Source organism: Streptomyces sp. NPDC046862 (assembly GCF_040704615.1).
Lineage (GTDB): Bacteria > Actinomycetota > Actinomycetes > Streptomycetales > Streptomycetaceae > Streptomyces.
In genome coordinates, this window is the sequence record NZ_JBEYXP010000026.1 from 115,343 (window position 1) to 168,084 (window position 52,742).

Annotated in this window: 58 protein-coding genes (1 of these 58 cut by a window edge); 30 read left to right on the forward strand and 28 right to left on the reverse strand. The window is 71.2% G+C overall.

Annotated elements, in window-relative coordinates; translation table 11 throughout:
- Nucleotides 1-46, forward strand: the final stretch of a protein-coding gene (locus AB0959_RS27495) for a DUF6214 family protein (protein ID WP_366829250.1). 425 nt of this gene lie to the left of the window's left edge; the window shows 46 of its 471 coding nt (coding positions 426-471); its start codon lies beyond the left edge, outside the window; it ends in the stop codon at nt 44-46.
- 27 nt (nt 47-73) lie between these two features.
- Here AB0959_RS27495 and AB0959_RS27500 read toward each other — a convergent pair whose 3' ends face one another.
- Nucleotides 74-742 (reverse strand): DUF305 domain-containing protein, encoded by a 669-nt coding sequence (locus tag AB0959_RS27500; protein WP_366829251.1) that lies wholly within the window; start codon nt 740-742, stop codon nt 74-76.
- Nucleotides 743-936: 194 nt separating this feature from the next.
- Between AB0959_RS27500 and AB0959_RS27505 the strand changes: the two genes are divergently transcribed.
- The gene (locus AB0959_RS27505; RefSeq protein WP_366829252.1) at nt 937-2,439 is read left to right on the forward strand and encodes a hypothetical protein; all 1,503 of its coding nucleotides are present in this window, start codon (nt 937-939) and stop codon (nt 2,437-2,439) included.
- On the opposite strand, the gene AB0959_RS27510 is transcribed toward AB0959_RS27505, so the two are convergent.
- The 5 genes from AB0959_RS27510 to AB0959_RS27530 form a co-directional block, all read right to left on the reverse strand.
- Nucleotides 2,405-3,040: a helix-turn-helix domain-containing protein gene (locus AB0959_RS27510; protein ID WP_366829253.1), complete on the reverse strand. Its 636-nt coding sequence runs from the start codon at nt 3,038-3,040 to the stop codon at nt 2,405-2,407. The genes AB0959_RS27505 and AB0959_RS27510 overlap by 35 nt on opposite strands.
- 175 nt (nt 3,041-3,215) lie before the next feature.
- A complete protein-coding gene (locus tag AB0959_RS27515) occupies nt 3,216-3,914 on the reverse strand; it encodes an HAD-IA family hydrolase (protein WP_366829254.1) in 699 nt (232 codons plus the stop codon).
- 33 nt (nt 3,915-3,947) lie between these two features.
- Nucleotides 3,948-4,631 carry a phosphatase PAP2 family protein gene (locus AB0959_RS27520; RefSeq protein WP_366829255.1) on the reverse strand — a complete coding sequence of 228 codons (684 nt, stop codon included), beginning with the start codon at nt 4,629-4,631 and terminating at the stop codon, nt 3,948-3,950.
- A 162-nt stretch (nt 4,632-4,793) separates the two neighbouring features.
- A complete protein-coding gene (locus tag AB0959_RS27525; protein ID WP_366829257.1) occupies nt 4,794-5,729 on the reverse strand; it encodes a M56 family metallopeptidase in 936 nt (311 codons plus the stop codon).
- Between the two features lie 114 nt (nt 5,730-5,843).
- Nucleotides 5,844-6,401, reverse strand: a complete 558-nt coding sequence (locus AB0959_RS27530; protein ID WP_366829258.1) for a DUF5134 domain-containing protein — start codon at nt 6,399-6,401, stop codon at nt 5,844-5,846.
- 206 nt (nt 6,402-6,607) lie between these two features.
- Here AB0959_RS27530 and AB0959_RS27535 point away from each other — a divergent pair, with 206 nt between their 5' ends.
- Complete coding sequence (locus AB0959_RS27535) at nt 6,608-8,242, forward strand: FUSC family protein (RefSeq protein WP_366829259.1); 1,635 nt, start codon at nt 6,608-6,610, stop codon at nt 8,240-8,242.
- Nucleotides 8,239-8,769 (forward strand): MarR family transcriptional regulator, encoded by a 531-nt coding sequence (locus tag AB0959_RS27540; protein WP_366829260.1) that lies wholly within the window; start codon nt 8,239-8,241, stop codon nt 8,767-8,769. The genes AB0959_RS27535 and AB0959_RS27540 overlap by 4 nt, the downstream gene beginning before the upstream one ends.
- Before the next feature lie 43 nt (nt 8,770-8,812).
- Here the strand turns inward: AB0959_RS27540 and AB0959_RS27545 are convergent, their stop codons facing one another.
- Entirely contained in the window at nt 8,813-9,205 is a 393-nt protein-coding gene (locus AB0959_RS27545) for a VOC family protein (RefSeq protein WP_366829261.1), read from the reverse strand.
- 78 nt (nt 9,206-9,283) lie between these two features.
- On the opposite strand from AB0959_RS27545, the gene AB0959_RS27550 reads away from it, so the two are divergent.
- Entirely contained in the window at nt 9,284-9,823 is a 540-nt protein-coding gene (locus tag AB0959_RS27550; RefSeq protein WP_366829262.1) for a GNAT family N-acetyltransferase, read from the forward strand.
- A gap of 24 nt (nt 9,824-9,847) precedes the next feature.
- Here the strand turns inward: AB0959_RS27550 and AB0959_RS27555 are convergent, their stop codons facing one another.
- Entirely contained in the window at nt 9,848-10,531 is a 684-nt protein-coding gene (locus AB0959_RS27555; protein ID WP_366829263.1) for a glycerophosphodiester phosphodiesterase family protein, read from the reverse strand.
- Between the two features lie 411 nt (nt 10,532-10,942).
- On the opposite strand from AB0959_RS27555, the gene AB0959_RS27560 reads away from it, so the two are divergent.
- The 4 genes from AB0959_RS27560 to AB0959_RS27575 all read left to right on the forward strand — a co-directional run bounded on the left by AB0959_RS27560 (nt 10,943) and on the right by AB0959_RS27575 (nt 14,904).
- Nucleotides 10,943-12,340 carry a DUF6421 family protein gene (locus AB0959_RS27560; RefSeq protein ID WP_366829264.1) on the forward strand — a complete coding sequence of 466 codons (1,398 nt, stop codon included), beginning with the start codon at nt 10,943-10,945 and terminating at the stop codon, nt 12,338-12,340.
- Nucleotides 12,341-12,384: 44 nt separating this feature from the next.
- Entirely contained in the window at nt 12,385-13,146 is a 762-nt protein-coding gene (locus AB0959_RS27565) for an SDR family NAD(P)-dependent oxidoreductase (RefSeq protein ID WP_366829265.1), read from the forward strand.
- Nucleotides 13,143-14,213 (forward strand): low specificity L-threonine aldolase, encoded by a 1,071-nt coding sequence (locus AB0959_RS27570; protein ID WP_366829266.1) that lies wholly within the window; start codon nt 13,143-13,145, stop codon nt 14,211-14,213. The genes AB0959_RS27565 and AB0959_RS27570 overlap by 4 nt, the downstream gene beginning before the upstream one ends.
- Nucleotides 14,214-14,310: 97 nt before the next feature.
- Entirely contained in the window at nt 14,311-14,904 is a 594-nt protein-coding gene (locus AB0959_RS27575) for a transglutaminase domain-containing protein (RefSeq protein WP_366829268.1), read from the forward strand.
- Between the two features lie 25 nt (nt 14,905-14,929).
- Here AB0959_RS27575 and AB0959_RS27580 read toward each other — a convergent pair whose 3' ends face one another.
- Nucleotides 14,930-15,658 (reverse strand): lysophospholipid acyltransferase family protein, encoded by a 729-nt coding sequence (locus AB0959_RS27580; RefSeq protein ID WP_366829269.1) that lies wholly within the window; start codon nt 15,656-15,658, stop codon nt 14,930-14,932.
- Between the two features lie 186 nt (nt 15,659-15,844).
- Nucleotides 15,845-16,261: a DUF4395 domain-containing protein gene (locus AB0959_RS27585; RefSeq protein WP_366829270.1), complete on the reverse strand. Its 417-nt coding sequence runs from the start codon at nt 16,259-16,261 to the stop codon at nt 15,845-15,847.
- Between the two features lie 75 nt (nt 16,262-16,336).
- Here AB0959_RS27585 and AB0959_RS27590 point away from each other — a divergent pair, with 75 nt between their 5' ends.
- The 4 genes from AB0959_RS27590 to AB0959_RS27605 all read left to right on the forward strand — a co-directional run bounded on the left by AB0959_RS27590 (nt 16,337) and on the right by AB0959_RS27605 (nt 19,959).
- Nucleotides 16,337-16,750 carry a thioredoxin family protein gene (locus tag AB0959_RS27590; RefSeq protein WP_366829271.1) on the forward strand — a complete coding sequence of 138 codons (414 nt, stop codon included), beginning with the start codon at nt 16,337-16,339 and terminating at the stop codon, nt 16,748-16,750.
- 676 nt (nt 16,751-17,426) lie between these two features.
- A complete protein-coding gene (locus AB0959_RS27595; protein ID WP_366829272.1) occupies nt 17,427-17,936 on the forward strand; it encodes a flavin reductase family protein in 510 nt (169 codons plus the stop codon).
- Between the two features lie 217 nt (nt 17,937-18,153).
- Nucleotides 18,154-18,939 carry an electron transfer flavoprotein subunit beta/FixA family protein gene (locus AB0959_RS27600; RefSeq protein WP_366829273.1) on the forward strand — a complete coding sequence of 262 codons (786 nt, stop codon included), beginning with the start codon at nt 18,154-18,156 and terminating at the stop codon, nt 18,937-18,939.
- Nucleotides 18,940-18,996: 57 nt separating this feature from the next.
- Nucleotides 18,997-19,959: an electron transfer flavoprotein subunit alpha/FixB family protein gene (locus AB0959_RS27605; protein WP_366829274.1), complete on the forward strand. Its 963-nt coding sequence runs from the start codon at nt 18,997-18,999 to the stop codon at nt 19,957-19,959.
- A gap of 75 nt (nt 19,960-20,034) precedes the next feature.
- Here the strand turns inward: AB0959_RS27605 and AB0959_RS27610 are convergent, their stop codons facing one another.
- Nucleotides 20,035-20,940, reverse strand: a complete 906-nt coding sequence (locus AB0959_RS27610) for an endonuclease/exonuclease/phosphatase family protein (protein WP_366829275.1) — start codon at nt 20,938-20,940, stop codon at nt 20,035-20,037.
- A gap of 228 nt (nt 20,941-21,168) precedes the next feature.
- Here AB0959_RS27610 and AB0959_RS27615 point away from each other — a divergent pair, with 228 nt between their 5' ends.
- Nucleotides 21,169-22,476 (forward strand): aldolase/citrate lyase family protein, encoded by a 1,308-nt coding sequence (locus AB0959_RS27615; RefSeq protein ID WP_366829276.1) that lies wholly within the window; start codon nt 21,169-21,171, stop codon nt 22,474-22,476.
- A 96-nt stretch (nt 22,477-22,572) separates the two neighbouring features.
- A complete protein-coding gene (locus AB0959_RS27620) occupies nt 22,573-24,462 on the forward strand; it encodes a protein kinase (RefSeq protein WP_366829317.1) in 1,890 nt (629 codons plus the stop codon).
- 55 nt (nt 24,463-24,517) lie between these two features.
- Here the strand turns inward: AB0959_RS27620 and AB0959_RS27625 are convergent, their stop codons facing one another.
- Both AB0959_RS27625 and AB0959_RS27630 read right to left on the reverse strand, forming a co-directional pair.
- The gene (locus AB0959_RS27625; protein ID WP_366829278.1) at nt 24,518-25,267 is read right to left on the reverse strand and encodes a hypothetical protein; all 750 of its coding nucleotides are present in this window, start codon (nt 25,265-25,267) and stop codon (nt 24,518-24,520) included.
- A 7-nt stretch (nt 25,268-25,274) separates the two neighbouring features.
- Complete coding sequence (locus AB0959_RS27630; RefSeq protein WP_366829279.1) at nt 25,275-26,366, reverse strand: LacI family DNA-binding transcriptional regulator; 1,092 nt, start codon at nt 26,364-26,366, stop codon at nt 25,275-25,277.
- 156 nt (nt 26,367-26,522) lie between these two features.
- Between AB0959_RS27630 and AB0959_RS27635 the strand changes: the two genes are divergently transcribed.
- A complete protein-coding gene (locus AB0959_RS27635) occupies nt 26,523-27,470 on the forward strand; it encodes an ROK family protein (RefSeq protein ID WP_366829280.1) in 948 nt (315 codons plus the stop codon).
- A gap of 186 nt (nt 27,471-27,656) precedes the next feature.
- Here the strand turns inward: AB0959_RS27635 and AB0959_RS27640 are convergent, their stop codons facing one another.
- A complete protein-coding gene (locus AB0959_RS27640) occupies nt 27,657-29,678 on the reverse strand; it encodes an NPCBM/NEW2 domain-containing protein (protein ID WP_366829281.1) in 2,022 nt (673 codons plus the stop codon).
- Nucleotides 29,679-29,892: 214 nt separating this feature from the next.
- On the reverse strand, nt 29,893-30,231 hold the full coding sequence (locus AB0959_RS27645) for a hypothetical protein (protein WP_366829282.1): 339 nt from the start codon (nt 30,229-30,231) through the stop codon (nt 29,893-29,895).
- A gap of 126 nt (nt 30,232-30,357) precedes the next feature.
- Here AB0959_RS27645 and AB0959_RS27650 point away from each other — a divergent pair, with 126 nt between their 5' ends.
- The 3 genes from AB0959_RS27650 to AB0959_RS27660 all read left to right on the forward strand — a co-directional run bounded on the left by AB0959_RS27650 (nt 30,358) and on the right by AB0959_RS27660 (nt 31,986).
- Complete coding sequence (locus tag AB0959_RS27650) at nt 30,358-30,573, forward strand: hypothetical protein (RefSeq protein WP_366829283.1); 216 nt, start codon at nt 30,358-30,360, stop codon at nt 30,571-30,573.
- Nucleotides 30,574-30,786: 213 nt separating this feature from the next.
- On the forward strand, nt 30,787-31,218 hold the full coding sequence (locus tag AB0959_RS27655) for a hypothetical protein (RefSeq protein WP_366829284.1): 432 nt from the start codon (nt 30,787-30,789) through the stop codon (nt 31,216-31,218).
- A 279-nt stretch (nt 31,219-31,497) separates the two neighbouring features.
- On the forward strand, nt 31,498-31,986 hold the full coding sequence (locus AB0959_RS27660) for a MarR family winged helix-turn-helix transcriptional regulator (protein ID WP_366829285.1): 489 nt from the start codon (nt 31,498-31,500) through the stop codon (nt 31,984-31,986).
- A gap of 27 nt (nt 31,987-32,013) precedes the next feature.
- Here AB0959_RS27660 and AB0959_RS27665 read toward each other — a convergent pair whose 3' ends face one another.
- From AB0959_RS27665 to AB0959_RS27690, 6 genes are all read right to left on the reverse strand, one after another.
- Nucleotides 32,014-33,786, reverse strand: a complete 1,773-nt coding sequence (locus AB0959_RS27665) for a SpoIIE family protein phosphatase (RefSeq protein WP_366829286.1) — start codon at nt 33,784-33,786, stop codon at nt 32,014-32,016.
- Nucleotides 33,783-34,853, reverse strand: coding sequence for an ATP-binding SpoIIE family protein phosphatase (locus AB0959_RS27670; protein ID WP_366829287.1), 1,071 nt, complete (start codon nt 34,851-34,853; stop codon nt 33,783-33,785). Before AB0959_RS27670 ends, AB0959_RS27665 begins: the two co-directional genes overlap by 4 nt.
- On the reverse strand, nt 34,853-35,293 hold the full coding sequence (locus tag AB0959_RS27675; protein WP_366829288.1) for an anti-sigma regulatory factor: 441 nt from the start codon (nt 35,291-35,293) through the stop codon (nt 34,853-34,855). The genes AB0959_RS27670 and AB0959_RS27675 overlap by 1 nt, the downstream gene beginning before the upstream one ends.
- The gene (locus AB0959_RS27680; protein WP_366829289.1) at nt 35,293-35,712 is read right to left on the reverse strand and encodes an STAS domain-containing protein; all 420 of its coding nucleotides are present in this window, start codon (nt 35,710-35,712) and stop codon (nt 35,293-35,295) included. The genes AB0959_RS27675 and AB0959_RS27680 overlap by 1 nt, the downstream gene beginning before the upstream one ends.
- Nucleotides 35,709-36,608, reverse strand: a complete 900-nt coding sequence (locus AB0959_RS27685) for an STAS domain-containing protein (protein ID WP_366829290.1) — start codon at nt 36,606-36,608, stop codon at nt 35,709-35,711. Before AB0959_RS27685 ends, AB0959_RS27680 begins: the two co-directional genes overlap by 4 nt.
- Nucleotides 36,609-36,785: 177 nt before the next feature.
- Nucleotides 36,786-37,961, reverse strand: coding sequence for a PP2C family protein-serine/threonine phosphatase (locus tag AB0959_RS27690; RefSeq protein ID WP_366829291.1), 1,176 nt, complete (start codon nt 37,959-37,961; stop codon nt 36,786-36,788).
- Nucleotides 37,962-38,105: 144 nt separating this feature from the next.
- Here AB0959_RS27690 and AB0959_RS27695 point away from each other — a divergent pair, with 144 nt between their 5' ends.
- Nucleotides 38,106-38,582 carry a MarR family transcriptional regulator gene (locus AB0959_RS27695; RefSeq protein ID WP_366829292.1) on the forward strand — a complete coding sequence of 159 codons (477 nt, stop codon included), beginning with the start codon at nt 38,106-38,108 and terminating at the stop codon, nt 38,580-38,582.
- A gap of 187 nt (nt 38,583-38,769) precedes the next feature.
- On the opposite strand, the gene AB0959_RS27700 is transcribed toward AB0959_RS27695, so the two are convergent.
- Entirely contained in the window at nt 38,770-39,213 is a 444-nt protein-coding gene (locus tag AB0959_RS27700) for an STAS domain-containing protein (protein WP_366829293.1), read from the reverse strand.
- A gap of 406 nt (nt 39,214-39,619) precedes the next feature.
- On the opposite strand from AB0959_RS27700, the gene AB0959_RS27705 reads away from it, so the two are divergent.
- The gene (locus AB0959_RS27705) at nt 39,620-40,108 is read left to right on the forward strand and encodes an ATP-binding protein (RefSeq protein ID WP_366829294.1); all 489 of its coding nucleotides are present in this window, start codon (nt 39,620-39,622) and stop codon (nt 40,106-40,108) included.
- Between the two features lie 93 nt (nt 40,109-40,201).
- Here the strand turns inward: AB0959_RS27705 and AB0959_RS27710 are convergent, their stop codons facing one another.
- Nucleotides 40,202-41,080 (reverse strand): RNA polymerase sigma factor SigF, encoded by an 879-nt coding sequence (locus AB0959_RS27710; RefSeq protein ID WP_366829295.1) that lies wholly within the window; start codon nt 41,078-41,080, stop codon nt 40,202-40,204.
- 320 nt (nt 41,081-41,400) lie between these two features.
- Between AB0959_RS27710 and AB0959_RS27715 the strand changes: the two genes are divergently transcribed.
- Both AB0959_RS27715 and AB0959_RS27720 read left to right on the forward strand, forming a co-directional pair.
- Nucleotides 41,401-42,273: an RNA polymerase sigma factor SigF gene (locus AB0959_RS27715; RefSeq protein ID WP_366829296.1), complete on the forward strand. Its 873-nt coding sequence runs from the start codon at nt 41,401-41,403 to the stop codon at nt 42,271-42,273.
- A gap of 47 nt (nt 42,274-42,320) precedes the next feature.
- Nucleotides 42,321-42,554 (forward strand): DUF5133 domain-containing protein, encoded by a 234-nt coding sequence (locus AB0959_RS27720; RefSeq protein ID WP_366829297.1) that lies wholly within the window; start codon nt 42,321-42,323, stop codon nt 42,552-42,554.
- 58 nt (nt 42,555-42,612) lie between these two features.
- On the opposite strand, the gene AB0959_RS27725 is transcribed toward AB0959_RS27720, so the two are convergent.
- Nucleotides 42,613-43,047 (reverse strand): SsgA family sporulation/cell division regulator, encoded by a 435-nt coding sequence (locus AB0959_RS27725; protein WP_366829298.1) that lies wholly within the window; start codon nt 43,045-43,047, stop codon nt 42,613-42,615.
- Nucleotides 43,048-43,175: 128 nt separating this feature from the next.
- Between AB0959_RS27725 and AB0959_RS27730 the strand changes: the two genes are divergently transcribed.
- Nucleotides 43,176-43,541 carry a PRC-barrel domain-containing protein gene (locus AB0959_RS27730; RefSeq protein ID WP_366829299.1) on the forward strand — a complete coding sequence of 122 codons (366 nt, stop codon included), beginning with the start codon at nt 43,176-43,178 and terminating at the stop codon, nt 43,539-43,541.
- 155 nt (nt 43,542-43,696) lie between these two features.
- Complete coding sequence (locus tag AB0959_RS27735) at nt 43,697-44,233, forward strand: ATP-binding protein (protein WP_366829301.1); 537 nt, start codon at nt 43,697-43,699, stop codon at nt 44,231-44,233.
- Between the two features lie 72 nt (nt 44,234-44,305).
- Here AB0959_RS27735 and AB0959_RS27740 read toward each other — a convergent pair whose 3' ends face one another.
- Complete coding sequence (locus tag AB0959_RS27740) at nt 44,306-44,740, reverse strand: ATP-binding protein (RefSeq protein ID WP_366829302.1); 435 nt, start codon at nt 44,738-44,740, stop codon at nt 44,306-44,308.
- 262 nt (nt 44,741-45,002) lie between these two features.
- Between AB0959_RS27740 and AB0959_RS27745 the strand changes: the two genes are divergently transcribed.
- Entirely contained in the window at nt 45,003-46,040 is a 1,038-nt protein-coding gene (locus tag AB0959_RS27745) for an NUDIX domain-containing protein (protein ID WP_366829303.1), read from the forward strand.
- A 30-nt stretch (nt 46,041-46,070) separates the two neighbouring features.
- On the opposite strand, the gene AB0959_RS27750 is transcribed toward AB0959_RS27745, so the two are convergent.
- Entirely contained in the window at nt 46,071-47,435 is a 1,365-nt protein-coding gene (locus tag AB0959_RS27750) for a dipeptidase (protein WP_366829304.1), read from the reverse strand.
- A 195-nt stretch (nt 47,436-47,630) separates the two neighbouring features.
- Between AB0959_RS27750 and AB0959_RS27755 the strand changes: the two genes are divergently transcribed.
- Nucleotides 47,631-48,836, forward strand: coding sequence for a geranylgeranyl reductase family protein (locus tag AB0959_RS27755; RefSeq protein ID WP_366829305.1), 1,206 nt, complete (start codon nt 47,631-47,633; stop codon nt 48,834-48,836).
- Between the two features lie 24 nt (nt 48,837-48,860).
- Here the strand turns inward: AB0959_RS27755 and AB0959_RS27760 are convergent, their stop codons facing one another.
- Nucleotides 48,861-49,316 carry a nitroreductase/quinone reductase family protein gene (locus AB0959_RS27760; protein ID WP_366829306.1) on the reverse strand — a complete coding sequence of 152 codons (456 nt, stop codon included), beginning with the start codon at nt 49,314-49,316 and terminating at the stop codon, nt 48,861-48,863.
- 244 nt (nt 49,317-49,560) lie between these two features.
- On the opposite strand from AB0959_RS27760, the gene AB0959_RS27765 reads away from it, so the two are divergent.
- The 3 genes from AB0959_RS27765 to AB0959_RS27775 all read left to right on the forward strand — a co-directional run bounded on the left by AB0959_RS27765 (nt 49,561) and on the right by AB0959_RS27775 (nt 52,431).
- The gene (locus AB0959_RS27765) at nt 49,561-50,316 is read left to right on the forward strand and encodes a TetR/AcrR family transcriptional regulator (RefSeq protein ID WP_366829307.1); all 756 of its coding nucleotides are present in this window, start codon (nt 49,561-49,563) and stop codon (nt 50,314-50,316) included.
- A gap of 130 nt (nt 50,317-50,446) precedes the next feature.
- Nucleotides 50,447-51,769, forward strand: a complete 1,323-nt coding sequence (locus AB0959_RS27770) for a sensor histidine kinase (protein ID WP_366829308.1) — start codon at nt 50,447-50,449, stop codon at nt 51,767-51,769.
- Nucleotides 51,766-52,431: a response regulator transcription factor gene (locus tag AB0959_RS27775; protein WP_366829309.1), complete on the forward strand. Its 666-nt coding sequence runs from the start codon at nt 51,766-51,768 to the stop codon at nt 52,429-52,431. The genes AB0959_RS27770 and AB0959_RS27775 overlap by 4 nt, the downstream gene beginning before the upstream one ends.
- On the opposite strand, the gene AB0959_RS27780 is transcribed toward AB0959_RS27775, so the two are convergent.
- Nucleotides 52,392-52,697, reverse strand: coding sequence for a DUF6332 family protein (locus tag AB0959_RS27780; RefSeq protein ID WP_366829310.1), 306 nt, complete (start codon nt 52,695-52,697; stop codon nt 52,392-52,394). The genes AB0959_RS27775 and AB0959_RS27780 overlap by 40 nt on opposite strands.
- Nucleotides 52,698-52,742 lie beyond the last annotated feature (45 nt).

The following is a 52,742-nucleotide window of genomic DNA, read 5'->3' on the forward strand; positions in this document are numbered from 1 at the left end:
GGCGCGCGACGAGGGTTTCCTGGCGCCACGTCACCAGCGGCGCTGAGCGCTCCGCGCGACGTGTCGCGATGTCTCACAGCATCTGGCGCATCCGGCTCATCTCCGCCGCCTGCTGCGCGATCACGTCGTCGGCCATCTCCTCGACCAGGATGTTGTTGCCCTGGGCCTTCACGTCCGTGGCCATCGTGATCGCTCCCTCGTGATGGGTGATCATCAGGGTCAGGAAGAGCTGGTCGAACGCCTTCCCCTTCGCCGCGCGCAGCTTCTTCAGCTGCGCCTCGGTCGCCATCCCGGGCATCGCCTCGTGCGCGTGCCCGCCCGAAGTGTCCTTCTTCTCCCCGCCGTTGGATTTCAGCCAGCTTTTCATGGTGGAGATCTCCGGCTGCTGCGCGGCCGAGATCCGCTCCGCCAGGCGCTTCACCTGGGTCGACCCGGCGCGTTTCGGGGCGAGCCCGGTCATCTCCAGGGCCTGGGAGTGATGTTTGATCATCATCCGCGCGTACGCGAAGTCCGCCGAGTTGGGTGAGTCGTCCTCGGTGCGGTGCTTCTCGGCGTCCTCCGCGGAGAGGGTCTGAGCCGCCTCGCCCGGCTTGCCCGGGGCGATCACCTTCGGCCCGCTCGCCTTGGCGGAGTCGGCGTTGTCGCCGGAGTCCGAACCGGAGTCGCAGCCCGCCAGCGCGAGCGCGGCGGCCGCCAGTAACGCCGCGATCAGTGACGTACGGGACGTACGGCGAACGAGCACAGTGACCTCCTGGGACACACGAACTGACGTACACCTCGTGAGTGTTGATGACCGGTCTAGCACGATTCGACGCGTGAGTGATCAAAAAAGATTCATTACGAGTGCGTTGCCGTCTGTTGATCTGTGCATGATGCAGACGATACTTCGGTGGTCCGTGCACCGTTCCTGAGGGAACGGCAACGAGGGAGGACACAGTGACCCTGTTAAACGACCTGCGAACGCGCCGTAGACGCCTCGGAGTTGCCGCGACCGCGGCAGGGCTCCTGGCCGCGCTGCTCACGGCCGGGCCGGCGGCCGCGACCCCCGACCCCGGGGACAGCCCCGCCGCGCCGAAGAAGGCCTCCAAGAGCGAGGCCGCCGAGGCCAGGGCGGCGATCGAGGACGGCGACATACCCGGCGTGGACGAGGTCGTCCACTCCGACAACATGCAGCACGTCACCAACATCCCCAAGGACCTGCTGGCCGGCACCAACTCGGACCTGGCCTTCCAGGGCAAGTACGCCTTCGCCGGCAACTACGACGGCTTCCGCATCTTCGACATCAGCAACCCGAAGGCGCCGAAGACCGTGTCCCAGGTGCTCTGCCCGGGCTCGCAGAACGACATCTCCGTCTCCGGGAACCTGCTGTTCCTGTCCACGGACTCCTCGCGCAGCGACAACTCCTGCAACAGCACCACGCAGCCCGCGACCGAGAAGTCCTCGTGGGAGGGCATGAAGGTCTTCGACATCAGCGACAAGAAGAACCCGAAGTACGTCGCCGCCGTCGAGACCGCCTGCGGCTCGCACACCCACACGCTGGTGCCCGAGCGCAAGAACGTCTACGTGTACGTCTCCTCGTACTCGCCGGACGCCTCCTTCCCGGACTGCAAGCCGCCGCACGACGGCATCTCGGTCATCAAGGTGCCGCGCAAGGCGCCCGAGAAGGCGGCCGTGGTGAACTTCCCGGTGCTCTTCCCCGGCGAGGGACCGGACGGAGGCGGCAACCCGGGCGGGCCCACCAACCCGGGCGTGTCCAAGACGACCGGCTGCCACGACATCACCGTGCTGCCCTCCAAGGACCTCGCGGCGGGCGCCTGCATGGGTGACGGCATCCTGTTCTCCATCAAGGACCCGGAGAACCCGAAGGTCATCGACCGGGTCCAGGACAACGTGAACTTCGCGTTCTGGCACTCGGCGACCTTCAACCAGAGGGCGAACAAGGTCGTCTTCACCGACGAGCTGGGCGGCGGCGGCGCGGCCACGTGCAACGCGGAGATCGGACCGAACCGCGGTGCCGACGGCATCTACGACATCGTCGGCAAGGGCGACCAGCGCAAGCTCGTCTTCCGGAGCTACTTCAAGATCGACCGCTACCAGGCCGACACCGAGAACTGCGTCGCTCACAACGGCTCGTTGATCCCGGTCAAGGGCAGGGACATCATGGTCCAGGCCTGGTACCAGGGCGGCGTCTCCGTCTGGGACTTCACCAACTCCTCGAAGCCCAAGGAGATCGCCTACTTCGAGCGCGGCCCGCTGGCCACCGACCGGATCACGACCGGCGGTGCCTGGTCGGCGTACTACTACAACGGCTACATCTACTCGAACGACATCACCAAGGGCCTCGACGTCCTGAAGATCAGCGACCGGCGGACGGACCCGGCCAAGTGGGTCCGCCTGGGCGAGCTCAACGTGCAGACGCAGCCGGACTACTTCGGCTGATCCGCTTCGTCCGCGTCCGCACACCGGCCGTCCGCTCCGCCCACGGGGCGGACGGCCGTCGCGAAGAACCGTGACAGATCGCCGGCACGCGTCCCGCCGGGGCCTTCGGGACCATGAGCAGCGGGCCCAGCAGCGCGTAGTCGCCGGCCGCGAGGGCCGCGCCCGTCGAACCGTGCCGGGCAACCGTGTCCCGCAGGAGTTCGGCGAGCCGCTGCTGTTCGGCGCAGCGCGCGCGTTCCCCGGCCCGCAGCAGCCCCGCCATGTGCCGGCGCATCAGCACGGGCTGTTCGCGGGCCAGTTCGAGGACCGCGTCGATCGCCCGCGCCATCCGCTCCGGGCCGTCCTCGGTGCGCGGCTCCCGTTCCAGTGCCTCCTCCAGCGTGCGGTGCATCAGCCGGTGCACGGCCGACCGCACCAACTGCCGCTTGCCGGGGAAGTAGTACGGCACCAGTCCGCGCGCCGCTCCGGCCCGGTCCGCGATGTCCCCGAGCGTCGTCTCCTCGTACCCGCGCTCGCTGACGAGCTCAACTGCCGCCCGCAGAAGCCGTTCCCGGGAACGCCGCCGCAATTCTTCGTTGACCGAGGCGTTGCGCGGGGACATCCTGTAACTCCTGCGTTGACTGGCTGTCGGCCAACTATACTCAGCGCCTCCGGGTGACCACTCTGTGTGGACGCACCCTGAGCTGCCCGTCCCGGGCCACGCGGGGGATGGTCCGGGACGGGTGGGAGAGCCGCCGACGCCGCGACGGTCGACGTCTCGGCCCTCGGCGCCGCTGTCAGCCGACCAGGTCCAGTACCGGCCGCAGTCCGTCGGGCCGCCGCGCCGCCGGCAGATGGTGCACGAAGTGCACCGCACAGCCCAGGGCCGCCGCACCGCCGTCGGCGGCCGGGTGATCGCCGACCATCAGCGTGTCCTCGGGCGCCACACCCAGTGCCTCGATCGCGACGGCGAACAGCCGCGGGTCGGGCTTCTGGATGCCGTGTTCGTACGACAGCACGTAGGCGCCCACGTACGGGTCGGGACCGTGGTGCCGGAACACCGGCCGCAGGTCCCAGCCGATGTTGCTGACCACCCCGACGGCCACCCCGCGCTCGCGCAGCGCGGCCAGAACCTCCGCCGCGTCCGGGTACGGGCCCCAGGCGGCCGGCGTCATGTGGCGGTCGTACAGGGCGTCGTGGAGCCCCGGATCCGGCAGCGTCACCTTGCGGGAGAGGCCGGTGTACGCGGCCCGGTGGTGCTCCGCACTCTGATCCCGGACCGCCCACAGCGCACCCAGCTCACCCGTCGGCTGCTCCTCGGGGAACGCCCCGCCCGGTAGCGCACCGGCCCGCTCCAGCGCCTCGGCGGCCCGGATCAGGTCGGGCTCCGGCAGGGCGGCACCCGCCTCCGCCAGCGCCGCGCGGAGCCAGGACTCGGCGGACTCGATACGGAAGAGCGTGCCGGAGAAGTCGAAGAGCACGGCTTTGATCGTCATGACGAGGATCCTTCGTGCCGTGCCCCGCGCCGGTCAAGAACGCCTCGCGCCAAGCCACTTCTCGTACGACCACACCGCCACCGCCACCGTCAGCGCTCCCAGCAGCCAGCCGCCCAGCACGTCCGTCGCCCAGTGCACGCCCAGCCAGATCCGGGTCACACCGACGCCCACGACGGAGACCACCGACACGGTGACCGCCGTCCGCCACACCACGCGTCCGGCGCCGTAGAGGTGCAGCAGCCACAGCACCAGGCCGCACACCACCGTGGCCGTCATGGCATGGCCCGAGGGGAACGCCGCGTAGTGGGCCGAGTCCACGGGGTCGGGCCACACGGGCCGTTGACGGTCGATCGCGGCCTTCAGGCCCTGCTGCACCAGGGTGCCCAGGGCGCAGGTCACCGCCACCCACAGGGCGAGCATCCGGGCCGCGTGTCTCCACACGAGCCACACGACGGCGGCCGCGGCGACGAGACGCATCGTCACCGGGTCCCAGACCCAGTCCGTCAGGATGCGGAACACGTGGGTGACGCCCCGCTCGTCGACCGCCCAGCCGTGCGTGGTGCGCGCGACGTCGCCGTCGAGCGACATCAGCGGCTGCCAGGAGGCGGCCACCAGCAGCAGGAGCAGCACGAAGGGCAGGGCGAGGGCGCCGGCGGTGCGTACGACGGTCCGGCTGCCGGGCGGTCGGGGCGGTGAGGCGACGGACGCGGGGTGCATAAGACGATCCTCGCCGAACTGTGGGGCCGGAGGCCAATGCCGGAACGTGAGGTTCCCATCACGTGGCGCGACGGGAACCATGTCGTCCGGTTGGCTCGTTGAGTTATGCCCGGAGGGCCCCCGCGAGTTCCGGTCGCGTCGCGGGCGACGTGCCCCGAGCGGTCAGCCCAGCGCCCGCAGCCCAGGTACGAAGGCAACCAGCAGGGGGATCACCGGTACCAGCGCCGCGGCCGCCGTCAGGCGGAGCCGCCGGGCGGCGGTGAGCCGGTCCGGGGCAGTCAGGAGCCGGTTCACACGCTGCGGGACATGGGCCTCCGGTGTCGGACAGGGGCCGAAGACCCCCCGGTCCTCGTTGAGCCCGACGAGCGCCAGGGCGATCGTGAGACGGCCGAAGCGGCGGGAGGCCATGTCGTCGGCGGCCAGCTCGACCAGCCGGTGCATCTCGTCACGGAACGCCGCGAACACGGGCACCTGCGGAAACCCGTTCGCGAGCGCGGCCGAGCAGTGCAGCAGCCAGTCGTGCCGCGCCCGCGCGTGTCCCTGCTCGTGTGCGAGGACGGCGTCCAGCTGCCGCCCTTTCAGACGCCGCAACGCGGCCGTGGTGATGACCAGTTGGGGCGCCGTGCCCGGCAGCCACCAGGCGTCGGCGCGCTCGCCCTCCAGGACCACGAGACGGTCGGAGCCGGGCTCCTCGCCCGGCAACAGCGGGGCGCGCACCAGGAGTTCGGTCCGCCGCTGCCGGCGGCGCCGACGCGCCCGTACGATCTCCCGGACCAGCATCGCCGCGGTCCACAGGCCACCGCACGCGAGCGCCACGGCGGTCGTCGCGGCCCACGGGTGGCCCGTGCTCAGCGCGTACGCCTCCACCACCTCGTGCGGCGCGGGCGCGAACACATGGCCCCGTACGGCTGCCCAGGCGGCGGCCGCGCTCAGTGTCATCGACAGCGCGCAGCACAGCAGCACGGCGACGACCACGCACTGCCACATCCACAGGGCGACCACCGGTTCACGGTCCGGCCATTCGGCCCGGGCGAGCAGCCGCGGGGCGACGACGGCGGTCAGGGCGCCGAGCAGCATCAGCGCTGCGGGGACCATCATGGGGCGAAGCCTATGAGTGACGCGGCCCACCGGGACATGGTCACGGGCGGCAAAGTGACGCAGACCACGGTTTCGCGCGGCCCTTGGGGCGACGGTCTGTGCCGAGGGGGCCGGTCACAGCGCCAGCAGCATGGCGACCATCGCGATGCCCATCGACAGCCGGCACGCCCGCGCCACTTCGGGCCGGTCGCCCCAGCCCGCGGTGCCGGTGGAGGGGGCGCCTCCCGCGACGGCCGCCGCGGGTATCAGCCGCACACCGGCCCACAGGACGTACGCGGTGAAGTACAGCAGGAGCGCACCGGTCAGCAGGGGCACTCCGGAGGCGCCGTGCGCGCCATGGGCACCGGGGGCGGCGGCCATCACCGCCGCCATGTAGACCATCGCCAGCGCGCCCACCGAGTGGTGCAGGTGGTGCGGGCCCGACCGGGCCGCCCACAGCGCGCGGACCGCGGCCGCGCCGAACACGGCCGCGTACGCCGCCCAGACCCAGCGCGGCGGCGCCAGAGCCGCGGCTGGCACCGCCATCAGGGCCATGCCGAAGCCCATGAGCGCCTCGCCACCGGCGGCGCGGCGCTGTTCCTCGACGGCGCTGCGCGTGCGCAGCAGGCAGTACAGGCCGGTCGCCGCACACAGCGCGACCAGCAGCCAGCCGGGTGGAACCGGTCCGTGCACCGCGCACCTCCGCGCTCGACGGTTCGGGTGGAGGACGGACAGACGGTCAGGACATGCCCGGAGGGCGTGGCGCGCACGCGAGCGCACAGGAGTACGTGGGGGCGTGCGGGAGGGGGCATGCAGGTGAGCGGGGCGGGAGGCTCGGGGCGTGGCTGCTTGGTCGCCATATGTGCTTCACGAGTAAATTACCTGCTAAGGTTCTTTGGGTGAGCAGCATCAGACCTCCACGCGCACGCCGGTTCCCGCTCACCGGCACACTGCGCCTCGGGCGGCCCTCCGACATCTGGTTCAAGCCCGCGCTCAGCGTGGTCGCGGCGGTGGCCCCGCCGAACCTGACGCTGGTGGCGCTCGGCCGCCTCGACCTCGCCGCGTACGCGATGGCCGGATCGCTCTGCGCGCTCTACGCGCACAACCGCCCGTACGCCTCTCGCGCCCGCGTTCTCGCCGGGGTCGTCCTCGGCATGCTCGGCGGACTCGGTATCGCGCTCGTCACGGCCTCGCTGACCACCGACCCCGTCGTCCTGGTCACCGTGGGAGCGCTGCTCGCCGCCGCGCAGAAGGCCCTGTGCGACGCGACCCGCCTCGGGCCGCCCGCCAACGTCATCTTCACTTTCGTCAGCTCCGCGGCCCTGTTCGTGCCGCAGAACCTCGACCAGGTCCCCGGCCATCTCGCGACGGCCGCCGTGGCGGGTGTCTGGGCCTGGATCGTGTGCATGGCCCCCGGCCTCCTGCGGCCGCACGGACCGGAGCGCCGGGCCGTCGCACAGGCCCTCCACGCGGCCGCCGCCCACGCCACGGCGAGCTCCGGGACGGTCGGTGCGCAGACCAGGGCCCGTGGCGCCGCCGCCGTCCAGGCCGCCTGGCGGGCGCTGTTCTCCGCCGGCGACCGCTCGGCACCCCGGCACGCCCTGGAACGGCTTCTGGTGCGCGCCGAGGTCGCGCTCGCCGCGCCCGCCGACGCCGAGCCCGAGCGACTGCGCGCCTGGGCGCGAGCACTGCGCGGCACCGGGCCCGTGCCACAGGCGCGCACCCTGGGGGACGCGGCCGACGACATCCTCGGCGTGGAGGCGGAACGGGCAGCGCCCGCACGATCGTTGTGGCGCGTCCTCGGTCCGCTCGCGCCCCTCGCCGTCCGCACCGCGCTCGGATGCGCCCTCGCCGGGTACGCCTCCCTCGCGCTCGGCGTCGGGCGCCCCTACTGGGCCCTGGTCACCGCGGCCTCGCTCTACCAGGCCAACCTCACCCTCACCTGGAACCGCGCCGTACAGCGTGTCGTCGGCAACCTCGTGGGCGTCCTGGCCTTCGTGGCCGTCGCTCCGCTCGCCCATCTCGGCCCGCTCGCCCTCGTGCTGTGCTGCCTCGCTCTCAGCTTCGGCGCCGAGGCGCTGATCAGCCGCAACTACTGGCTCGGCAGTGTCTGTGTCACCCCGATGGCACTCCTCGTCACCGAGTTCGCACGGTTCCAGCGGCCGGCCGAGCTGATCACCGACCGGATCCTGGACACCCTCGTCGGCGCCCTCGTGGGCTTCGCGGCGGCGGTCGCCGTCACCAACCGGCGTGCGGGCGACCGTGTCGAGAGCGCCCTCGCCGTGGTCGAGCGCGCCCGCGAACACGCCGCGCGGACCGTCGCCGACGCCTGTGCCACCCCCGGCGCACTGGAGACCGCCCGCCGTGGCCTCGCCGCCGCACTCGTCGATCTGCGCGCCACCGTCGACGCCGCGGCGGGGGAGTGGTGGCAACGCGAACTGCCCGAGGAGCGGGTCATGCGCGCCGAGCGGGCCGGACACCGTACGCTCGCGGCGACGGTACGACGACACGCTGCGGAGGGCACACCGGCATGACGGCAGGCAACGGGCGGACTGTCACCGGGGACACGGTGGCCAAGGTGGTGGGCCAGTGGCAGACGGTCCACCCCGACCTGGACACCGGTCCCATGGAGATCATCGGCCGGGTGAACCGCTGTGCCTCACTCCTCCAGCAGGCCGAGGACGCGCCACTGCGCCGCGCCGGGCTGGCCCGCCCCGAGTTCGACGTCCTCGGCACCCTGCGCCGCACCGGCCACGAACTGACCCCCAGTGAGATCGCCCGCGAGACCTTCTCCTCGGGCGCCGCCGTCACCAAACGCCTCAAGCTGCTGACCGAACGCGGGCTGGTCGAGCGGCGCGGCGACGCCCGTGACCGCCGTGTGGCCCACGTACGGCTGACCGACGCCGGACGTGATCTCGTCGACGCGATCCTCCCCGAGCAACTCGCCTACGAGAGGGCCGTGCTGTCCGGGGTCGAGGCCGACCAGCAGCGCGACCTCGCCGCGCTGCTGGGCGAGTTGCTGATCCAGCTGGAAGGCAGACTCGGCGCCCCACGCGTCTGACGGCCCTCACACCGGTTCCCGGCCCGCGGGTGTACGCCGGCTCTCAGATCCCCGGGCGGTAGCGCAGCGGATGGTCCGCGGGGATCTCGACGAGCACGATCTGAGTGCCGTCCGGGTCCGCGATCCACATCTCGACCAGCCCCCACGGCTCCTTCAGCGGAGGCCGGCGCACGTCCACCCCGGCCTTCGTCAGTTCCTCGTGCGCCGCCGTCACGTCCGCGACCTGGAGCCACAGCTTCAGCGCGGGCGACGGCGGGGTCTCGGAGCGGCCCGCGACCTCCAGGAAGCCGCCGCCGAGGAAGTACACGGTGCCGCGCTCGGGGCCCGTGCCGAACTCGCGGTACACGGGAAGGCCCAACTGCTCGCCGTAGAAGGCGCGGGAGCGGTCGGGGTCGGTGGGACGAAGGAGGACGCGGCTGCTCAGTACGTGGACCATACAGGTGAAGCGTAATGGTCCGAGGGCTACGCTCACGGGTGCCCGCGCCGTGCCGCCGACCGATCCAGGAGCCAGCCCATGGACACCGCCGCCACCGACCTGTCCTTCCGCGACGCGACCGACGCCGATGTGGACGCCCTCGTCGCGCTGATCGAGTCGGCCTACCGCGGGGACTCCAGCAGGACCGGCTGGACCACCGAGGCGGACATCCTTCAGGGGCAGCGCACCGACCCCGAGGGCGTGCTCGCGGTCATCAAGTCGCCCGACAGCCGTCTGCTCACCGTCGAGCGCGACGGCACCGTGGTCGCCTGCTGCCAGCTCGAGCACCGCGGCGACCACGCCTACTTCGGGATGTTCGCCGTCAGCCCGCGGCTCCAGGGCGCCGGACTCGGGAAGGTCATCATCACGGAGGCCGAGCGGACCGTGCGCGAGACCTGGGGCGCCAGGGAGATGCACATGACCGTGATCTCCGTACGCGACGACCTCATCGCCTGGTACGAGCGGCGCGGCTACCGCCGTACGGGACGGATGACCCCCTTCCCGTACGGCGACGAGCGGTTCGGCATCCCGCAGCGCGACGACCTGCAGTTCGAGCTGCTGGTCAAGGAGCTGGTGTAGCCGGGCGAACCGTCCGCGGGACCGTTACGCCGTGAAGCGGCCCGTGCGCTTGATCTCCGGGTAGTCGGTCGTCGCGCCGTCCAGCTGCAGAGCGCGCACCAGCCGCAGGTGGTCCTGCGTGTTCACCACCCAGCCGATGATCCTGAGGTCCGCCTTGCGGGCATGCTCGACGACCTCCAGGGTGATCCGCCGGATGTTCAGGACGAGCGTGGTCGCGCCGACCGCCGTGGCGCGCGCCACGACGTCCGTGCCGTACCGGCTGGCCACCAGCGCGGTGCGCACGCCCGGGACGAGCCGGGCGATCTCGGAGAGAGCCTCGTCGTGGAAGGACAGCACCTCCACGCGCGAGACGAGGTCACGGCGGTGCATCACCTCCGCGAGCGCCCGCGCCGCCGCCACGTCCTTGATCTCGGCCTGGAGCGGGGCCTTCACCGCGTCCAGGACCTCCTCGAACGTCGGGACGCGCTCACCACGCCCGGCGTCCAGGGCGCGCAGCTCGGCGAGGGTCTTGTCGGCGATGGCCCCGATGCCGTCCGTCGTACGGTCCACGTCGGCGTCGTGCATGACGACGAGGGCGCCGTCCTTGCTCAGGTGGAGGTCGCATTCGATGACGTCGAGGCCGGCCGCTTGCGCGGCGACGAAGGACCGCAGGGTGTTCTCGGGCTCGACACCCATGATTCCGCGATGACCGATGGTGAGGAAGTTCAAGGTTGACTCGCTTCCGTCGACGGCGGCTCGGGCCGCGTGGCCGGAAGGGAGCGCTCCACGCGGCAAGGCCGCAGCGTAGTCGTCCGCACGCGCGATGCATCCGGTCGTGCACGGGGTCGTGAGGGCGTACGCCGCCGGAGAACAGGAAGGTTCCCTCACCGACCGCGGGGATTCGGTCACCCGTGGGTGGGCGAGTCCGGCGAACGTTTGACTCCCGTCACACGAGTGTCCGCGGCGGGCTCACCTGAAGGGTCGAGCCTAGCTGAAATCGTCGCCAAACCATCCTCCGGCAGGAAAATTGCCGGTGAATCCGGAGTGTCGCGGGACAACTTCCCGATGGCTGGTCTTGCGGGGACGATCCACCTCTACATACGGTGTCCTTACGCGAGGTTCTCCCGTGGAGGATGGGTCATGACGGAAATTCTTGTGCAAGTGGGCTCGGAGGGAAAGGTTCCTCCTGGGGGCAAGGTGGTGGATCACCCGGCCTGGCCTGTGCTCAAGGGTGCCGTGGAGCAGATCCGGCCATGGCAGTCCAAGGACGGCTCCATCGACTTCGACGCCGAGGGTGCCCCGGACCCGTCGGACGCGGACCTGGCCGTGCGCCGGGTCGTCCATGCCGTCGAGGAGCTCTCGCCGCTGCTGCCGCACGACGCCGAGTACCACCAGGCGCTCGTGAAGGACCTGCGCCGCTGGGCCGACGAGGGCTTCGAGGTGCCCGACTTCCTCGACTCGCTGCTCGCCTTCCAGCCCGCGGCCCACCGCGAGGACGGCCTGCAGCACCTGGTCGTCTTCCCGATGTACACGCAGAACGGCAACCCGGACCGCAACCTGGAGGCCGTCGTCCTGCGCATGGTGTGGCCGGACTGGCTGGCCGAGCTGGAGCGCACCCGCTACGACAACCCGCTGTTCTGCGGCATCACCTTCGAGGACTTCACCGCCGGCTACGACACCAACTCGGCCGTCCTCTTCCCGGAGACGATCGCCGTGCGCGAGGCGCCGGAACGGTTCTCCTGGGGCGGTATCTTCTGCGACCGCGAGGCCGCCCGCTTCCGCCGCGTCACCGAGGCCGCCGTCGGCATCCTCGGGCTCGAACTGCCGGGCGACGTCCGCGAGATGGTCACCGACCAGGACCGCTGTCAGCAGGCGTTCGTCCTGTGGGACATGGTCCACGACCGTACCCACAGCCACGGCGACCTGCCCTTCGACCCCTTCATGATCAAGCAGCGGCAGCCGTTCTGGATGTACGGCCTGGAGGAGCTGCGCTGCGACCTCACCGCCTTCAGGGAGGCCGTGAAGCTGGAGGCCGACGGCTTCCCGCAGGGCCGTGACGTGCAGTACGCGGTGCTGTTCGACCGGATGTTCCGTTTCCCCGTCACCGGTGAGCGCGTCCGCAACTACGACGGCCTCGGCGGTCAGCTCCTGTTCGCCTACCTGCACAAGCACGACGTCGTCCGCTGGACCGACAACAAGCTCTCCATCGACTGGCAGCGCGCTCCTCAGGTCACCAATGAGCTGTGCGCCGAGATCGAGCAGCTGTACCGCGACGGCATCGACCGCCCCAAGATCGTGCACTGGTTCGCCGGGTACGAGCTGGTCTCCACCTACCTCGCCCCGCACCCGGGCTCCCACTGGGCCAAGGGCCCGGATGCCCTGGACCTGACGCAGCCCCCGCGCAAACTCGTCGACGACGTGCTTCCGGACGAGTTTCCGCTGAGCATGTTCTATGAGGCGCTTTCCAAGAAGCTGAAAGCAGTGATCGCCTCGACCCGGGGTATCACCGCGGAGAGCACCCAGCGGGTCGCCGCGTGAGCGCCGCCCGTACCGAGAACGCCCAGCCGGCTCAGGAGGCGACGATGACCAACAGGAACGGGGCACTGAGCGGTGCGGTGATCGCGGTGGCCGGCGCGGGCGGTCCCGCGGGCCGGGCCACGCTGATGCGGCTCGCCGACGCCGGAGCGGTCGTCATCGGCTCCGACAACGACCCGGAGCGGCTCGCCGAGGCCGTGGACGCGGCGCGCTACGCGTACGGCGGCGCCACCGTCATCGGGGACACGGTCGACCTGCTCGACCGGCAGTCCACGCAGGACTGGGCCACCCACATCGAGAAGGACTTCGGGCGCGTCGACGGCCTCGTCCACCTCGTCGGCGGCTGGCGCGGCAGCGAGACCTTCACCAGGACCAACCTCGACGACTGGGACCTGCTGGAACTGCTGCTCGTCCGCACCGTGCAGCACACCTCCCTCGCCTTCCACGAGGCGCTGCAGAACAGCGAGCGCGGCCGGTACCTCCTGATCAGTGCCGCGGGCGCGAGCAAACCGACCGCGGGCAACGCCGCCTATGCCGCCGCCAAGGCCGCGGCGGAGGCGTGGACGCTGGCACTGGCCGACTACTTCCGCAAGGCGGGCAAGGCCGAGGGGGCCGAGGGACCGACCTCCGCGGCTGCCATCCTGGTGGTGAAGGCGTTGGTGCACGATGCGATGCGCGCCGAGCGCCCCAACGCGAAGTTCGCGGGCTTCACGGATGTCACGGACCTCGCCGAGGCCATCGTCGGCGTCTGGGAGAGGCCCGCCGCCGAAGTGAACGGGAACCGTCTGTGGCTGACCGAGAAGCCGTGAACCCTCCGAAGACCGACGCGCGTCGCCACCACGACCCCGAGATCCGCGGTTTCGCCAGCGACAACTACGCGGGGGCCCACCCGGAGGTGCTCGCCGCCCTGGCCCTGGCCAACGGCGGGCACCAGGTGTCGTACGGCGAGGACGCGTACACGGAGAACCTCCAGGGGGTGATCCGCAGTCACTTCGGCGCGAGTGCCGAGGCGTTCCCGGTCTTCAACGGCACGGGTGCCAACGTCATCGCGCTCCAGGCCGTCACCGACCGGTGGGGCGCGGTGATCTGCGCGGAGACCGCCCACATCAACGTCGACGAGTGCGGGGCGCCCGAGCGGGTCGGCGGGCTGAAGCTGCTCACCGTCCCGACACCCGACGGCAAGCTCACGCCCGAGCTGATCGACCGGCAGGCGTACGGCTGGGACGACGAGCACCGTGCGATGCCGCAGGTCGTCTCGATCGCCCAGAACACCGAACTGGGCACCGTCTACACGCCCGACGAGATCCGCGCGATCTGCGAGCACGCCCACGCTCACGGCATGAAGGTGCACGTGGACGGCTCCCGGCTGGCCAACGCTGCCGCCTCCCTGAACGTCCCCATGCGCACGTTCACCAACGCGGTCGGTGTCGACATCCTCTCGCTCGGCGGGACCAAGAACGGCGCCCTGTTCGGTGAGGCGGTCGTCGTCATCAACCAGGATGCCGTCAGCCACATGAAGCACCTGCGCAAGCTGTCCATGCAGCTCGCGTCCAAGATGCGCTTCGTCTCGGTGCAGTTGGAGGCCCTGCTCGCCAGGGACCTGTGGCTGCGCAACGCCCGGCACGCCAACGGGATGGCCCAGCGGCTCGCCGAGGGGGTGCGCGCGGTCCACGGCGTGGAGATCCTCCACCCGGTGCAGGCCAACGCGGTCTTCGCGCGCCTGCCGCACGACGTGAGCGAACGGCTGCAGAAGCGCTACCGCTTCTACTTCTGGGACGAGGCGGCCGGCGATGTCCGCTGGATGTGCGGGTTCGACACGACCGAGGAGGACGTGGACGGGTTCGTGGCGGCGGTGAAGGAGGAGATGGCGCGGTAGCCGCGCTCACCCCGGCACCTTCCAGGCGCTGCATAGGTATGCGATCACTCGAAAAGTCATTGACTCTTGGGTGATCGTCTTCCTATGCTCCACGGGTATGCAGCTGATCCAGGAAACCCCTGACCTGTCCGCCTACTTGGCCGCCGACGAGGTCATCGACCACCACCATCCCCTCGTGCGGGAGACGGCCGTGCGGCTCGCTCGCGAGGTGGAGGACTCGTATGCCTATGCGCTGGCGGCTTTTGAGTTCGTGCGGGACGCCATTCCGCACTCCCAGGACTCGGGGGACCTCCGTGTCACCTGGCGGGCCTCCGACGTTCTTGAGCGGGGCACGGGCATCTGCTACGCCAAGGCCCACGCTCTGGCCGCGCTGCTGAGGGCCGAGGACATCCCGACCGCCCTCTGCTATCAGCGGCTCGCGCAGGACGACGGCAGTGGTCACGTCGTGCACGGTCTGGTCGCCGTACGGTTCAACGGCGCCTGGCACCGTCAGGACCCGCGGGGCAACAAGCAGGGGGTGGACGCGCAGTTCTCCCTCGGGGGTGAGCGACTGGCCTTCGTGGCCGACCCGGAGTCCGATGAGTTGGACTATCCGGTGCTGTACGCCCAACCGCACCCGGCCGTACTGGGCGTCCTCAAGGCCGCCCCGGACCGGCCGTGCCTCTGGAAGACGCTCCCCGCCGCACTGTGAGGCCTGCTGGAACCCGTGACCGTCGTCAGTGGGCCTCCGCCGCGCGGACCTCTTCCGGTGTCGGCGCCGTGCCGCCCAGGTGCGCGGGCATCCACCAGGTGTCGTCCGGGCCCTTGGGGCGCACGGGGTAGGCGCGCTGGGCGGCCTCCAGAAGCTCCTGGACCCGCTCCCGCACCTGCCGGGTGATGGCGCCCGCGTACTTGTCCTTGGAGGCTTCGACGGCCTCGCCGACACGGATCGTGATCGGGGTGTGGCTGCGCTTGAAGTTGCGCGGGTGCCCCTTGGTCCACAGTCGCTGCGTGCCCCACAGGGCCATCGGCACCACCGGGACACCCGCCTCCTGCGCGAGGCGGGCGGCACCCGACTTGAAGCTCTTCAGCGTGAACGACCGCGAGATCGTGGCCTCGGGGAAGATGCCCACGATCTCCCCGGACCGCAGTGAGTCCAGCGCGTGCGCGTACGCGGCCTCGCCCTGGTTCCGGTCCACCGGGATGTGCTTCATGCCCCGCATGAGTGGTCCGGAGATCTTGTGCCGGAACACCGACTCCTTCGCCATGAAGCGCACCAGGCGCTTCTGCGGAAGCGCGGCGAGGCCGTCGAAGATGAAGTCCAGATAGCTGATGTGATTGCTCACCAGCACGGCACCGCCCGACCGCGGGATGTTCTCCGAGCCCTTGCAGTCGATCTTCAGGTCCCAGGCCTTGAAAAGGGTGCGTGCAAGGCCGACGACGGGGCGGTAGACAAGCTCAGCCATGGGACGGGGTGGACCCTTCTCTCTGCCAGGGAAGGAGGGCTCCCGGCGGGAAGTTACGCAGCCGTAGGTTTACGGCATCTCGCAGATGGTGCCCCAAGAACGCACGGGGAACCAGTCCTGGTGCCGGGGAAGTGCGAGATCCTCGTCACGTCGCCTGCCTGAACACCTCCTGAATCCTGCCCGCCCTCACTCCGTACGTACGGTCAATCGCCGGACGAACAGGAACATTTCGCACCCCAGGCAGTATCCGAACGCGGCGTTGAGGAACGCCGCCGCGAGCGCCGCACCGGTCGCCGCGAGCCCCAGCCACTCGGGGCCGATCGTGTACCCGGCGAGTCCCACGGCGGCGAAGACGAACCCGACCGCCTGTGCGAACCGCGGCGGTTCGGGCGCCTCGAACTCGGTGGGCGGGCCGAGCCGCGGCCGTACGGCCTTCCGGAACAGCAGGCCGTACGGTGACCGCGCCACTCCGCCGGCCGCACCGAGCGCGAACGCGAAGGTCTGCCAGGCCAGCAGCCAGGCGCTGCCGGTGATCAGCACGATCGCCAGTACTACGGTCGTCAGGGCCGCACCGAAGCGCGGGCCCCTCACGTCGATGTCCATGAATCAAGCATTCCGCATAGGGCACGCTTGGTGGAGTCGGGAATCTTTGCAGTCTCATGAACGCTGAAGCGGACGATGACAGGACTGGTGGTGTGCGTGGTGGTGCTCGCGGCGGCGAGCGCCTACGGAGTGCTGCAGCGGCGGCGGAGCGGGAGGGTCAGGGTGCGCGTGCGGGACGGCGACAAGCGGCTCGGTGCTGCGGAGTTGGGGGAGGGGCTCGGCGAACGGGCCACGCTCGTCCAGTTCTCCAGCGCCTTCTGCGCGCCCTGCCGGGCCACCCGGCGGGTACTCGCCGAGGTCGCCGGGATGGTCCCCGGGGTCACCCACGTGGAGATCGACGCCGAGCAGCACCTCGACCTCGTACGCCGCCTCGACATCCTCAAGACCCCCACCGTGCTCGTCCTCGACGCCGACGGCCGCATCCTGCGCCGCGCCACCGGCCAGCCCCGCAAGGCGGACGTGATCGCGGCCATCGGCGAGGCGGTGTGAGCCGCCAGGGCCCGGGCCGGCCGGTGGCCGCGTCCCCGGCGGAGGGGTCCCTGATGGCGCTCCGCGCCGGGCGGTCGGGCCGGCCGGCGGCGGCCGGCCCTCGGGGGCGGGGGCTTGTGCCCGTGGCCCGTCCTCGCCCGCCGGGGACGCCTCTGCCGGTCCGCCCGCCGGCAGGCTCCGCGCCACGCACGGGGGACGCGTTCGTGAACCGCGTTCCGCGGCCAGGGGGCACGCTGGTGGCGCGGGCTCCGCGGCCGAGGGGCGCGCCTGTGGTGCGGGCTCCGCAACCGAGGGGTGCGTTTGTGGCGCGGTCTTCGCGGCTGGGGTCTTCGATGGCCGGAGGGTTCCGAGGAGCCGGTCGGTCCGTGGCGACCAGGCGGTCCCCCGTGACCGGTCGGTCCGCGACGGACGGTGTGGCCGTCCCCTCCGAACCGGTCGCGGGGCCGGTGGTGAACCGTCTCCCAGATGCCGGGACGCACTTGACTGTACGCGTCACCTATCGTCAGCCTGACCGCATGCCCCCGGAACTCCTTCTCTTCGAGCGCGTCCACGTGGACCTCGCCCGGACGGCGAGCGCGCGCTGTCCGGACTGTTGAGCAGCCACGGACCATTCCCCACCCTCGGCTTCGCCCGAGCGGGGGGACACCCACGTCGCCTCCCGCAGAAGGACAACTCCATGACCGCCGGCCCCGGCCTCGGCACCGCTCAGCTCGCCTCTCCCGACCTCCTCCGCTCCGTCTTCCGCCGGCACGCGGCCGGAGTGGCCGTGATCACGGCGCAGGACGGCGACACGCCCGTCGGCTTCACCGCCACCTCGCTCACCTCGGTCTCCGCCGAGCCCCCGCTGCTCTCCTTCGGTATCAGCACCGGAGCCTCCAGCTGGCCCGTGATCTCCCGGGCGGACCACGTCGGCGTGCACATACTCGGCGAACACCAGCGTGAGTTGGCCGCCACCTTCGCCCGGAGCGGCGCCGACCGCTTCGGTGCACCCACCAAATGGCGTACGGGAGCGGAAGGCGTTCCCGTCCTGGACGACGTGCTCGCCTGGCTCGTCTGCCGCGTGGTGGCGCGGGTCCCCGCGGCGGACCAGCGCATCGTCCTCGCGGAGGTCGTCCTCGGTGATCCCTCGGGGGCGGGCAGCCCGCTGCTGTACCACCAGGGGCGCTTCAACGGTCTGCGCGAGTAACGTTTGCCGCGGACTCCCACTTGATTACGCAGCGTTGTCAAGGTCACAGTTCAAAGCGCTTGCTTAGAGGGAACCTACTGCGGGAACCTAAGGTGCGTACTGGTGAGTAATATTTCGCCGGGAGCGCGGGTCGCCCCGACCGGGATCGGCCGCTTCAGGCGCCTATGCTGCCTGGTGGAAGGCAGCTCGGAAATGACGATGCAGTAGGAGAGCCGGCGTGAGCTTGAGGATCGTTGTCACTGTGAAGTACGTGCCCGACGCCACTGGCGACCGGCACTTCGCCGATGACCTGACCGTCGACCGGGACGACGTGGACGGTCTGCTCTCGGAGCTCGACGAGTACGCGGTCGAGCAGGCCCTGCAGATCGCCGAGGACGCCGACGACGCCGAGATCACCGTGCTCACCATCGGCCCCGAGGACGCCAAGGACGCGCTCCGCAAGGCGCTTTCGATGGGTGCCGACAAGGCGATCCACGTCGAGGACGACGACCTGCACGGTACCGACGCCATCGGCACCTCCCTGGTCCTGGCCAAGGCCATCGAGAAGGCCGGCTACGACCTGGTGATCTCCGGTATGGCGTCCACCGACGGCACCATGGGTGTCGTACCGGCGCTGGTCGCCGAGCGCCTGGGCGTGCCGCAGGTGACCCTGCTCTCCGAGGTGTCCGTCGAGGACGGCGTGGTCAAGGGCCGCCGTGACGGCGACGCCGCCTCCGAGCAGCTGGAGGCCTCCCTCCCGGCCGTCGTGTCGGTCACCGACCAGTCGGGTGAGGCGCGCTACCCCTCCTTCAAGGGCATCATGGCGGCCAAGAAGAAGCCGGTTCAGTCCTGGGACCTGGAGGACCTGGAGATCGAGGCCGAGGAGGTCGGTCTGGAGGGCGCCTACACGGTCGTCGACTCCGCGGCCGAGCGTCCGGCGCGCACCGCAGGCACGATCGTCAAGGACGAGGGCGAGGGCGGCAAGCAGCTCGCTGAGTTCCTCGCGGGCCAGAAGTTCATCTAGAGGCTCCGCAGTCGCTTACCGCCCCGCACACTTCGCAAGCAGGAGAGAAGAAGTCCCATGGCTGAAGTCCTCGTCTACGTCGACCACGTGGACGGTGCCGTCCGCAAGCCCACCCTGGAGCTGCTGACCCTGGCCCGCCGCGTCGGCGAGCCGGTCGCCGTCGCCCTCGGCGCCGGCGCCGCCGACACCGCCGCAGCGCTCGCCGAGCACGGCGCGGCTCGGGTCCTCACCCACGAGGCCGCCGAGTACGCCGACTACCTGGTCGTCCCGAAGGTCGACGCCCTCCAGGCCGCCTACGAGCAGGTGTCCCCGGCCGCCGTACTCGTCCCGTCCTCCGCCGAGGGCAAGGAGATCGCCGCCCGCCTGGCGCTGCGCATCGGCTCCGGCATCATCACCGACGCCGTCGACCTCGAGGCCGGCGACGAGGGCCCGGTGGCCACGCAGTCCGTCTTCGCCGCGTCCTTCACCACCAAGTCCCGCATCGCCAAGGGCACCCCGGTCATCACGGTCAAGCCCAACAGCGCCGCCGTGGAGGCCGCCCCGGCCGCCGGCGCGGTCGAGGCGCTGAGCGTCTCCTTCTCGGAGAAGGCCACGGGCACCAAGGTCACCGGCCGTACGCCGCGTGAGTCGACGGGCCGTCCGGAGCTCACCGAGGCCGCGATCGTGGTCTCCGGCGGCCGTGGTGTCAACGGCGCGGAGAACTTCGCGATCATCGAGGCGCTCGCCGACTCGCTCGGCGCCGCCGTGGGTGCCTCGCGTGCCGCCGTCGACGCCGGCTGGTACCCGCACTCCAACCAGGTCGGCCAGACCGGCAAGAGCGTGTCGCCGCAGCTGTACATCGCCTCCGGTATCTCGGGTGCGATCCAGCACCGCGCCGGTATGCAGACGTCCAAGACGATCGTGGCGATCAACAAGGACGCCGAGGCCCCGATCTTCGACCTGGTCGACTACGGCATCGTCGGCGACCTGTTCGACGTCGTCCCGCAGCTCACCGAAGAGGTCAAGACCCGCAAGGGCTGATCCCAGCGGCGTACGGGGCCCTCGTGATCGCACCGGGTGCGCTCGCGAGGGCTTCGGCGTGTTCCCGGCCGCCGCTCAGCCCAGAGTGAGCGAGGCCTGCACCGGCATATGGTCGCTCGGATACATTCCGTCGATGGAGAAGGTGTTCATCGACGCCCAGTGCGTGGTCACCCCGGGCGTGGTGAGAATCCAGTCGATGCGTCTGCCGTTCGGTCTCGGCGACTTGTAGCCGTGGTACGTACCGTAGGCCGGACCGCGCGTGCCCGCCTTGTCCCAGGCGTCCACGAGTCCGGCGTCCAGCATCAGGTCGTAGACCCGGTTCTTGTGGGCCGCCGCGTTGAAGTCGCCGGTGACGATGACCGGCAGTGAGCGGTCGAACTTGGCGATCGTCTTTTCGATGAGCTGTGCGGAGCGCTCGCGGGCGTACTGGCTCACGCTGTCCAGATGGGTGTTGAGCGCGTAGAACTCCCGTCCTCCATGGGCGAGATCGGCGAAGCGGACCCAGGTCACCATGCGCAGCCAGTCCGCCCCCCAGGTGTTGGAGGCGATCACGTATGGCGTGTCTGAGAGCCAGAAGTGGTCGTACTCGATCGGCTCCAGTCTGCGGGTGTCGTAGAAGATGGCCATGAACTCGTCCTTGCTGCCACCCCCACGACCCGTCCCGATCCAGTCGTAGTGGCCGCCGAGGTCCTTTTCGATCATGCGCAGCTGCTGGTAGAGCCCTTCCTGGGTGCCGATGACGTGTGGTTGCTCGCGGCGCAGCAACTCCCGCATGACCGGGCGGCGCACGGACCAGCGCGGGCTGTCGTCGACGACGGTCGCGAAGCGGACGTTGAACGTCATGACGTTCAGGGCGCCCGCGTGCTCGCCGGCCGCCGCGGGCAGTGTGGACCCCGCCGTGGTGAGCAGCGGTGCGGCGATGGCGGCGGCCGCCGCGGTCTTCAGACCTTGGCGGCGCGTCACTCGTGCGTCGTTCGGCACGCGGTCTCCCCCCTTTGGGAGTCAGGATGAAGGGTGCGTACTGGAATACGGAAGAAAACGGTGGGACTGCAGTGATCATGGCGCATCACACACCGGCAGGGGTGCCGCGGGGTGCCCGGCGAGGGCATAGGGGGTGTTGACCGGGTGAGAGCCGCCGGATAGCTTCGCCATGCGGACTAATGATTCCGTTCAGCGGAAAGTTGGAGGTCTGGGATGGGGCAGGACGGGATGAGGCAGGGCCGACAGGAGCACGTGGCGACGAGCCTCGCGGGTGCCGTCAGCGAGGAGATCAGCGCCTCCCTCGCCCCGGTCGACGCCGAGCTGGCGCGCCGCTACCCCGGTGACCCCGGCACCCGTCAGCCCGTCCACACCGTCTACGTCCCCGCGGACGCCTTCGCCGCCGACACGATCCGTTCCTGGGGCGACCGGGCCCTCGCCGCCCTCGACGAGCACGCCCCGGACGCCGCCGCCTTCGGAGCCGCGCTCGGCCTGACCGACGACCTCGCGGAGCCGGTCCACGACCGCGTCCGCGCCAAACTGGAGCGCGAACCCGTCGAGGACCTGCGCGTCGACTTCGAGGACGGCTACGGCGCACGTCCCGACGCCGAGGAGGACGAGACGGCGGCCCGCGCGGCCCGTGTCGTCGCTCAGGCGTACGCGAAGGGCACGGCGGCCCCGTACATGGGCATCCGGATGAAGTGCATGGAATCGCCCGTCCGCGACCGCGGCATCCGCACGCTCGACATCTTCCTCACCGGACTGCTGGATTCCGGGGGCCTGCCCGACGGGCTCGTCATCACCCTGCCCAAGGTGACGTACGCCGAGCAGGTCACCGCCATGGTGCGGCTCCTGGAGGCCTTCGAGACGGAACGTCAGCTGCGGCCCGGCCGGATCGGCTTCGAGATCCAGATCGAGACCAGCCAGTCCATCCTCGCCACCGACGGCACCGCGACCGTGGCCCGCATGCTCCAGGCCGCCGAGGGACGCGCCACCGGACTGCACTACGGCACCTTCGACTACAGCGCCTGCCTCGGCGTGTCGGCCGCGTACCAGGCGAGCGACCACCCGGCCGCCGACCACGCCAAGGCGGTCATGCAGGTCGCGGCGGCGGGCACGGGCGTCCGCGTCTCGGACGGCTCCACCAACGTGCTGCCCGTCGGCCCCACCGAGAACGTCCACGCCGCCTGGCGGCTCCACTACGGCCTCACCCGCCGCGCGCTGGCCCGCGCCTACTACCAGGGCTGGGACATGCACCCGGGCCACCTCCCCACCCGGTACGCGGCCGTGTTCGCCTTCTACCGCGAGGGCTTCGAGCAGGCCGCCGCACGCCTGTCCCGGTACGCCAACCGCGCGGGCGGAGACGTGATGGACGAACCCGCGACGGCCAAGGCGCTCAGCGGCTATCTGCTGCGCGGCCTGGACTGCGGCGCGCTCGACGCCGACGAGGTGACCAAGGCGACCGGCGGTCTGACCCGCGCCGACCTGGAGGGCTTCGCGGCACCGCGACGGGCGGATCTGACGATCTCCGGCACGTAGCGGCCGTGTCACAGCGGTGGCCTCCGGTCCGGTCCCGACACTCTCGCCCCGTAGGCTGTACCGACCTCATCGGCATGACACAGGAACGGGGCAGTGGTGTCTTCGGGGGAGAACGGACAGGCGGACGGGACCGGACAGACGGACGGCACCGGCCGGGTCCTCGCCGGACGCTACCGGGTCGTCGAGCGGCTGGGCCGCGGAGGCATGGGCGTCGTCTGGCGGGCCGTCGACGAGGTGCTGGGCCGCGAGGTCGCCGTCAAGGAACTGCGCACCTTCACGGACACCGCCGGGCCCGAACTCGAAGCCCTGCGCCTGCGGATGCAGCGTGAGGCGCGGGCGGCGGCGCGCATCCGGCATGCCGGAGTCGTCGCCGTGCACGACGTCGCCGAGGTCGACGGCCGGCCGCTGATCGTCATGGAGCTGGTGGACGGGCCGTCCCTGGAGCACGTCCTGCGCGAGCGCGGCCCGCTCGACCCGCGCGAGGCGGCCTCGATCGGCGCCAAGGTGATGGACGCCCTCGCCGCCGCCCATCGCGCCGGCGTACTCCATCGTGACGTGAAGCCGGGCAACATCCTGCTGGAGCGCTCGGGCCGGGTCGTCCTCACCGACTTCGGCATCGCGACCATGGAGGATCCCGGCGACGGCGCGACCACCCATCTGACGGGCAGTGGTCAACTCGTGGGCTCGCTGGACTACATGGCGCCCGAGCGGGCCCAGGGCAACGACCCCGGCCCCGCCTCCGACATCTGGGCCCTCGGTGCCACGCTCTATGCGGCCGTCGAGGGCTCCACGCCCTTCCGCCGTACGTCCACCTGGTCGACCCTGACCGCCATCGTGGCCGAGCCGCTGCCGGAACCACACCGCGCGGGCCCGCTCGGCCCCGTACTCGCACAGCTCATGGACAAGCGCCCTGAGGGACGCCCGGACGCGGACCGGGCCCGGCAACTGCTGGAGACGGTGGCGGAGGCGCCCGACACGGACACCCCGACCACGGGACTCCGCGCGCCCCACCCGAGCTCCCCGGAGGCGACGGAACGGAACGTCCCAGCGGGACCGCAGGGATCTGGACCGCCGAGGCCCGGCGCGGACTCCGGGTTCGGGCCACCGCCGACGGACGGGAACGCGGGGGCCGGGACATCGACGCCGAGCGGACAAGGCGGCGCCGGTGCACCGCAGTCGGGCGGCGCAGCCGGGTTCGGCGCACCGCACTCCCCGGGGCACACGAGGTTCGGGGCGCCTCCGCCCGGTGACCCCGCGTCGGCGGTCACGGCCGACACCACCGCTTCCACCTCCACCACCACCCCACCACCCGGACGCCGCAAGGGCCGTGTCCTGCTCGCCGCCGTGGCCGTCACCGTCGTGCTCGCCGCGACGGGCGTCACGATGGCCCTTCTGAACGGCTTGGACCGTTCCGACGACCACGCCCGGTCGTCGACGGACCTCAGCAGCGGCACGACTCCCTCGGACAAGGCGAGCGGGAGTTCCGCGGACCCCTCCAAGGACTCCGGCAACTCCGACAGGCAGGGCGCCAAGAAGTCCCCGACCCCGGACTCGAAGCCGACCCGGCAGGGCGAGGCCACGCCCGAGGCGTCCGCCCCCGCGTCGAAGCCCGCCGACAGCGGCTCCACAGGCGGCGGCTCGGGCGACACGGGCGGTTCGAACAGCGGCGGCACGGCCGGCGGCGGGGCGGAAGCGAGCCCCGATCCCGTGTGCGACGCGGTCGGCGGCGGCAAGTACAACTGCCAGGTGTGGCGCACCGCCAAGTCGTACACCGCCTCCGGCACCGAGGTGGGCGTCCTCAACGCGGGCACCAACTACTTCTACTGCCAGCAGAACCTGGGCCGCCGCGAGACCTCCGGCGAGTGGACCAACGTGTGGTGGGCCAGGACGGACGACGACAGCGGCAACACGAACGTCTTCGTCAGTGACGTCTACATCAAGGGCGGCGACAACGACGAGCCGGTGCCGGGCCTTCCGGTCTGCTGACCTCGCGGACGGCGGGCGGGATCTCACCGAACAGCGGACGCGTCACCCCCACACGTCACCTCACGTACCGCTCCAGCCCGGAGGCGACCACCAGTTTCTCCTCCGCGAACACCCGGGTCCCCCGGGCGCACAGCCGCCGGTCGAAGCGGGCACGTGCGCAGAACTCCTCGGGCGTGACACCGAACAGCTCCCTCAACCTAGGTGTCGAGACGAGGAGTTCGGTGAGCACGGAACGCTGGTCCTGGTGCCTGCGCGGCATACGGCTGCCGTTGTGCAGGACGCCCCGGCGGTTGACGTACACGTACGCACCCCGCAGAGGCCGTCCGGAGTCGTGCTCGGGCTCCACCCGCACGTCGCACGAGGGGAGCCAGGCGCGGTCGTACGACCCCCTCGGCGACATGACGCCCTCGCTTGCGTCGACGACCGCGAGCTGCTCGGCGTCGAGCCAGGTCAGAAACAACTCCCGTACGGCTCCGGGGGAGTTGAACGGCGAAGCCGACACGTATCCCATGAGGCTCACATGCGCCGACACTCCGACATCGAGGCCGGTGACCCGCGCCCTCACCATGGGGATGGGTGTGGTGATGCCGAACTCGGCCATCTTGTGACGGAGTTGCCCCGGGCAGGCGTTCGAGCCGACCGCGAGCACCGGGACGCGGCCCTCGAACGTGTCGTGGGGGTCCAGCGGTAACATCCGGTCACCCTTGAGGAGGCCGGACTCCCGCGGCCAGGTGCCCGGATAGCTCAGCGGTTCCTCGCGCGGAGCCAGGCCGAGGCCCAGCTCCTCCAGTGTTCGTCCGCGCACGCGCGGCTCAGTCCGCGGGGGGCAGCTCGCCCGAGCCGCGGGTGATCAGCCGGGTGGGCAGTTCGATGCGCTCCGGGGCGACCAGGTTGCCGTCCAGCTGGCTGAAGAGTCGTTCGGCGGCGGTACGGCCCAGCTGGGCGGAGTCCTGGGCGACCACCGTGACGCCCGGTCGGAGCAGGTCGGCGAGCTCGAAGTCGTCGAAGCCGACGAGGGCGACCGGACGGGTTCGTTCGGCGAGGACCCGTACGACGGTGACGGTCACGCGGTTGTTGCCGGCGAAGATCGCCGTGACGGGCTCGGGACCGGACAGCATCTCCTCGGCCGCCCGGCGCACCCGCTGCGGGTCGGTGACGCCCAGGGACGTCCAGGAGTCCGCGACGGGTATGCCGGCGTCCGCCATGGCCGTGCGATAGCCGCGCAGACGCTCGGCGGCGGTGTGGATACGGGGCATGTCACCGATGAACCCGATCCGGCGGTGGCCGTGCGCGATGAGGTGGGCGACGCCGTCACGGGCACCGCCGAAGTTGTCCGACACCACCACGTCGGCGTCGATCCGCCCCGCCGGACGGTCCACGAACACCGTGGCGACTCCCGCCCTGAGCTCGGGCTCCAGATAGCGGTGGTCGTCGCCGGCCGGGATGACCACGAGCCCGTCCACACGGCGGGCGCACAGCGCGAGCACCAGCTCCTGCTCGCGGTCCGGGTCCTCCGCGCTGGAGCCGTTGATCAGCAGGGCGCCGTGGGCGCGCGCCACTTCCTCGACCGCGCGGCTGAGCGGACCGTAGAACGGGTCCGCGAGATCCTCCAGGACCAGACCGATGCTGGCGGTACGGCCCTTGCGCAGCACGCGAGCGCTGTCGTTGCGCCGGAAGCCCAGGGCCTCGATCGCCTCCTGCACACGGCGCTCGGTGTCCGCGGTGACCCCGGGCTCGCCGTTGACGACACGGGAGACCGTCTTCAGCCCCACTCCGGCCCGCGCGGCCACGTCCTTCATGGTCGGGCGGTTGCCGTAGCGTGCTGCGGACTGGCGGTTCGGGAGACGTTCTCCACGGCGGGCGGCGGCCTCGGGCACGATGCGGTGTCCTGTCCTGTTGTCCATGGGGTTGCGGTCAGTCCATGGTGTTGCGGTCGGTCCATGGGGTTGTATGAGGGATGTGGCGTCGAGCATAGAGCCTGGACAACGTTGTCACCTCCGAGGGACACTGTCACGTCCCGGTCCGACGGGTACGACACAGCAGCGGGAGAACTGACACTCATGCACACCGACCTCGTGGCCGCGCTCGACATCGGCGGCACCAAGATCGCCGGAGCGCTGGTGGACGGCCACGGCCGGATCCTCGTGCGCGCCCAGCGCGCGACGCCCGCGCAGGAGGACGGCGACACCGTGATGGGTGCCGTCGAAGGGGTGCTCGGCGAGCTGACGGCCTCCCCGCTGTGGAGCAGGGCGGGGGCCCTCGGTATCGGCAGCGCGGGCCCCGTGGACGCCTCCGCCGGCACGGTGAGCCCGGTGAACGTGCCCGGCTGGCGCGGCTACCCGCTGGTCGAGCGGGTCCGCGCGGCCACGGGCGACCTGCCCGTCGAGCTGATCGGCGACGGTGTGGCCATCACGGCCGCCGAGCACTGGCAGGGCGCGGCCCGCGGCCACGACAACGCGCTGTGCATGGTCGTGTCCACGGGCGTCGGCGGCGGACTCGTCCTGAACGGGCAGCTGCACCCCGGCCCCACCGGCAACGCGGGCCACATCGGCCACATCAGCGTCGACCTCGACGGCGATCTCTGCCCGTGCGGTTCGCGCGGCTGCGTGGAGCGCATCGCCAGCGGCCCCAACATCGCCCGCCGCGCCCTGGAGAACGGCTGGCAGGCGGGGCCCGACGGCGACACGTCGGCCGCCGCGGTGGCCGCTGCGGCGCGGGCCGGTGACGTGGTGGCCCTGGCCTCGTTCGAGCGTGCAGCGCAGGCCCTGGCGGCGGGGATCGCGGCCACCGCCACGCTCGTCGAGATCGACATCGCCGTGATCGGCGGGGGAGTGGGGAAGGCGGGCGACGTTCTCTTCGCCCCGCTCCGTGCGGCGCTCAAGAACTACGCCACGTTGTCGTTCGTCCAGCGGCTGACGGTGACGCCCGCGCAGATGGGGACGGACGCGGGGCTGGTCGGCGCGGCCGCCGCGGCCCTGAGCCGGAGGGCGAGCGCCACGGCGGTGTGAGGGGGCGCGGCTCTTTGGTTCGCCCCCGCCGCCCCTACCTGTCCCAGTCCCGGGGGCGCTGCCCCTTCGACCCCGCCCGGGGCTCCGCCCCGGACTCCCGCTCCTCAAACTCCCCCAGCTACCGCTGGGAGGTGCCCCCAAGGGGCTGAAAATACCGCCCCTCCGGCGTTTGACGTGGTGGCGCCCCTAGCAGCTCAACCGCGCATCGCCCCAGTCCCCGTGATCCGACGTCGTGCCGTCCCCGCCGTCCGTGACGACGAGCGAGATCACCTGGGCGCCGCTCACATCGGCTGAAAGCGACTGAACTGCCTGGGCGTTGGTCAGTGTGCCCGTCGAGGCGGCCGTCGCACCGTCCGCGCGGATCTCGAACGCGACCGATCCGTCGGCACCTTCCTCGTCATCGACACCCACCTGGGCGGTGACCGTCTCACAGGCCTTCCCCGTGTAGTACTCGACGGCGCTCTGCGCGTGCACACCGAGCCCCTTCGCGTACACGGCTCCGCCCACGGTGAGGGGATTGCCGTCGCCCGCCGCGCTCTCCCCGTTGCTGGTGTCGCGTTCGACGGGGCCCCAGCCGTTGGCCGTGGACAGCCACGGCAGATCGCTCAGGTACGAGGCGCCCGAGGGAGGCGCCACCACCACGGAGAACCGCAGCGGCACCACACTCGCGGCCCGTGCCCCGGTCGGCGACCGGTAGGTGGCCTTGAGCGTCAGGTCGTACGACCCCGTGCCCGTGCCCTCCGCCGCCGTCACCTTCCACGAGGTGCGCAGCGACCGTCCCGTGGGCAGCGTGCCCGCCGTGGTGGGCGAGGCCGGGCGAACCGTCCACCCCGCCGGCCCGGTCAGGGTGACCGAGACGCGCTTCGCCGGAGTGCGGCCGAGGTCGGTGACCGTGGTCGTGAGCGCGGTCGGCTTGCCGGCCTCGACCAACGGGCCGCCCTGCACGCCGAGTTCGACGGCCGGGGGATGTGCGGCCCACTTGCCGTCGACCCGGACGCGGAACAGGACGGTGCCGTGCGCGGGGACGGTCGCCGAGATCCTGCCCGCGGTGTTGTAGTTCTTGTGCTGCCAGAGATCGCGCAGAGTGTACGCGTCGGCCGAGGGAAGCCCGACGGCCGCGGCGGTCGTCGAGATCCGCTGCGCGCTGCCCGTCTCGTTGAACAGGGCCACGGCCCGGCTGCCGTCCTTCATCTCCTTGGAGACGACCCAGCGACCGCCCTCGGACGACATCACCGTGCCCTGTCGGCCCAGCGGGTCCTGGTCGACCGCGATGACCTCACGGTTGCCCAGGATGTCGAAGGTCTCGTCGGACGCCGACCGCAGATCGGAGCCGATCAGCAGCGGCGCCGCCATGATGGACCACATCGAGAAGTGCGTGCGGTACTCGGTGTCCGTCATGCCGCCGTTGCCGACCTCCAGCATGTCCGGGTCGTTCCAGTTCCCGGGGCCGGCGTACGGCGCGAGCGGCAGGTTCTTCTTCAGGATCGACAGCATCGAGCCCCAGTTGTCGCTGATGTCACCGGTCGTGCGCCACAGGTGTCCGAGGTCGCCGGCCCACTCCCAGGGCTTGTTCTGACCCCACTCGCAGATGCTGTAGACGATGGGCCGGCCTGTGGCTCTGAGCGCGTCGCGCATGGTCGTGTAGCGCTGTTTGGCGTCCACCCCCTGGTTGTTGCAGTTGTCGTACTTGAGGTAGTCGACGCCCCAGTCCGCGAACTGCCGTGCGTCGCTGTACTCGTGGCCGAGGGCGCCCGGGAACCCGGCGCTGTTGCACGTCTTGGTGCCCGCGCTGGTGTAGATGCCCAACTTGAGGCCCTTGGAGTGCACGTAGTCCGCGACCGCATTGATCCCGTTCGGGAAGCGCACCGGATCGGGCACCAGCTTGCCGTCCGGGTCCCGCTGTGGCAGTGCCCAGCAGTCGTCCAGGTTGACGTACTCGTATCCCGCGTCCTTGAGTCCCTTCTCGACGAAGAGGTCCGCGATGCCCTTGACCATGGCCTCGTTGAACTCCGCGCGGCAGTGCGTGGAGTTCCAGTTGTTGAACCCCATGGGCGGGGTGAGGGCGAGGCCGTCGTCCGGGGCGGGGACGGTCGGGTACGCGGCGGGGGTGGCCAGCGCCGGTGCGGAGAGCCCGGCGAGTCCGAGCACCCCCGCGGCGAGCGCCGCGACCACTGTCCGGCGAGCTGTGCGGGTGGGAAGGTGACGCATCGTTACGCTCCTTCGTCCTCGCGAATGATGGGAGGTTTTCATGTCCGCGTCATCCGTGCGGGTTTACGGTAGGACGCATGGAGGCGAGGTGGAAGGGGAGGGGAGGGAGTGCCTGGGTGGGCAAGGGCCTGACAGGTCATCGGATGTCAACGGGCCGGATCTGGCCGAGGTGATGGCCCCGGCGAGCAAGCAGCCCGCCGGGGGCGGTCCACGCTCAGCTGTCCGAGAACCTCCGCGCCAGGTCGCGATGGCGTGCCGCGGCCCGGTCCGCCGCGCTCCTGTCGACGGGCGCGCCGGGCATGCCCGCCAGCCTCGTCACCTGCTCGGCGAAGCGGAGGTGCTCCCGCCGGGCGTGTTCGCGGCACGGCAGGCAGGTGACGCTCTCCGGGCGCCAGGAGGTCATGGCGTAGGGCACCCGCACACCGCACCCCGTGGTGACGGCACTCGGCAGATCGCCCACGAGGCCGAACGTGGCCGCCAGGACGCCGCGGACGCCCGTCTCTTCGCGGACCACCTTCGCATCGACATGGATGTGGCCGCCGTTCTCATCCATCCGCCCTCCTCGTGGGGTGTGCACCCGCGAGCATGTCAGGCTTCTCCGGCAGGTGTCCGTCCCGCTTCCGCCATTCCGTCGAGGCGGGTGCGTGACCCCGACGCCGGTTTCGCAGTTGAACACGCCATGAAGAAGCGCAGCATGCTTGCCATCGCCTCCCTGGCCACCGGTTTCGTCGTCGCGGCCATCACGCCGTCCCACGGTCTCGACACGGACGCCCTCGGTAACCTGGACGTGGACGACACCCACAGCACCCTCGACCGGACGGCCGTCGACGACGACGTGCTCGGCCATGTCGGGGAGAGCGGCCACGGAGGAAGCAGCACCAGCCGCAAGGGCTGACCCGACGACTCGGACTGTCGAGGAGCGATCACGAAGCAGACCCGTCCGGGGGAGCCTCGTGGATGTCGGCCCTCGCCCGGCGCCCTGGTGCCGGGCAAGGGCCGTGCCCTGTCGGCGCACCGCGCGACCAGGGCCCCGGACGGGAAGACGGCAGTCCCGTGTGTCTTTTGAGGTTTTCTGGGAGAGATCCGGATATCGGGGAACCCGAACAGCATGAACGAGCCGAATCTCCCACCCCAGAGTGAGGCCCTGGACATGCACCTCGGCCTCCTGCGCATGAGCATGACCTCCGAGGACTACGAGCTCTTGCTGGGCATGGTCGAGCCGGTGCTGAGGGCGCTCGACTCCGAGGAGTCCGGATCGATCGGCCAGGACCTGGACGAGGAAGTCACCGGCGACGTCTCACAGACGGTCCGCGACGAGGCCGCACTGGTCATCGCCACCGCCGTCACAGGACGCGTCGACAACGAGCTCATCCAGATCGAGATCGAGGGCAGCGAGCCCGTCCGGGTCGTCACCGATCCCGACACCGCGGCCGACCCGGAACGGCGCAAGGACATCGCCGACTGCATCCGCGCCCGTTACCAGGAGGACGAGGAACTGCGCGGAATCGCCGAGGCGAGCGGACTCCCCACGGATCTGTGACCGGCCCGTCGAGGTACCACGCGGAGGATGTGAGACGGCCGTGTACTCACGGGCGCTCCGGGTAGGCCCTTGGCATGACCAGGTTTTTGGCCGGAGTTGACTGAGAGAGAAGCGTTCGTGGGTACCGCTGGAGCTGTTTGCATACCGCGAATCCGTCCAGTCCGTCGGGACCGGCGCGATTTTGCCGGTGCCGCGAGGGGGTGTCGTCGGCCGGTGGTCCCGGCCTGGCCCAGACAGCTCCGGACCCAGTGGTCGAGGGTCTGCGGAGGGTGACGGGCGGTGGGCTGCGAGGAAGCCCCCCGCTTTCGCGGCGACGCGGTCGGCCGGCACGTGGTCGACGCGGTGGAGAACCTGGTGGCGCTCTGGTTCGCCGCCGTGGAGGACGTCACGCCGCGCCTGCCGGCTCGACAGGTACGGGCGCTGCGCATCGTGCGCCGTCGGCCCGAACTCAACCTCACCGCTCTGGCCGAGCAGCTGGACATCGGACTGCCCACCGCCAGCAGGATGTGCGACCGGCTGGAGGCCGCCGGACTGCTGCAGCGGAACGTGCAGCCCGACGACCGGCGCGAGGTGCGGCTGGTGGTCACGGCGGACGGCCGCAGGTACCTCACCGATGTCACCGAACGGCTGTCCGCGTACGTCACCACGGCGTTCGGAGGCCTGCCACCGGGGCAGCGCACCATGCTGGAGGAGATCCTGCGGGCCTTCCACGAGGTCGAGGCCCCGAGGGACACCCGGCCCGGACGAGAGACACCTGCCGACCGCTGACGAGGCCGGCGACCGTCGGCCTCCCGGTCACACGCGCGTGCCGGAGGGCGTGGCCTCCCTGATGCGCGCCGCGTCGCTGTGGATGTGGCAGAGGAGCAGGCACACGTCGTCGTCGTGCTCGGAGTCGTGCAGCAGAGGCTGCAGGAGCCGGTCGGCCGAGCCCTCCAGGTCCCGGTCGAGGTCGGTCGCCTCGAAGGCCCCCAGCGCCGTCGCGAGACGCCCGATCCCCGGATCTATGCCCTGCGCACGTCGCTCCACCAGACCGTCCGTGTAGAGCGCCAGCGTCGAACCGGGCGGGAGGGGCACGGTGTGGTCACCGATCACCTGCCGGAGGGGGATGCCGAGCATGGCACCCGGTTTGGCGTCGAGCGTGTGCACCTGCCCGTCGGGCGTACGCAGGACCGGTGGCGGATGCCCCGCGGCGGCCCAGGTGAGCGTCGGGTCGTCGGGGTGGAAGCGCGCGATGACGGCCGTGGCGTACAGATCGGGCTGCAGATGGTGCAGGAAGGTGTGCAGATGGGTGAGCAGCTCGCCGGGACTGCCCCCGTCGACGGCGTAGGCCCGCAGGGCGGTGCGCAGCTGGCTCATCATGACGGCGGCGTGCAGACCGTGGCCCGTCACGTCGCCGATGACGGTGATCAGGCTGCCGTCGGGCTGGCGAAACGCGTCGTACCAGTCCCCGCCGATGTTCAGGCCGTGCGTGGCCGGCAGATAGCGTGCGGCCAGGTGCAGGCCGGGCGTCGTGGGCAGGTCCGTGAGCAGGGCTCGCTGCAGCGTCTCGGCGATGTCGCGGTTGTGCTCGAAGCGTCTGGCGTTCTCCAGGGCGATGCTGGCCCGCCGGGTGAGCTCGATCAGCATGACGGCGTCGTCGGCGTCCCAGCGCTCCTCGGGAGGCGACAGCGTCAGCACGCCCAGCGGTGCCCCGCGGGTCATCAGGGGGATGCACAGCAGCGGCCGGCCGGGTTCGAGAGCGGAGGGCGGCTGGTCGTCGACGCCGGGCAGGGCGCCGGGGTGGTCGGCGGCGTACTGGGGGCGCCCCCGCCGTGCCGCGAGGACGGCCGCGGCCGGATGCGGTCTGCTGCGATGCTCGTCGACCCCGTCGTCGTCTCCTTCGCCGAACAGCCACACATCGACCGTACGGGCGTACCGGGGCACCAGCAGCCCGGGCAGGAGCCGCACGATCGCGTCGTGGTTGAGGGAGGCCGTGAGGGCGGCGCTCGCGTCGGCCAGGAAGGTCAGACGGCCACGGGCCTGCTCCGCCTCCGCGTGGGCCTTCTGCTCGGCGGCGAAGAGCTCGCGCTGCGCCCGCCCGGCCGCGTCCAGCTCGGCGTGCAGGGCCAGGACGCCCTGGTTGGTCTGGTGGAGTTCCTCACGGTGGAAGGCGACCAGCTGCTCCTGCTCGTCGAGCTTCTCCAGCAGCGCCGCCGCGTCCTCGTCGGCGCTGAAGAGGGCCTCCGCGAGCGTCTCGGCATCCTCGCCCACGTGCTCCGCCTCGGAGCCGTCGCCGTTCGCGGGGAGGGACGCCGTGACGCGCCAGGGCGGCCGGACGTCGGGCGGCCGGTGTGCGGCCGACGCCACCTCCACGACGAACCGCCCGCTCCCGCCCGGTGAAGGGGGTGCCTGCACGCCGAGCCGCCACTCACCGCCCTTGGTCAGACACTGGCGCAGGTGCGCGGTGAGCGCGGTCACCAGACGCGTGCGCTCGACGGCCGTCACACCGCATGCGGTGGCGAGCCGGGCGGTGGCGATCCGGGCCCGCGCGGCGTCGGTGACGGTGCTGATGTACCAGGTACGGGTCATGAGATCCGGTCCGGTGGGACGGGGCACAGTACGGCGACCGCGGTGTCGTCGCGCACCGGCCGGGCGGAGCTGCTCGCGTCACGCACGATCACGGCGGCCACGACAGCGGGGTCGAGGAAGGGGCTGTGCGCCGCCGGACCGGGACTCCAGCGGCTCGGCAGACCGTCACTGTGCAGTACCAGAAGGCAGTCGTCCTCCCAACCCACCCGGTGCTCGGGCAGCCTCGCCGACCGGTGGGCGCCGACGATCCCCGGACGCGAGAGCAGGTGCTGCCACCTGTCGCCGCGGCGCAGTCGGGCTCCTATGTTCCCGACCCCGGCGAAGTGCAGCTGTCCGGCGGCGACATCCAGCTGGGCCACGGCCACCGCCGCACCCCGGGTGTCGCGCAGCGCGCCGTCCAGCCGGCGAAGGATCTCCGCCGGCGGCAGCTCGGCCGAACGGCGCAGTTCCTCCACCGCGGCCGAGGACGCGCGTGCCGCGTCCGGGCCGTGGCCCAGACCGTCGGCCAGCATCAGCGTCACGCGGTTGTCCGATCGGATCCCTGCCCAGGCGTCGCCCGAGTACTCCGCCCCCGCGAAAGGGAAGTTGATGCCGCCCACGCGCACCGGAGGACGGGCCGGACGCGCCGCGGCCCCGGAGCGGCCCCGGCGGGCGCCGATCCGTGCCAGCACGATCGTCCCCCGCCCCGAAACGCTGTGCAGGTCGAACTCGTCCGCGACCCGTCGGCAGGTGCCGAGACCCGCACCGAGCGAGCCGGTGGTCGAGTAGCCGTCGCGCAGCGCGGTCACCACGTCGCGCATGCCCGGGCCGTGGTCGACCGCCAGGATCTGCACGACGGGAGTGGGCTCCTGACCGGGCGCCACGAGGGTGGAGTCCACGAGGTCCAGGAGTATCCGCCCGCCGTCCGCGTGCTTCAGCAGGTTCGTCGCGAGTTCGGTGGCCACGAGGGCGGCGCCCGCCGTGCGGTCCCCGTCGAGTCCCGCCCGGGCCGCCGCGTCCTCCGTCGCCACACGCACGTCGCGTACGCGGGTCGAGTCGTGTACCGGCACCTCCCAGACCCGCGGCATCACAGCTCCTGACGCGGCCGCGGAGGAACCGAGACCCACGACGTCACCGTCACGGTCGTCCCTGTGCCAGGGCTGCTGTCGATGTCGAACTCGTGGACCAGGCGCCGCGCGCCCCCGAGGCCCATGCCCAGCCCCTCACCGGAGGTGTAGCCGTCGCGCAGGGCCTGGTCGAGGTCCGGGATGCCCGGCCCCTCGTCGCTGAACGCGAGCCGCAGCCCGGGCACGCCGCCCCGGTTCACCGGTGCGCACGCCATCTGCCCCCCGCCGCCGTGGACGAGGGTGTTGCGGGCCAACTCGCTGGCGGCGGTGACCAGTTTCGTCTGCGCCACCAGACCGAACCCGAGCTGGGCAGCGGCCTGCCGCACGTGCTGCCGTACCCACACCAGATCCAGGTCCGAGTGGATCGGCAGGCATGCGGAGACACCGCCGGCTGTCTGCATCAGGGACTCTCCTGGCGTGTGCGCCCGTGCCGGGGGGAGATCGAGGCTTCGCCGAGGAGACGTATGGCCTCGTCGGAGCTGAGGGCCGTGCGCAGCCCCGGCAGGGTCAGGCCCAGTTCCACCAGAGTGATCGCCACGGCGGGGCGCATCCCGGCCACCACCGTCTCGGCGGCGAGGAGCCGCGTCTTGGCCGCGATGTCGCTGAGCACCCGGCCGAGGAACGAGTCGACCATCTCCACGCCCGAGAGGTCGATGACCACGCCCTTGACCCGGCTGTCCGCGGCCGCCTCGCTGACGTCCTGCTGAAGCTGTTCCGCCGTGCCGTCGTGCAGGTCGCCCTGGAGCGTGACGAGGAGGACGTCACCGATCCTCAGGACGGGTACCTGTCCTCCGTAGGGGGAGGGAAACGCGCCGGTCACCGGGACCCCGCGTCGTGCGGGTCCTGGGGCACGATGTGTGCGCCCTGCTTGCGCAGTGCGTAGCCGAGGGCGTCCGCGAGGCTCGCCTGCGTCTTCACCGTGCCCAGGTCGATGCCCAGATGGACGATGGTCTGGGCGATGGCGGGCCGGATGCCGGAGACGATGCACTCCGCTCCCATCAGGCGCGCCGCCGCGACGGTCTTCATCAGGTGCTGCGCGACGAGGGAGTCGACGGTCGGCACACCCGTGATGTCGAGGATCGCGAAGCGCGCGTGCTGTTCCACGATCGAGTCCAGGAGTGTTTCCATCACCACCTGGCTGCGGGCGCTGTCGAGAGTGCCGATCAGCGGCACGGCGACGATGCCCTCCCACAACTTGATCACGGGCGTGGCCACTTCGAGCAGTTGCAGGTGCTGCCGGTTGATGAGCTCCTGCCCCGCGCTCAGCAGCGTCTCCAGGACGACCAGACGCAGCGTGCCCATCAGGACGGTGAGGGCGGTCGTGCATTCCCGCACCTGCTCGGCCGGCAGGCCCTGCAGCTCGGCGACGAGCAGATCGACGACGGGCACCCGCAACGCGTCCACCTCGACCGAGATCTGACTGTTCGTCGAACCGGCACGGGAACGCGAAGCCGCCATCCGCGCGAGTTGTTCCCGCACGACGGCGAAGCCGTCGGCCTCCTGCTCCTCCACGCGTTCGGCGGTGGCCACCGCGGCCAGCGCCTCCACCACGGCCCGGCCCGCTTCCACCGCCTCCTCCCGCGAGACGGTGAAGACGGTGCGGAACAGCGCCGCGTCGGCCCACCGCTGGGCGATCTGCTCCCGACGGCGGCGCAGGAAGTCCCCGACCTCCTGCGCCGGAGTCTCCTGGTGTCCTGCCGCTACCTGCTCCGGCACGTGCTCCTCCTCACCTTTGGTGCGCTGCCCCGGCCTCAGCGAAGAGCCCGTCGATGCGACCTCTTGCTTGCTGCCCGACAACTGTAGACACGCTCTGATCCATCTGATCCATGACAACTTCGCCGCGGTGCCCGGCGGTCGGGGCCGTACGACCTCGGTCTTGTGGGTCCCCTGTCGTCACGACCGCCCGAACCAGTCCAGACAGACCACGAGCGCGTCGTCGTCGGGGTCGACGGAACCACGGTGACCGGACAGCTCCCTCAGGACGGCCGCGGGCACCTCGGCCGCCGGGAGCAGGGCGGCGGAGGCGATGGCCCGCGCCAGGGACCGCTCCCCGTACGTCTCGCCACCGGGCGCGGCGACCCCGTACACCCCGTCGCTGACGAAGACCAGCCGGTCACCCGGCTCGACGTGGAACTCCTGGGCCACGTAGTCGGTTTCCTCGAACATGCCGAGGGGGAGCTGCGCCTCGAAGTCGACGGGCGTGACGTTCCTCTCACGCAGGCGCAGCATCCGGGGTGAGCCGGCGTCGACGACCTGGAGGCGCCCGGTGGCCAGATCCAGGTCCAGCAGGAGCACGGACAGGTGGGCACGACCCCGGTAGTGGGCGTGGATCGCCTGGTCGGCCAGGGCGGCCTGGTCGGCGATGGACAGGCCCGCACGACGGGCGTTGCGCAGCGCGTTGATCCCCAGGGTGGTCAGCAGCGAGGCCTCGATGCCCTCGCCCATGCCGTTGGTGACGTACACCATCAGGCGGTCGGCGCTCGTGGACCAGTCGAAGTTGTCACCGAAGATCGCGTAGGCGGGCTCCAACTGGCCGCCGAGCGCGTACTCCCGCCGTGCGCAGGAACGGCCCGGCAGCAGCTGCCACTGCATCTCGACCGCCAGCGTGAGGCGGTCCGTGCGCCGCGCCCTGAGGTACACGTCGGTGTCCCGTTCCGCGACGACCATCTCGTGCCCCAGGACCTCCGCGATCTCGGCCAGCTCGGCGCGGCTCTCCTCGGCCCGGTCGGCGGAGTCCATCGTGACGCTCAGCACGCCGAGCCGGTCGCCGCGCACCGACACCGGCAGGTGCACGCGCACCTGCCCGTCGCCGCAGTTCTCCACGAACGGTTCCTGGGCCCCGAAGGCCCGCCCGGCCGGGCTGCCGTGCACCGGCAGGGACTCCGGCGTGCCGGCGGGCACAGGGACGCTCCGCAGCACGGTGAGCCCGTAGTCGGCCATGAGGACGTCGACGGACTTCGCCGCGTAGTCACCGCACAGCACCTGGCGGACCGCGTCCACCAGCTGGTGCGGAGCCGCGGAGCGAAGTGCCCGCTCGGCCGCCGCCAATCTGTTCACGATGTCGGACACGCCAATCTCTCCACTGTGACGGCGCTGTTCCCGCGTCGCCGCGGACGCCGTCCGTCTGTGCTCCTGTGCCTGTATCCGGTGTTCTGCCCGGCCTGTCCGCCGCCGCGGGCTGACACTGCTGGAGAACCCTGGAAGAGTGGGGACGTGCCTTCCTCCTCCTCGCATCCACGGCCGGACGAGCTGGCGCGTGTGACCTCACAGGCGGCGGAGCTGCTGGAGGTCGTCTGGGGTCGGGCTTCCACAGCGCCGGTGTCCGCCTCGCAGATCCGCGTGCTGTTCATCCTCGAACACCACGACGGGATCAACCTCCGAATGCTCGCGGACGCCCTGGGCTCCACCCCGCCGTCGACCAGCAGACTGTGCGACCGCCTGCAGGCCGTCGGTTTCCTGGAGCGCAAGCCCAGTGATTCCAGCCGTCGTGAACTGCGTCTGCAGCTGAGCCGGCGGGGCCGGTCCTTCCTGGCGAAACTGCGGGACCGCCGTGAGAGCGCCCTGGAGTCCGTGCTGGCACAGATGCCCACCGCGAAGCGCACCGCGCTGCTGGAGGGTCTGGAGGCGTTCTGCGGCGCCGCGGCGGCACAGATCCACGAGGGTGACGCCCCCGGCGTCCAAAGCGCCTGATACGGCGTCGGGAGCGCCTGACGTGCGGCTCCGTTCCCGCGCATCTCACACCTCCCGCGCTTGCTCTGGCTCACTCTGTTGCCTCACGGCCATAGTTGTCAAACAGCAACTGTTGGCCCTGCCAAGGCTGCTGGCGGAGGACGAACGACCCGCGGCGTCGCGAGGTTCGAGGTCCGGTCGGCCGGCTCTACTCGGACGGGGAGTCTCCCGGTTGTTCGGAGCGCGCCGGGCCGTTCCGCTCGGGTTCCGCCGGCCCGTTGTCGTTCTGCGGGTCGTCCAGGGCGGTCAGGGCCTCCTCGGTGCTCTCCACCGTCTGCACGGTGAGGCTGACGCCGGTGAGGTCCAGGATTCGCCGCACGGCAGGGGTCGGGGAGATCACGTACACGCCCCCGGAGATCTGCCGTACCTCCTGGTAGACCCGAAGGATGATGTTCATACCGGACGAGTCCATGAAGGGCACGGAGGAGACGTCGAGCAGGAAGTGCCGTCGGCCATGGTGGAGCTGGTTCGCCACGTGATGCTGGAGCTCCGTCGCGGTATCGATGTCCAGATCGCCCTCGATGGTGAGCAGCGCGGCATCCTCCCGCGGCAGCGTCACCTTGATCGACAACGGATTCTGGGCAACAGACACAAGTACCTCCCACAGGCGTTACCGGTTCGGGGCCGGTTACCCCGAAGTGGCGGTTCGATGCATCGCGTGGTGTGGTGACCGGCTTGTGCGGCTCACCACGGCGACGCGCTCGTGCGCATACCCGCGATTCGAGCGGACACACAGTGCCGTTCCCGTGACCGGGCGGTTCGCGTCGTCGCCGGGCGCGGGGAGGCGGGCTCTCCGAGTGATTCACGCCATCAGGGCGTTCCGTGGTTTCGGACGCTCCGGAACGGTCAGCCGGAGTAAAGGAGACAAAGGTACAGAACGGGCGTCACGGATCGCGTGTACGGATGCGGTCGGGACGTCCCCGGGGGTGACGGGACGGTACGGGACTGCCGGCGCCGAAGCTGTCCGGCCCCCCCCATTCCCCTCAGGGAGCGAGAGGATGCGTGAGCAATACCGGGTCGACACCACAGAGCGCACAGCCGTTCCGGGGAGGGTCCGGCGAGGGCCACAGAACCCGCGGGAGGCACGTGAGGCCGTCAGGCGGGTGCTGTCCGAGCGTAGGCCGGGCACCTGCTGTGACGAGGAGGCGCTCTCGGACGCGTTGCTCGTGGTGTCGGAACTGACCACCAACGCGATGCTGCACGGCGGCGGCGTCACGGACTTCGACGTCGCCCTCGTCGGCCGCGATCTGTACGTGTCGGTGAGCGACCGTGACCACCGGCTGCCCGTGACATCGGCCGCGGTCGACGGCCACGGCCGATGGCGGACCGGAGGCCGCGGCTGGCCGATCGTCCGCCGGCTCACCCGCGAAGTGACGGTGTCGCCTCTGCCGACCGGCGGCAAGCGCATCACCGCGGTGATCCCTCTTCGTCCGGTGCGCGCGGTGCCGGTCGGGAGTGGCGCGTCACCCGCGGGGCACCTGCGGTGAACGCGTCACGAGAGTCCCGCCGACTGCGGTCGGCGGGACTCTCGTGCGGTCGGGCGGCTTGTGGGAGGCCTTGTGCGGGAGGCCGAGGGGCTGTCAGGCCACGTCGGCTTCCAGCAGGCCTTTGCGCAGGCGCTTGATGATGCGGCTGATCAGCCGTGAGACGTGCATCTGCGAGACGCCGAGGTGTCCGGCGATCTGCGACTGGGTGAGCTCCTCGACGAAGCGCATGTGGAGGATCCGGCGTTCCCGCTCGTCGAACTCGGCGATCAGCGGCGCCAGCGAGTGGAAGTCCTCGACGAGCTCCAGCGACGGGTCCTCCTCGCCGATGACGTCGGCCAGTACGGTCTTGCCGTCCTGGGCGTCGTCGGGGCCGAGAACGGCGTCGAGGGAGGCGGAGTTGTAGCAGTTGGCCGCCTTGCGTGCCTCGATGACCTCTTCCTCCGACAGGGACATCAGCTGGGAGAGCTCACGCGTGGTCGGAGTGCGGCCCAGCCGGGACCGCAACTCGTCCGTGGCCTTCGCCAGTTCCACCCGGGCCTCCTGCAGACGCCGCGGCACGTGCACCGCCCAGCTGGTGTCCCGGAAGAACCGCTTGATCTCGCCGACGATGTACGGCACGGCGAACGTGGTGAACTCGACCTCGCGGGAGATCTCGAACCGGTCGATCGCCTTGATCAGCCCGATCGTCCCGACCTGGACGATGTCCTCCAACGAGTCCTCCCGGCCGCGGAAGCGCGACGCGGCGTACCGCACGAGGGAGAGATTCATCTCGATCAGCGTGTTGCGCACGTACTGGTACTCGGGCGTGCCCTCTTCCAGCACGTCCAGCCGGTCGAAGAACCGGCGGGACAGCTCACGCGCGTCCTTCGGCCCTATCTTCGAGGGGGCATCGATGTGCGGCAGCCGCGTCTCCTCCTCGGGGACAGTCCCTCCCGCCGTGGCCGTTGTCCGCGCTGCCGTCACGGCTGCCATGCCGTCCACCCCAATCGCTGAAGTTCCCGATGTCATCACTCGCCTGCCCGCCTTCACGCGAAGCACTCCTCCGAATATAGAAAGTGCGCCGTTGTTGCCCGTCGGGGCGGTGTGGCGTGAAGTCGCCGCCTCAGCCGAGCATGTGTCACGAAGTGTGCGCGGACCGTTGTTTGTCCACGCGACTGCGGGGCAAGCGGGAGTCCGTGCTTCGGACCAGAGGCGCGCCGACGGGAGAGGTGTACCCGTTTCGGGGCCTCTTCGCCTCGCGCATCCTTTCCCGCGGCTGTCCCCCTGAAATCGTCGTTCAGGAGCGATTCCGCATGCTCGTTGAGACTTCCGCAAACGGTTCCGGTGTGTCCGCACGTCCCCACGGGCCGGGGCAGCGGGTGCACGACGACGCCCCCGACACCATCGCCGACTTCGTCCGGCTGGCAGCGCTGGAGGAGGGGCCCGAGCGCGAGGCGCTGCGGGACGAACTGGTCGAGACCTGGCTGCCCATGGCCCATCGCATCGCGGGCCGGTTCCGCAACCGCGGTGAGTCGCTGGAGGACCTGCGGCAGGTCGCGGCGGTCGGGCTGCTCAAGGCCGTCGACCGGTTCGAACCCGAACGCGGAGCGTTCGAAAGCTATGCCGTGCCCACCATCACGGGTGAGATCAAGCGCCACTTCCGCGACCGGATGTGGGCACTCCGCGTCCCCCGGCGCGTCCAGGAACTGCGCAACAAGGTGCGCGTCGCGCGCCGTGAACTCAGCCAGACCGCCGGCTCCGGCACACCGACCATCGCCGACATCGCGGCTCACACGAAGCTCACGGAGGAGGAAGTGACCGCCGGAATGGAGGCGCTGGACAGCTACAGCACGCTGTCCCTGGACGCGGAGGTGGCCGCGGGCGACGACGGGTACAGCCTCGTGGACACCCTCGGCGCCCTTGACACGTCGTACGACACCGTCGTCGACCGCGAGGCCGCGAAGGAGGGGCTGCGGCAGCTGCCCGAACGGGAGCGCGCCATCCTCTACATGCGCTTCTTCGAGGACATGACCCAGAGCCGCATCGCCGAGCAGCTGGGCATCTCCCAGATGCACGTCTCCCGTCTGATCAGCCGCAGTTGCGCACGGGTGCGCGACGAGGCCCTCGGCGCGCAGAAGGGGCAGGTCCGCCGTGAGGGCGGCGACCGGCCCGGCCTCGACCGGTGAAGAACCCGACGTCCCGCGAGACAGAACCCGACCGAAGAAGGAGCCCCATGCTGAAGCCCCATCCCGTGATCCTGCGCAGACTTGTCGAGGAGTACGAGGAGGCCGTGCGCCAGGAGGGCCGGGAGGCGGCGTCGCGGCCGGGCCACCGCGCGCAGGACCTCGCCTACACGCTGTGCGTGACGACGGGCACCCGTGACGTCCGGCGGGCCCTCGAGGAAGCGCGCCGTCAGGTGGCCGCCGCGTACGAACCCACGGTCGGCGGTGCTCCGGTAGGAGCGTGAGCCCGCGGGTTCGTCGCGATGCTGTGCGGTGAGGAGCCGTCCGAGTACGGACCGCTCCTCACCGCCTGCCCGTCCGTGCGAGGACCTTGGCGAGGAACTCCTCCACGTCCACCTCCTCGTGGCCCGGTTCCACCACGCGGTACGTGGACTCGAGGAACGACACGACGGCGGGTGCCGACGCGAGGATCACCGCGCACCGCCGGCCCGCCGGGCCGTGGTCGTCGCCGGACAGTTCGACGCGCAGTTCCCCCCGCGCTCCCGCGCGCTGGGGGCGCAGGCGTACGTCTCCCTCGCCGACGGGGCGCCGCACGCCCTCGGCCAGCATCTCGCGGTCGAGTCTCCACTGGGCGACGATGCGGCCCGCGTGGGTGAAGGTCGCCGTCACCGCGAAGGGATCCTCCGCGTCGTAACTCATGTGGGCCAGTACGCGCGCGTACTGGTCGGGCGCGGACTCGAGTCGCACGGTCAGGGTCCTGTGCACGAACGGAATCAAGGAAGGCCTCCGGGCGGAACAGCGGACGAGAGGGATCAGGTACCCCGATGACGCGGGTGATGTCCCGGCAACTGTTCCGAACGGAGGACGGCCGGGTATCCCATGGGAAAGACCGAGGAGGAAGAGCAGTGGACCGGGACGACATCTGGTCGTACGCACCGCGGAGCGGGCACAGGGAGGGGCAGGTGCTGACGGGTTTCACCGTCGAAGCCGCCGACGGCACGATCGGGCACGTGGACCGGCAGGCCGACGACATCCCCGAGCGCCATCTGGTCGTCGACACGGGTGTCTGGGTGTTCGGCAAGAGCGTGCTGGTGCCCGCGGGTCTCGTCACGCACATCGACAGCGAGGCGGAGAGGATCACCGTGGCGTCCACACGGGACGAGATCAGGTCGGCTCCCCGCTTCACAACGGATCGCGAGACCCTCGACTCCGCGTACCTGGAGTCGGTCGCCGCCCACCACCTCGGCCTGCCACCGCGGCAGGCCACATGAGGCCGGCCGGCCCGCCCGGCCCCCTCTCGACGGTGTGTCCGGTGACTCACGGCGATTCCGTACGCCATGCTTCGGGCGCGAGCGGGTATGCGGGATTCGATGATGAGTGACGAACGAGAACAAGTGGGGGCGTCCGGGACGGGGGCGAAGAAGCGATGAAGCCCGTGGAACACCGCACGAGCGGAGACAGCGCCTTCTCCCGAACGTCCCGCGACACGGACATCCAGGCGGACACCTACCTGCCGCGTGCCGGTTCGCGCACCGTCGCCAGAGGCGACGGTGCGCGGGGCGGGGTGCCGCAGCCGCAGGTCGCCGTCACGAGTGCCGCGTCGGCGCGGCACTTCGCACGGGACGTGGTGCGTGAGCGCTGGGACAGGCCTGGCCGCCGGGCCAGTGACGAAGCCGTCATCGACCTGCTGCTGGTCGTCTCGGAACTGGTGACGAACGCGATACGGCACGGCGGCGGCATCGCCGGGTTCGAGGTGACTCCGACCCGCGAGGGGCTCCGGCTGAGGGTGCACGACTACAGCGACGTCGTGCCCGCCGTCGCCTACGGCCAGGGCGCGCTGCCCCACGGCCACGTGGGCAACGGATACGGATGGCCGCTGATCATCCGCCTGGCACGGGACATCGCCATCGAACGCCGATCCCAGGGGGGCAAGACGATCAGCGTGCTCGTACCGCTGAGGTGAGGCGCCGGCCGGCGAGCGGGCGACGCCGCAGCGGAGCCACCGACGTCGCCCCTGGCCTTCACCCCGGCGACCTCACCAGGGCAGGAACACGTGCACGTCCTTGCCGTCGTCCCGCACCACCACGCTGACCTGCGTGCACAGCGTGTGCACCAGATGCCATCCGATGCCGCCACCGCCGTGTTTGGGGTGGAAGGGGCGCGGTTCGGGAGGTGTGGTGCTGGTGTCGTGCACGGTCACGTGCACACCGTCGAACGTGCGCCGCATCGTCAGCTCGAACGGCCCCGGAGCGTACTGGACCGCGTTGGCGGCCAGTTCGTTGACGACGAGCAGAACGTCGTCCCAGTGCTCGGGAGCCGTCGGCGGCGAGGCACGCGCCACGGCACGCAAGAACTCCTCCGTGGCCAGTCGGGCCCCGGTCACATCACCCAGCCCGCCGCCGAAGGCGGCGTGGCACCTCTGCGTATCCTCGGAAGGCAGTTTGTCGCTCCATCGCGGCTCGGTCGCCATTTCGCCTGCCCCGCTCCCTCGGCAGCGGATCCGTTCAGCGAATTATCCGTCCACCGCTGCTGTTTCCCAGCAGGGCCGGGGCTAGTCGTCCGGATCCAGCGATGTCCGTGAGACGCGAGAGACGCGCAGGATCCGCATTCGCCCCGGTGCAGGCGGGTAGCCGTCCCGATGGGCGCCGTGTGGTCGGCGCCTCATCAGCGGCTGGTTTCCGTGGCAGGGTGAAGCGGGCAGGCCTCAGGGGGCCAACAGAAGAGGGGGAACCGTGATCGTCTGGATCAACGGTGCGTTCGGTGCGGGGAAGACCACGACCGCACGGGAACTGATCGAACTGATCCCGAACAGCACGCTCTTCGACCCCGAGGTCATCGGCGGCGCACTCACACACCTGCTGCCGGCCAAGCACCTCGCCGAGGTCGGCGACTTCCAGGACCTGTCGAGCTGGCGACGGCTGGTGGTGGACACCGCGGCCGCCCTGCTCGCCGAGCTCGGCGGCACCCTCGTCGTCCCCATGATCCTGCTGCGCCAGGACTACCGCGACGAGATCTTCGGCGGCCTCGCCTCGCGCCGGATCCCGGTGCGGCACATAGTGCTCGCCCCGGCCGAAACGATCCTGCGCGAGCGAATAGCCGGCCGGGACGTCCCCCCGGACCTCCCCGACGGCGAGATGCGGGTCCGGCAGTGGGCGTACGACCACATCGAGCCGTACCACACGGCCCTCGGCTCCTGGCTCACCGCCGACGCCCACCTCGTCGACACCAGCACCCAGACTCCGTACGAGACGGCCCGGTACATCGCCGAGGCCGTCCGCACCGGAGACGTACCCGTGTGCGACATCGTGCAGACCCCCCAACCCACCGCCGAGACCCTCGCCGCGGGCGTCCTGCTCTTCGACGAGCAGGACCGGGTCCTGCTCGTCGATCCCACGTACAAGCCCGGCTGGGAGTTCCCCGGAGGCGTCGTCGAACCCGGCGAGGCGCCCGCGCGGGCGGGCATGCGCGAGGTCGCCGAGGAGACCGGCATACGGCTGGACGACGTACCCCGGCTGCTGGTCGTCGACTGGGAGCAGCCCACGCCCCCCGGGTACGGCGGGCTGCGCCTGCTCTTCGACGGCGGGCGCCTCGACGCCGACGGGAGCCAGCGGCCGGTCCTGCCCGGGCCCGAACTGCGGGGCTGGCGCTTCGTCACCGAGGAGGAGGCCGCCGACCTGCTGCCTCCCGTACGGTACGAGCGGCTGCGGTGGGCGCTGCGGGCCCGGGAACGCGGAGCCGCGCTGTACCTGGAGGCGGGCGTCCCCGTGTGACCGGATCCGCCCGCGCCCCCTCCTGTCGCTCTAGTCGTTCTGGCTGCCCGCGTAGTTGCGCAGGAACAGTGCCTCCGCCACCGAGAGGCGTTCCAGCTCCTCGGGCGAGACGCTCTCGTTGACCGCGTGGATCTGTGCCTCCGGCTCGCTGAGGCCGATGAGGAGGATCTCGGCGTCCGGGTAGAGGGAAGCGAGGGTGTTGCACAGCGGGATCGAGCCGCCCTGGCCCGCGTAACTCATGTCCTGGCCCGGGTAGGCGACCGCCATCGCGGCGGACATCGCCTCGTACGCCGGGCTGGCGGTGTCCGCGCGGAACGCCTGCCCCTGGCCGATCTGCTCGCAGCTCACCCGCGCGCCCCACGGCGTGTGCGCCTCGATGTGGGCCTCGAGCAGCTTGGTCGCCTCGACGGCGTCCACGCCCGGCGGGACCCGCAGACTGATCAGCGCGCGGGCGCTCGCCTGCACGGACGGGGTCGCGCCCACGACCGGCGGGCAGTCGATACCGAGCACGGTGACGGCCGGCCGCGCCCAGATGCGGTCGGCGACCGTGCCGGAGCCGATCAGCTCCACGCCGTCGAGAACCTTGGCGTCCTGGCGGAACTGCTCGTCCTCGTACCGCAGGCCGTCCCACTCCGCGTCGGCCGCGAGCCCGTCGACCGTCGTCGAACCGTCCTGGGCGCGCAGCGAGTCCAGTACGCGGATCAGCGCCGCGAGGGCGTCGGGTGCCGCACCGCCGAACTGGCCCGAGTGAAGGTTGCCCTCCAGGGTGTCGATCCGCACCCGCACCAAGGTCATGCCCCGCAGCGTCGAGGTGACCGTGGGCAGGCCGACCCGGAAGTTGCCGGCGTCGCCGATGACGATCGTGTCCGCGGACAGCAGCTCCGGATGCTGCTCGGCGTACCGCTCCAGGCCGCCCGTGCCCTGCTCCTCCGAACCCTCGGCTATGACCTTGACGTGGACGGGGACACCGCCGTTCGCCTTCAGCGCGCGCAGGGCGAGCAGATGCATGATCACGCCGCCCTTGCAGTCGGCCGCACCACGCCCGTACCAGCGGCCGTCGCGCTCCGTCAGCTCGAACGGCGGGGAGATCCAGGCAGGCTCGTCCAGCGGCGGCTGCACGTCGTAGTGGGCGTAGAGGAGCACGGTCTTCGCGCCCTCGGGTCCGGGCAGGAAGCCGTACACCGACTGCGTGCCGTCCGGGGTGTCGAGCAGTTCCACGTCCTGGAAGCCCTCGGCGCGCAGTGCGTCGGCCACCCAGCTCGCGGCGGCCTCGCTCTCGCTCCTCGGGAACTGCGCGAAGTCCGCCACCGACTTGAAGGCCACCAGCTCGGTGAGTTCCCGCCGCGCGCGCGGCATCAGCGAGGCGACGGTCTCGGCGACCGGATTCGACGACATGGGCACGCTCCTCGTGGGTGCGACGTTGTGCTTCTGGGTATGCGGGTGCGTTTCTGGGTACGCAGGTGCGTACGCGCCGACTGGTGTAGGGCGCATGCGCCTGCCGATCCTCCCACAGTGGCCTGCGGCGATGCCCGCCGTAGGATGCGGGGGGAACAGAGTCGGCAGGCGGCGGATCGGGAGCAGCAGACCATCGTGAGCAGCGAGAACTCTTCGGCGGACGACGGGCAGCGGGTGTGGGACGTCGTCGTGGTGGGCGCGGGACCCGCGGGGGCCTCGGCCGCCTACGCGGCGGCGGTCGCGGGACGGCGCGTCCTGCTGCTGGAGAAGGCGGAGCTGCCCCGCTACAAGACGTGCGGCGGCGGCATCATCGGTCCCTCGCGCGACGCGCTGCCTCCGGGCTTCGAACTGCCGCTCCAGGACCGGGTGCACGCGGTCACGTTCTCGCTGGACGGCCGCTTCTCGCGCACCCGCCGCTCCAAGCAGATGCTGTTCGGGCTGATCAACCGGCCCGAGTTCGACCAGCAACTCGTCGAGCACGCGCAGAAGGCGGGCGCGGAGCTGCGCACGGGCGTCACCGTGTCCCGGGTCGAGCAGCACGGGTCGGCGGTGCCGGACCGGCGCACGGTCGCCGTCGTCCTGCAGGGCGGCGAGACCGTGCTCGCGCGGGCCGTGGTCGGCGCGGACGGCAGCGCGAGCCGTATAGGAGCGCACGTCGGGGTGAAGCTCGACCAGGTCGACCTCGGTCTGGAGGCGGAGATCCCGGTGCCCAAGACCGTCGCCGAGGACTGGAAGGGGCGGGTGCTCATCGACTGGGGCCCGATGCCCGGCAGTTACGGATGGGTCTTCCCCAAGGGCGACACGCTGACGGTGGGGGTCATCTCCGCGAGGGGCGAAGGCGCCGCCACCAAGCGGTACTTGGAGGACTTCATCGGGCGGCTCGGCCTCGCGGGCTTCGAACCGAGCGTCTCCTCCGGGCACCTGACGCGCTGCCGCGCCGACGACTCGCCGCTGTCGCGGGGGCGGGTGCTGGTGTGCGGGGACGCGGCGGGGCTGCTGGAGCCGTGGACCCGTGAGGGCATCTCGTTCGCGCTGCGGTCGGGGCGGCTCGCGGGGGAGTGGGCGGTGCGGATCGCGGAGGCGAACGACGCGGTGGACACCCGGCGTCAGGCCCTGAACTACGCGTTCGCGATCAAGGCGGGGCTCGGCGTCGAGATGAGCGTCGGCAAGCGGCTGCTGATCGCTTTCCAGCGCCGCCCCGGACTCTTCCACGCGGCCCTCACCGGCTTCCGGCCCGCCTGGAAGGCCTTCATGGACATCACGCGCGGCTCGACCTCGCTGGGCGAGATCGTCCGCGGCCGTCCGGTGGCCCAACGGGTCCTGACCAAGCTCGACAGGTAGGCCCGGGGCTCGGGTCCTCGCCTCTCAACGCGTGACCGTGATCCGGAAGACCGGGTGGTCGGGGGCGGCCGCGATCAGTTCCTCGTCGGTGGACTTGGCCGTGACCCCCTGGAAGTACTGGTTGACCTCCCAGCCCCACTTCTCCAGGTAAGTCCGCAGGACCGGCAGCTTCTCCTCGTCGGGCAGCTCCACCGCGGTGAACGTACGGACCTTCCTGCCGACACGAAGCTCCCCGCCGCCCGCGACCCGCATGTTGCGCACCCACTGCGAGTGGCCGCGGGCCGAGACTAGGTACTGCGTGCCCTCGTAGGTGTGCGGGTTGACCGGAATGCGCTGCATCTGACCGCTCTTGCGGCCGCGCACGGACATCTCGGCGGAGCCCATGAGGCTGATGCCATGCCGGGCGAGCCAGCCGATCACGCCGTTCAGGCGGACGTTGAGAGGGCTGCCCTTGAGGTAGTACGGCGATGACGACGACATGGTGGCCTCCTTTGGGCGAGAGCGTCGCTCTCTTTTGTGAGCAGTGCTCTCGCTTGCTTGGGAAGAGTGTGCACGAGATCGGCGATCCAAGGCAAGAGCGGTGCTCTCTTTTTTGAGCGGCGCTTCTGCCGCGTGCTGCCGATCTCGCTTGTGAGCGCCGCTCTCATTAGTGCTCCCCGCTCTCCTTGGCGTTCGCCGCTCTCGTTTGTGTGCGCTGCTCCGCTTCCGTGGCACACTGCCCAACATGAGCACCCCACAAGGAGCCCGCACCGCCACCCAAGGAGCCCGTGCCCGCGCGCGGATCGAAGTCACCGCCGCCATCAAGGACGAGGCGCGCAAACACCTCGCCGCGGAGGGGGCGCCCAAGCTCTCGCTCCGCGCTGTGGCCCGCGCGCTCGGCATGGCCTCCTCCGCGCTGTACCGCTACTTCCCCAGTCGCGACGACCTGCTCACCGCACTGATCATCGACGCTTACGACTCCCTCGGCGAGGCCGCCGAGACCGCGCACGCCCAGGTCGCCGGGGCCGCGCCGGCCGAGCGGTGGGTCGCCGTGTGCGAGGCGGTGCGCGGGTGGGCGCTGACCCATCCGCACGAGTACGCGCTGATCTACGGCTCGCCCGTGCCCGGCTACTCCGCGCCCGACACCACCGTGCCCGCGGCCTCGCGGGTCTGGCAACTGGCCGTCGGCATCGTGCGGGACGCCCACAGAGGGAAGGGTGTGGCCCAGTGGAAGCTGTCGGCCGAGGTCACGCCGGAGGCGGAGCGGATGGCCGCCGATCTCGCGCCCGATCTGCCGCCCGCCGTGGTCACGGTGCTCGTCGCGGCCTGTGCACAACTGTTCGGGCTGGTCAGCTTCGAGCTGTTCGGGCAGTTCAACCGCGTCGTCGAGGACCGCGAGGCCTTCTTCCGGCACGCGGCGGGCCAACTCGCCCACCACGTAGGGCTGGTGTTCCCTCGGCCCACCGGCACGGGCGGCGGTTCCGGCAGGGCCGGGTCCTGACGGGGGATCCGCGCGTCCAGCGGGAGACGCCCGGGGCGCCGTCCGGCGAGGACGTACTTCGCGGGGAGTACGTGTGATCACCTCGCTCGGGTGACGCGCCGGAGGGCGGGCGGCGTCTAGCGTGGCCGTCATGGAAGATCAGGGCACGGGCACGCCGGGCCCGCAGCGGGGAGGACCGCCGTGGCGACGGGGGGCGGGCGGTCCTCCCGATTGGCGGGACGGCCCTCACGGGTGGTCGGGCGGGCCTCCGTGGTGGCGGGGTGGTCCGCCGTGGTGGGCGCGGTCCGGCGATGAAGCGGGCTCCCGGCTGCCGTGGCGCTCCACGCTGCCGGTCACCGTCTTCGTGCTGGTCGGCTCGAACGCGGCCGCCCAGCTCCAGGAGGGCGAGCGCGCGTCTCTCGGCCTGTTCGGGCGCGTGCTGCTGCTCCTCGGCTCGGGCCTGCTGCTGTGGCGGCAGCGGTATCCGGTGCTCGTCGCCTTCGGGACGGCCGCCGCGGCCATGCTCTATCTGGGGGCCGGGTATCCGTACGGCCCGGTGTTCTTCACGGTCGCCCTGGGCTGCTTCAGCGCGATCGTCACCGGGCACCGCAAGGCCGCCTGGGCGGCGGTCGGCATGCTCTGGGTGGGGCACGTGCTCGTGGCGCACTGGCTGTACCCGTGGCTGCCGCCGTCCGGGGACGACGGTGCCCCATGGGGAACGGAGGTGCCCGTCGCGGCCTGGATCATCGCGATCGTCGCGGTGTCCGAACTGGTCCGCGTACGCCGGGAGCAGTGGGCCCGCGAACGCGCCGAGCGCGCCCAGGCGGCGCGGCGGCGCGCCGACGAGGAGCGGCTGCGGATCGCCCGGGAACTGCACGACGTCCTCGCCCACAGCATCTCCGTGATCAATGTGCAGGCGGGCGTCGGCCTCGCGCTCCTCGACTCCGATCCCGAGCAGGCCCGCACCGCCCTCACCACCATCAAGGCGGCCAGCAAGGAGGCCCTGGGCGAGGTCCGCCAGGTGCTCGACACGCTGCGGACCCGGGGCGACGCCCCGCGTGCCCCGGCACCGGGCCTCGGCCGGCTGCCCGAACTCGTCGAGCAGGCGGCCGGCGCGGGCCTCACGGTCCAGGTGGAGGGGGAGGCGCCCCCGCTCCCGCCCGGCGCCGACCTCGCCGCGTTCCGCATCGTGCAGGAGGCCCTCACCAACGTGGTACGGCATTCGGGGTCGCGGCACGCGCGTGTGCGCCTCGAACGGGCGGCGGGAGCCCTGCGGTTGCGTATCGACGACGACGGGCCGGCGACCGGCGCGGACGCGGGTGGCAGCGGCAACGGCCTTGCCGGAATGCGGGAGCGGGCCGCCGCCCTCGGTGGCACGATCGAGGCGGGGCCGCGTGACGACGGCGGGTTCCGGGTGCTCGCCGTGCTGCCGCTCGAACCCGGGGGGTCCCACGAGGTCAAGGAGGACCGGTGATCCGCGTACTGCTCGCCGACGACCAGTCACTGGTCCGCGCAGGCTTCAAGGCGCTCCTCGACGCGCAGCCCGACATCGAGGTGGACGGGGAGGCCGCCGACGGAGAGGAGGCGCTGCGCAGGGTCCGTGAACTGCGGCCCGACGTCGTCCTGATGGACATCCGGATGCCGCTCCTCGACGGGCTGGCCGCGACCCGCCGGATCACCGGCGACCAGGGCCTGAAGGATGTCAGGGTCGTCATGCTGACCACGTTCGAGCTCGACGAGTACGTCTTCGAGGCCATTCGCTCCGGCGCGTCGGGTTTCCTGGTCAAGGACACCGAACCGGAGGAACTGGTCCGCGCGGTACGGGCCGTGGTCGAGGGCGACGCGCTGCTCTCACCGGGGGTGACCCGCCGGCTGATCGCGGAGTTCGCGGCCCGCTCGAAGGAGCCCGCGGCGGTGGCGTCGCTCGCCGAACTCACCGAGCGCGAACGGGAGGTGATGGCCCTCGTCGGCATCGGCCTGTCCAACGAGGAGATCGCCCGCCGCCTGGTCGTCAGCCCGCTGACCGCCAAGACCCATGTGAGCCGCACCATGGTGAAGCTGGGCGCGCGCGACCGGGCCCAACTGGTCGTGCTGGCCTACGAGTCGGGGCTGGTGCGGCCGGGCTGGCTGGGCTGAGCGGCCTCGTCCCCGGCGGCCTCCCGTTGCCCGAAGCGGACCAGCACGCTGACGACGCGGGCGACGAACAGCACGCCGGCCGCGGTCGCTCCCAATCCGACGAGCGTGCCGCGCGTCCCGGCCGACAGGCCGAGGGCGAACGCCGGTCCGGCCACGGCCCCGAACAGTACGGCCGCCACGAACGCCGCGCTGCACAGCGCGTATCCGATCTCGACGGTGACCGCGTCACGCTGCGCCTGAGAGCGCCGTCCCCCGAATTCGCTCATCCCGACAGTTTCACAGGCGTGGGGGGGGGGGGGGGCGGGCGGGGC

What these genes read in the sequence shown, in the direction of transcription:
- AB0959_RS27765 (WP_366829307.1), top strand. Translation starts at nt 49,561, where the DNA reads ATGAGCACCCCACAAGGAGCCCGCACCGCCACCCAAGGAGCCCGTGCC.
- AB0959_RS27560 (WP_366829264.1), top strand. Translation starts at nt 10,943, where the DNA reads ATGACGGAAATTCTTGTGCAAGTGGGCTCGGAGGGAAAGGTTCCTCCT.
- AB0959_RS27580 (WP_366829269.1), bottom strand. Translation starts at nt 15,658, where the DNA reads ATGGCTGAGCTTGTCTACCGCCCCGTCGTCGGCCTTGCACGCACCCTT.
- AB0959_RS27650 (WP_366829283.1), top strand. Translation starts at nt 30,358, where the DNA reads ATGAAGAAGCGCAGCATGCTTGCCATCGCCTCCCTGGCCACCGGTTTC.
- AB0959_RS27585 (WP_366829270.1), bottom strand. Translation starts at nt 16,261, where the DNA reads ATGGACATCGACGTGAGGGGCCCGCGCTTCGGTGCGGCCCTGACGACC.
- AB0959_RS27550 (WP_366829262.1), top strand. Translation starts at nt 9,284, where the DNA reads ATGGACACCGCCGCCACCGACCTGTCCTTCCGCGACGCGACCGACGCC.
- AB0959_RS27780 (WP_366829310.1), bottom strand. Translation starts at nt 52,697, where the DNA reads ATGAGCGAATTCGGGGGACGGCGCTCTCAGGCGCAGCGTGACGCGGTC.
- AB0959_RS27565 (WP_366829265.1), top strand. Translation starts at nt 12,385, where the DNA reads ATGACCAACAGGAACGGGGCACTGAGCGGTGCGGTGATCGCGGTGGCC.
- AB0959_RS27575 (WP_366829268.1), top strand. Translation starts at nt 14,311, where the DNA reads ATGCAGCTGATCCAGGAAACCCCTGACCTGTCCGCCTACTTGGCCGCC.
- AB0959_RS27635 (WP_366829280.1), top strand. Translation starts at nt 26,523, where the DNA reads ATGCACACCGACCTCGTGGCCGCGCTCGACATCGGCGGCACCAAGATC.
- AB0959_RS27770 (WP_366829308.1), top strand. Translation starts at nt 50,447, where the DNA reads ATGGAAGATCAGGGCACGGGCACGCCGGGCCCGCAGCGGGGAGGACCG.
- AB0959_RS27750 (WP_366829304.1), bottom strand. Translation starts at nt 47,435, where the DNA reads ATGTCGTCGAATCCGGTCGCCGAGACCGTCGCCTCGCTGATGCCGCGC.
- AB0959_RS27665 (WP_366829286.1), bottom strand. Translation starts at nt 33,786, where the DNA reads ATGACCCGTACCTGGTACATCAGCACCGTCACCGACGCCGCGCGGGCC.
- AB0959_RS27710 (WP_366829295.1), bottom strand. Translation starts at nt 41,080, where the DNA reads ATGGCAGCCGTGACGGCAGCGCGGACAACGGCCACGGCGGGAGGGACT.
- AB0959_RS27740 (WP_366829302.1), bottom strand. Translation starts at nt 44,740, where the DNA reads ATGGCGACCGAGCCGCGATGGAGCGACAAACTGCCTTCCGAGGATACG.
- AB0959_RS27515 (WP_366829254.1), bottom strand. Translation starts at nt 3,914, where the DNA reads ATGACGATCAAAGCCGTGCTCTTCGACTTCTCCGGCACGCTCTTCCGT.
- AB0959_RS27675 (WP_366829288.1), bottom strand. Translation starts at nt 35,293, where the DNA reads ATGCAGACAGCCGGCGGTGTCTCCGCATGCCTGCCGATCCACTCGGAC.
- AB0959_RS27630 (WP_366829279.1), bottom strand. Translation starts at nt 26,366, where the DNA reads ATGGACAACAGGACAGGACACCGCATCGTGCCCGAGGCCGCCGCCCGC.
- AB0959_RS27525 (WP_366829257.1), bottom strand. Translation starts at nt 5,729, where the DNA reads ATGATGGTCCCCGCAGCGCTGATGCTGCTCGGCGCCCTGACCGCCGTC.
- AB0959_RS27645 (WP_366829282.1), bottom strand. Translation starts at nt 30,231, where the DNA reads ATGGATGAGAACGGCGGCCACATCCATGTCGATGCGAAGGTGGTCCGC.
- AB0959_RS27735 (WP_366829301.1), top strand. Translation starts at nt 43,697, where the DNA reads ATGAAGCCCGTGGAACACCGCACGAGCGGAGACAGCGCCTTCTCCCGA.
- AB0959_RS27595 (WP_366829272.1), top strand. Translation starts at nt 17,427, where the DNA reads ATGACCGCCGGCCCCGGCCTCGGCACCGCTCAGCTCGCCTCTCCCGAC.
- AB0959_RS27705 (WP_366829294.1), top strand. Translation starts at nt 39,620, where the DNA reads ATGCGTGAGCAATACCGGGTCGACACCACAGAGCGCACAGCCGTTCCG.
- AB0959_RS27540 (WP_366829260.1), top strand. Translation starts at nt 8,239, where the DNA reads ATGACGGCAGGCAACGGGCGGACTGTCACCGGGGACACGGTGGCCAAG.
- AB0959_RS27760 (WP_366829306.1), bottom strand. Translation starts at nt 49,316, where the DNA reads ATGTCGTCGTCATCGCCGTACTACCTCAAGGGCAGCCCTCTCAACGTC.
- AB0959_RS27670 (WP_366829287.1), bottom strand. Translation starts at nt 34,853, where the DNA reads ATGCCGCGGGTCTGGGAGGTGCCGGTACACGACTCGACCCGCGTACGC.
- AB0959_RS27715 (WP_366829296.1), top strand. Translation starts at nt 41,401, where the DNA reads ATGCTCGTTGAGACTTCCGCAAACGGTTCCGGTGTGTCCGCACGTCCC.
- AB0959_RS27640 (WP_366829281.1), bottom strand. Translation starts at nt 29,678, where the DNA reads ATGCGTCACCTTCCCACCCGCACAGCTCGCCGGACAGTGGTCGCGGCG.
- AB0959_RS27520 (WP_366829255.1), bottom strand. Translation starts at nt 4,631, where the DNA reads ATGCACCCCGCGTCCGTCGCCTCACCGCCCCGACCGCCCGGCAGCCGG.
- AB0959_RS27590 (WP_366829271.1), top strand. Translation starts at nt 16,337, where the DNA reads ATGACAGGACTGGTGGTGTGCGTGGTGGTGCTCGCGGCGGCGAGCGCC.
- AB0959_RS27720 (WP_366829297.1), top strand. Translation starts at nt 42,321, where the DNA reads ATGCTGAAGCCCCATCCCGTGATCCTGCGCAGACTTGTCGAGGAGTAC.
- AB0959_RS27545 (WP_366829261.1), bottom strand. Translation starts at nt 9,205, where the DNA reads ATGGTCCACGTACTGAGCAGCCGCGTCCTCCTTCGTCCCACCGACCCC.
- AB0959_RS27615 (WP_366829276.1), top strand. Translation starts at nt 21,169, where the DNA reads ATGAGGCAGGGCCGACAGGAGCACGTGGCGACGAGCCTCGCGGGTGCC.
- AB0959_RS27655 (WP_366829284.1), top strand. Translation starts at nt 30,787, where the DNA reads ATGAACGAGCCGAATCTCCCACCCCAGAGTGAGGCCCTGGACATGCAC.
- AB0959_RS27510 (WP_366829253.1), bottom strand. Translation starts at nt 3,040, where the DNA reads ATGTCCCCGCGCAACGCCTCGGTCAACGAAGAATTGCGGCGGCGTTCC.
- AB0959_RS27605 (WP_366829274.1), top strand. Translation starts at nt 18,997, where the DNA reads ATGGCTGAAGTCCTCGTCTACGTCGACCACGTGGACGGTGCCGTCCGC.